The 57014-nt window shown below is 66.9% G+C and carries 52 protein-coding genes and 1 tRNA gene (2 of these 53 only partly in view); 31 read left to right on the top strand and 22 right to left on the bottom strand.

The genetic code is table 11. From position 1 onward, the window contains the following. Positions 1 to 126, bottom strand: the start of a protein-coding gene (locus ACXJ1Y_RS01110; protein ID WP_463848358.1) for a peptidylprolyl isomerase. Its footprint begins 771 nt before the window's first position; the window shows 126 of its 897 coding nt (coding positions 1-126); it begins with the start codon at positions 124 to 126; its stop codon lies off the left edge, out of view. A 260-nt stretch (positions 127 to 386) separates the two neighbouring features. Between ACXJ1Y_RS01110 and secA the strand changes: the two genes are divergently transcribed. The 7 genes from secA (at position 387) to ACXJ1Y_RS01145 (ending at position 12169) form a co-directional block, all read left to right on the top strand. Further along, positions 387 to 3272, top strand: coding sequence for a preprotein translocase subunit SecA (secA, locus tag ACXJ1Y_RS01115; RefSeq protein ID WP_463848359.1), 2886 nt, complete (start codon positions 387 to 389; stop codon positions 3270 to 3272). Continuing rightward, positions 3269 to 3979, top strand: a complete 711-nt coding sequence (gene bioD / locus ACXJ1Y_RS01120; RefSeq protein WP_463848360.1) for a dethiobiotin synthase — start codon at positions 3269 to 3271, stop codon at positions 3977 to 3979. The genes secA and bioD overlap by 4 nt, the downstream gene beginning before the upstream one ends. Positions 3980 to 4079: 100 nt before the next feature. After that, the gene (locus tag ACXJ1Y_RS01125; RefSeq protein ID WP_463848361.1) at positions 4080 to 6011 is read left to right on the top strand and encodes a potassium transporter Kup; all 1932 of its coding nucleotides are present in this window, start codon (positions 4080 to 4082) and stop codon (positions 6009 to 6011) included. 120 nt (positions 6012 to 6131) lie between these two features. Further along, positions 6132 to 6548, top strand: a complete 417-nt coding sequence (locus ACXJ1Y_RS01130) for a CsbD family protein (RefSeq protein WP_463848362.1) — start codon at positions 6132 to 6134, stop codon at positions 6546 to 6548. A gap of 110 nt (positions 6549 to 6658) precedes the next feature. Next, positions 6659 to 8059, top strand: a complete 1401-nt coding sequence (ahcY, locus tag ACXJ1Y_RS01135; RefSeq protein ID WP_463848363.1) for an adenosylhomocysteinase — start codon at positions 6659 to 6661, stop codon at positions 8057 to 8059. Between the two features lie 297 nt (positions 8060 to 8356). Then, the gene (locus tag ACXJ1Y_RS01140) at positions 8357 to 10870 is read left to right on the top strand and encodes a sensor histidine kinase (RefSeq protein WP_463848364.1); all 2514 of its coding nucleotides are present in this window, start codon (positions 8357 to 8359) and stop codon (positions 10868 to 10870) included. A gap of 66 nt (positions 10871 to 10936) precedes the next feature. Beyond that, positions 10937 to 12169: an MFS transporter gene (locus ACXJ1Y_RS01145; protein WP_463848365.1), complete on the top strand. Its 1233-nt coding sequence runs from the start codon at positions 10937 to 10939 to the stop codon at positions 12167 to 12169. A 15-nt stretch (positions 12170 to 12184) separates the two neighbouring features. Here the strand turns inward: ACXJ1Y_RS01145 and tolB are convergent, their stop codons facing one another. From tolB to tolQ, 4 genes are read right to left on the bottom strand one after another with little or no spacing between them, the layout of a single operon-like run. Further along, complete coding sequence (tolB, locus tag ACXJ1Y_RS01150) at positions 12185 to 13528, bottom strand: Tol-Pal system beta propeller repeat protein TolB (RefSeq protein ID WP_463848366.1); 1344 nt, start codon at positions 13526 to 13528, stop codon at positions 12185 to 12187. Positions 13529 to 13582: 54 nt separating this feature from the next. Next, positions 13583 to 14962 carry a cell envelope integrity protein TolA gene (gene tolA, locus ACXJ1Y_RS01155; RefSeq protein ID WP_463848367.1) on the bottom strand — a complete coding sequence of 460 codons (1380 nt, stop codon included), beginning with the start codon at positions 14960 to 14962 and terminating at the stop codon, positions 13583 to 13585. 13 nt (positions 14963 to 14975) lie between these two features. Next, positions 14976 to 15422 (bottom strand): ExbD/TolR family protein, encoded by a 447-nt coding sequence (locus ACXJ1Y_RS01160; protein WP_243957292.1) that lies wholly within the window; start codon positions 15420 to 15422, stop codon positions 14976 to 14978. Between the two features lie 12 nt (positions 15423 to 15434). Further along, positions 15435 to 16154 (bottom strand): protein TolQ, encoded by a 720-nt coding sequence (gene tolQ, locus ACXJ1Y_RS01165; protein WP_463848368.1) that lies wholly within the window; start codon positions 16152 to 16154, stop codon positions 15435 to 15437. A 279-nt stretch (positions 16155 to 16433) separates the two neighbouring features. Between tolQ and ACXJ1Y_RS01170 the strand changes: the two genes are divergently transcribed. The 3 genes from ACXJ1Y_RS01170 to ACXJ1Y_RS01180 all read left to right on the top strand — a co-directional run bounded on the left by ACXJ1Y_RS01170 (position 16434) and on the right by ACXJ1Y_RS01180 (position 19120). Further along, complete coding sequence (locus ACXJ1Y_RS01170) at positions 16434 to 17225, top strand: HpcH/HpaI aldolase family protein (RefSeq protein ID WP_463848369.1); 792 nt, start codon at positions 16434 to 16436, stop codon at positions 17223 to 17225. A 71-nt stretch (positions 17226 to 17296) separates the two neighbouring features. Next, entirely contained in the window at positions 17297 to 18505 is a 1209-nt protein-coding gene (locus ACXJ1Y_RS01175) for an acetyl-CoA C-acetyltransferase (RefSeq protein ID WP_463848370.1), read from the top strand. Between the two features lie 114 nt (positions 18506 to 18619). Further along, on the top strand, positions 18620 to 19120 hold the full coding sequence (locus ACXJ1Y_RS01180; protein ID WP_463848371.1) for a DUF2059 domain-containing protein: 501 nt from the start codon (positions 18620 to 18622) through the stop codon (positions 19118 to 19120). 43 nt (positions 19121 to 19163) lie between these two features. Here the strand turns inward: ACXJ1Y_RS01180 and ACXJ1Y_RS01185 are convergent, their stop codons facing one another. Further along, entirely contained in the window at positions 19164 to 19943 is a 780-nt protein-coding gene (locus tag ACXJ1Y_RS01185) for an EAL domain-containing protein (protein WP_463848372.1), read from the bottom strand. Between the two features lie 115 nt (positions 19944 to 20058). Here ACXJ1Y_RS01185 and ACXJ1Y_RS01190 point away from each other — a divergent pair, with 115 nt between their 5' ends. Further along, on the top strand, positions 20059 to 22257 hold the full coding sequence (locus ACXJ1Y_RS01190) for a 3-hydroxyacyl-CoA dehydrogenase NAD-binding domain-containing protein (protein ID WP_463848373.1): 2199 nt from the start codon (positions 20059 to 20061) through the stop codon (positions 22255 to 22257). A 4-nt stretch (positions 22258 to 22261) separates the two neighbouring features. On the opposite strand, the gene ACXJ1Y_RS01195 is transcribed toward ACXJ1Y_RS01190, so the two are convergent. Next, complete coding sequence (locus tag ACXJ1Y_RS01195; RefSeq protein WP_463848374.1) at positions 22262 to 23116, bottom strand: 3'-5' exonuclease; 855 nt, start codon at positions 23114 to 23116, stop codon at positions 22262 to 22264. Positions 23117 to 23132: 16 nt separating this feature from the next. Then, positions 23133 to 25553, bottom strand: a complete 2421-nt coding sequence (gene ligA, locus ACXJ1Y_RS01200) for an NAD-dependent DNA ligase LigA (protein WP_463848375.1) — start codon at positions 25551 to 25553, stop codon at positions 23133 to 23135. A 47-nt stretch (positions 25554 to 25600) separates the two neighbouring features. Between ligA and ACXJ1Y_RS01205 the strand changes: the two genes are divergently transcribed. From ACXJ1Y_RS01205 to ACXJ1Y_RS01225, 5 genes are all read left to right on the top strand, one after another. Beyond that, on the top strand, positions 25601 to 26305 hold the full coding sequence (locus tag ACXJ1Y_RS01205; RefSeq protein ID WP_463848376.1) for a 4'-phosphopantetheinyl transferase family protein: 705 nt from the start codon (positions 25601 to 25603) through the stop codon (positions 26303 to 26305). Between the two features lie 78 nt (positions 26306 to 26383). Next, a tRNA-Pro gene (locus ACXJ1Y_RS01210) sits at positions 26384 to 26460 on the top strand. A 111-nt stretch (positions 26461 to 26571) separates the two neighbouring features. Next, complete coding sequence (locus tag ACXJ1Y_RS01215) at positions 26572 to 26787, top strand: hypothetical protein (protein ID WP_463848377.1); 216 nt, start codon at positions 26572 to 26574, stop codon at positions 26785 to 26787. A 333-nt stretch (positions 26788 to 27120) separates the two neighbouring features. Then, a complete protein-coding gene (locus tag ACXJ1Y_RS01220) occupies positions 27121 to 28008 on the top strand; it encodes a matrixin family metalloprotease (protein ID WP_463848378.1) in 888 nt (295 codons plus the stop codon). A gap of 90 nt (positions 28009 to 28098) precedes the next feature. Continuing rightward, the gene (locus ACXJ1Y_RS01225) at positions 28099 to 28410 is read left to right on the top strand and encodes a hypothetical protein (RefSeq protein ID WP_463848379.1); all 312 of its coding nucleotides are present in this window, start codon (positions 28099 to 28101) and stop codon (positions 28408 to 28410) included. A 151-nt stretch (positions 28411 to 28561) separates the two neighbouring features. Here the strand turns inward: ACXJ1Y_RS01225 and ACXJ1Y_RS01230 are convergent, their stop codons facing one another. Further along, entirely contained in the window at positions 28562 to 29869 is a 1308-nt protein-coding gene (locus ACXJ1Y_RS01230) for a Y-family DNA polymerase (RefSeq protein ID WP_463848380.1), read from the bottom strand. Next, positions 29866 to 30318 (bottom strand): LexA family protein, encoded by a 453-nt coding sequence (locus tag ACXJ1Y_RS01235; protein WP_463848381.1) that lies wholly within the window; start codon positions 30316 to 30318, stop codon positions 29866 to 29868. The genes ACXJ1Y_RS01230 and ACXJ1Y_RS01235 overlap by 4 nt, the downstream gene beginning before the upstream one ends. Positions 30319 to 30574: 256 nt before the next feature. On the opposite strand from ACXJ1Y_RS01235, the gene ACXJ1Y_RS01240 reads away from it, so the two are divergent. Both ACXJ1Y_RS01240 and ACXJ1Y_RS01245 read left to right on the top strand, forming a co-directional pair. Continuing rightward, positions 30575 to 30775: a hypothetical protein gene (locus ACXJ1Y_RS01240; protein ID WP_463848382.1), complete on the top strand. Its 201-nt coding sequence runs from the start codon at positions 30575 to 30577 to the stop codon at positions 30773 to 30775. 344 nt (positions 30776 to 31119) lie between these two features. After that, positions 31120 to 31704, top strand: coding sequence for an HNH endonuclease (locus ACXJ1Y_RS01245; RefSeq protein ID WP_463848383.1), 585 nt, complete (start codon positions 31120 to 31122; stop codon positions 31702 to 31704). Between the two features lie 450 nt (positions 31705 to 32154). Here the strand turns inward: ACXJ1Y_RS01245 and ACXJ1Y_RS01250 are convergent, their stop codons facing one another. Then, the gene (locus tag ACXJ1Y_RS01250; RefSeq protein ID WP_463848384.1) at positions 32155 to 32364 is read right to left on the bottom strand and encodes a cold-shock protein; all 210 of its coding nucleotides are present in this window, start codon (positions 32362 to 32364) and stop codon (positions 32155 to 32157) included. Positions 32365 to 33372: 1008 nt separating this feature from the next. On the opposite strand from ACXJ1Y_RS01250, the gene ACXJ1Y_RS01255 reads away from it, so the two are divergent. Then, positions 33373 to 34296: a class I SAM-dependent methyltransferase gene (locus tag ACXJ1Y_RS01255; RefSeq protein WP_463848385.1), complete on the top strand. Its 924-nt coding sequence runs from the start codon at positions 33373 to 33375 to the stop codon at positions 34294 to 34296. A gap of 71 nt (positions 34297 to 34367) precedes the next feature. Here the strand turns inward: ACXJ1Y_RS01255 and ACXJ1Y_RS01260 are convergent, their stop codons facing one another. From ACXJ1Y_RS01260 to ACXJ1Y_RS01285, 6 genes are all read right to left on the bottom strand, one after another. Then, a complete protein-coding gene (locus ACXJ1Y_RS01260; protein WP_463848386.1) occupies positions 34368 to 34664 on the bottom strand; it encodes a hypothetical protein in 297 nt (98 codons plus the stop codon). Between the two features lie 179 nt (positions 34665 to 34843). Beyond that, positions 34844 to 35200, bottom strand: a complete 357-nt coding sequence (locus ACXJ1Y_RS01265; RefSeq protein ID WP_463848387.1) for a hypothetical protein — start codon at positions 35198 to 35200, stop codon at positions 34844 to 34846. A gap of 48 nt (positions 35201 to 35248) precedes the next feature. Next, a complete protein-coding gene (locus ACXJ1Y_RS01270) occupies positions 35249 to 35671 on the bottom strand; it encodes a hypothetical protein (RefSeq protein ID WP_463848388.1) in 423 nt (140 codons plus the stop codon). After that, on the bottom strand, positions 35671 to 35943 hold the full coding sequence (locus ACXJ1Y_RS01275) for a hypothetical protein (protein WP_463848389.1): 273 nt from the start codon (positions 35941 to 35943) through the stop codon (positions 35671 to 35673). Before ACXJ1Y_RS01275 ends, ACXJ1Y_RS01270 begins: the two co-directional genes overlap by 1 nt. A 1-nt stretch (position 35944) precedes the next feature. After that, on the bottom strand, positions 35945 to 36733 hold the full coding sequence (locus ACXJ1Y_RS01280; protein WP_463848390.1) for a hypothetical protein: 789 nt from the start codon (positions 36731 to 36733) through the stop codon (positions 35945 to 35947). 218 nt (positions 36734 to 36951) lie between these two features. Further along, complete coding sequence (locus tag ACXJ1Y_RS01285) at positions 36952 to 37668, bottom strand: hypothetical protein (protein ID WP_463848391.1); 717 nt, start codon at positions 37666 to 37668, stop codon at positions 36952 to 36954. A 44-nt stretch (positions 37669 to 37712) separates the two neighbouring features. Between ACXJ1Y_RS01285 and ACXJ1Y_RS01290 the strand changes: the two genes are divergently transcribed. From ACXJ1Y_RS01290 to ACXJ1Y_RS01330, 9 genes are all read left to right on the top strand, one after another. Beyond that, entirely contained in the window at positions 37713 to 38024 is a 312-nt protein-coding gene (locus ACXJ1Y_RS01290) for a hypothetical protein (protein WP_463848392.1), read from the top strand. A 5-nt stretch (positions 38025 to 38029) separates the two neighbouring features. Continuing rightward, positions 38030 to 39337 (top strand): AAA family ATPase, encoded by a 1308-nt coding sequence (locus ACXJ1Y_RS01295; protein WP_463848393.1) that lies wholly within the window; start codon positions 38030 to 38032, stop codon positions 39335 to 39337. A 5-nt stretch (positions 39338 to 39342) separates the two neighbouring features. Beyond that, positions 39343 to 39813, top strand: a complete 471-nt coding sequence (locus ACXJ1Y_RS01300; protein WP_463848394.1) for a hypothetical protein — start codon at positions 39343 to 39345, stop codon at positions 39811 to 39813. Further along, positions 39810 to 40046, top strand: coding sequence for a hypothetical protein (locus ACXJ1Y_RS01305; RefSeq protein WP_463848395.1), 237 nt, complete (start codon positions 39810 to 39812; stop codon positions 40044 to 40046). The genes ACXJ1Y_RS01300 and ACXJ1Y_RS01305 overlap by 4 nt, the downstream gene beginning before the upstream one ends. After that, positions 40043 to 40396 carry a hypothetical protein gene (locus ACXJ1Y_RS01310; RefSeq protein ID WP_463848396.1) on the top strand — a complete coding sequence of 118 codons (354 nt, stop codon included), beginning with the start codon at positions 40043 to 40045 and terminating at the stop codon, positions 40394 to 40396. The genes ACXJ1Y_RS01305 and ACXJ1Y_RS01310 overlap by 4 nt, the downstream gene beginning before the upstream one ends. A 265-nt stretch (positions 40397 to 40661) precedes the next feature. Beyond that, on the top strand, positions 40662 to 41102 hold the full coding sequence (locus ACXJ1Y_RS01315) for a phosphatase domain-containing protein (RefSeq protein ID WP_463848397.1): 441 nt from the start codon (positions 40662 to 40664) through the stop codon (positions 41100 to 41102). Positions 41103 to 41310: 208 nt separating this feature from the next. After that, entirely contained in the window at positions 41311 to 42474 is a 1164-nt protein-coding gene (locus ACXJ1Y_RS01320; RefSeq protein ID WP_463848398.1) for a site-specific integrase, read from the top strand. A 742-nt stretch (positions 42475 to 43216) separates the two neighbouring features. Further along, a complete protein-coding gene (locus ACXJ1Y_RS01325) occupies positions 43217 to 43924 on the top strand; it encodes a hypothetical protein (protein WP_463848399.1) in 708 nt (235 codons plus the stop codon). Between the two features lie 103 nt (positions 43925 to 44027). Then, entirely contained in the window at positions 44028 to 44360 is a 333-nt protein-coding gene (locus ACXJ1Y_RS01330; protein WP_463848400.1) for a hypothetical protein, read from the top strand. 444 nt (positions 44361 to 44804) lie between these two features. Here ACXJ1Y_RS01330 and ACXJ1Y_RS01335 read toward each other — a convergent pair whose 3' ends face one another. Beyond that, positions 44805 to 47003, bottom strand: coding sequence for a putative bifunctional diguanylate cyclase/phosphodiesterase (locus ACXJ1Y_RS01335; RefSeq protein ID WP_463848401.1), 2199 nt, complete (start codon positions 47001 to 47003; stop codon positions 44805 to 44807). Positions 47004 to 47993: 990 nt separating this feature from the next. On the opposite strand from ACXJ1Y_RS01335, the gene ACXJ1Y_RS01340 reads away from it, so the two are divergent. From ACXJ1Y_RS01340 to ACXJ1Y_RS01350, 3 genes are all read left to right on the top strand, one after another. Then, entirely contained in the window at positions 47994 to 49517 is a 1524-nt protein-coding gene (locus ACXJ1Y_RS01340) for a hypothetical protein (protein WP_463848402.1), read from the top strand. An 83-nt stretch (positions 49518 to 49600) separates the two neighbouring features. Next, positions 49601 to 51325: a type I secretion system permease/ATPase gene (locus tag ACXJ1Y_RS01345; RefSeq protein ID WP_463848403.1), complete on the top strand. Its 1725-nt coding sequence runs from the start codon at positions 49601 to 49603 to the stop codon at positions 51323 to 51325. After that, the gene (locus ACXJ1Y_RS01350; protein WP_463848404.1) at positions 51322 to 52647 is read left to right on the top strand and encodes an HlyD family type I secretion periplasmic adaptor subunit; all 1326 of its coding nucleotides are present in this window, start codon (positions 51322 to 51324) and stop codon (positions 52645 to 52647) included. The genes ACXJ1Y_RS01345 and ACXJ1Y_RS01350 overlap by 4 nt, the downstream gene beginning before the upstream one ends. 58 nt (positions 52648 to 52705) lie before the next feature. Here ACXJ1Y_RS01350 and ACXJ1Y_RS01355 read toward each other — a convergent pair whose 3' ends face one another. From ACXJ1Y_RS01355 to ACXJ1Y_RS01370, 4 genes are all read right to left on the bottom strand, one after another. Further along, complete coding sequence (locus ACXJ1Y_RS01355; RefSeq protein ID WP_463848405.1) at positions 52706 to 52924, bottom strand: hypothetical protein; 219 nt, start codon at positions 52922 to 52924, stop codon at positions 52706 to 52708. Positions 52925 to 52968: 44 nt separating this feature from the next. Next, on the bottom strand, positions 52969 to 53211 hold the full coding sequence (locus ACXJ1Y_RS01360; protein WP_463848406.1) for a hypothetical protein: 243 nt from the start codon (positions 53209 to 53211) through the stop codon (positions 52969 to 52971). Between the two features lie 75 nt (positions 53212 to 53286). Continuing rightward, positions 53287 to 56010, bottom strand: a complete 2724-nt coding sequence (locus tag ACXJ1Y_RS01365; RefSeq protein WP_463848407.1) for a bifunctional diguanylate cyclase/phosphodiesterase — start codon at positions 56008 to 56010, stop codon at positions 53287 to 53289. A 144-nt stretch (positions 56011 to 56154) separates the two neighbouring features. Further along, a protein-coding gene (locus ACXJ1Y_RS01370) for a methyl-accepting chemotaxis protein (protein WP_463848408.1) crosses the window boundary here: on the bottom strand, positions 56155 to 57014 show its 3' portion. The gene runs 808 nt beyond the window's last position; 860 of the gene's 1668 nt are visible here — the last part of the coding sequence; the start codon falls outside the window, past its right edge; it ends in the stop codon at positions 56155 to 56157.

Consider the following 57014-nt stretch of genomic DNA (forward strand, 5'->3'; position numbering starts at 1 on the left):
GGCGGGGGCGGCGGGGGCGGCCGCCGGCGTCTTTTCGGCCGGGGGCGTCTGGGCCGCCGCCGCGCCGGAGAGGGCGAGCGCAAGCGCAAGCGCGCTGGCGCGCCGGAGCAGAGCATGGGTCGGCATGGAAATACCTCGGTCGGCGTGTCGTTCAGCCGGTTCGGCGGCGGAGGCCCGAGGGGCCCCGCTCGGCCGCCCGTCCGGTGGCGGGAGAGGTGGCCCGGCCGCACGCAGAAGGCAAGCGGAGCCATATTCGGCAACCAATCGGGGCTCCGGCTCTTTCAGGTGCACGGGGCGATGTTTACCTCTATAAGCCAGCCCCATTCCGCCCAGGCCGGCCCGCGACGTCACGTCCGTCGGCGGGCACGCCCGTCCGCAGGTTTACGATGCTCGGCTCGCTCGCCAAGAAGATTTTCGGCTCCTCCAACGACCGCCGCGTGAAGGGCTACCGTCCGCGCGTCGCGCAGATCAACGCCCTGGAGCCGGAGATCGCGGCGCTGAGCGACGACGCCCTGCGCGCCCGCACCGACATGCTGAAGGCCGAACTCGCGGCGGGCAAGAGCGTGGACGACATCCTCGTCCCGGCCTTCGCCACGGTCCGCGAGGCCGCCAAGCGGGTGCTGGGCCAGCGCCACTTCGACGTGCAGCTCCTCGGCGGCATGGTGCTGCACGAGGGCGGTATCTCCGAGATGAAGACCGGCGAGGGCAAGACCCTCGTCGCCACGGCGCCGGTCTACCTGAACGCCCTGGAGGGCAAGGGCGTCCACGTCATCACCGTGAACGACTACCTCGCCAGCCGCGACGCGGAGTGGATGGGCCGCGTCTACCGCTTCCTCGGCCTGTCGGTCGGCACCATCGTGCACGGCCTGGACGACGAGCAGCGCAAGGCGGCCTATGCCTGCGACATCACCTACGGCACGAACAACGAGTTCGGCTTCGACTACCTGCGCGACAACATGAAGTACGAGATGGCGCAGCTGTCTCAGCGCGGGCACCATTACGCGATCGTGGACGAGGTCGACTCGATCCTCATCGACGAGGCGCGGACGCCGCTCATCATCTCCGGCCCGGTGGACGACCGCTCGGAACTCTACGTGGCGGTGGACGGCGTGATGCCGTTGCTCGTCCCGGCGCATTACGACCTCGACGAGAAGCAGCGCACCGTCTCGCTGACCGAGGAGGGCAACGAGTTCGTGGAGGACGCCCTGCGCGAGGCGGGCATCCTCAAGGAGGGCGACCTCTACGACGCCCACAACGTCACCCTGGTCCACCACGTGACCCAGGCGCTGCGCGCCCACACCCTGTTCACCCGCGACAAGGACTACATCGTCAAGAACGACGAGGTGGTGATCATCGACGAGTTCACCGGCCGCATGATGCAGGGCCGGCGCTACTCGGAAGGCTTGCATCAGGCGCTCGAAGCCAAGGAGCGGGTGACGATCCAGCCCGAGAACCAGACGCTCGCCTCGATCACGTTCCAGAACTACTTCCGCCTCTACAAGAAGCTCGCCGGCATGACCGGCACGGCCTCCACCGAGGCCGACGAGTTCGCCGAGATCTACAAGCTCGACGTGGTCGACATCCCGACCAACAAGGAGATCGAGCGCGTCGATGAGGACGACGAGGTCTACCGTACCGTCGAGGAGAAGTATCAGGCGATCATCAAGGAGATCGGCAAGGCGCACGAGCGCCATCAGCCGATCCTCGTCGGCACGGGCTCGATCGAGAAGTCCGAATACCTCGCCGAGATGCTGGTGAGCGCCGGCTACACGCCCCTCGACTATTCGGACCCGAACGCCCTCACCGACGTCTATGCCGCCGCCCGCGAGGGCCGCGTGACCAAGCGCTTCGCTGTGCTGAACGCTCGCTTCCACGAACAGGAGGCGTATATCGTTGCCGAGGCCGGCGTGCCGGGCGCCATCACCATCGCCACCAACATGGCCGGTCGCGGCACCGACATCAAACTCGGCGGCAACGTCGAGATGCGCGTCGAGAAGGAACTCGCCGGGGTGCCGGAGGGGCCTGAGCGCGACGCCGCCATCACGGCGATCAAGGCCGAGATCGGCGAGAACCGCGCCAAGGTGCTGGCCTCCGGCGAGCCGGCCGACCCGGCGGCGGGTCGCAAGAAGGACCTGCCCGGCGGCCTCTACATCATCGGCACCGAGCGCCACGAGTCGCGCCGCATCGACAACCAGCTCCGTGGCCGTTCCGGCCGCCAGGGCGACCCCGGCCGCTCGAAGTTCTACCTGTCCCTGAAGGACGACCTGATGCGGATCTTCGGGTCCGACCGCATGGACGGGATGCTGCAGAAGCTCGGCCTGGAGCAGGGCGAAGCGATCATCCACCCCTGGATCAACCGGGCCATCGAAAAGGCGCAGCAGAAGGTCGAAGCCCGCAACTTCGACATGCGCAAGAACGTGCTTAAGTACGACAACGTGATGAACGACCAGCGCAAGGTCGTGTTCGAGCAGCGCCGCGACTTCATGGGCCAGGACAGCGTCCGCGAGACCGTGGACGACATGCGCGAGGGCGTGGTGGACGACATCGTCACCCGCCACATCCCGCCGGATACCTATGCCGAGCAATGGGATGCCGAGGGCCTGCGCGAGGCGGTGCAGCAGACCCTGAACCTGGAAATCCCGGCCGAGGATTGGGTGAAGGAAGAGGGCATCGCGGACGAAGAGATCCGCGAGCGCCTGATGAAGCTCGCCGAGGAGACCTATCAGACCCGCGTCGAGAAGAACGGTGCCGAGGTCTCGGCCTATATCGAGAAGCAGGTTCTGCTGCAGACCCTCGACCACCTGTGGCGCGAGCATCTGGTGACGCTCGACCACCTGCGGCAGGTGGTGGGCTGGCGCGGCATCGCCCAGCGCGATCCGCTGAACGAGTACAAGTCCGAGGCGTTCGAGCTGTTCAACAGCCTCGTCGTGGCCCTCCGCGAACAGGTGACGGGCCAACTCTCGCGCATCGAGGTGATGTTCCAACAGGATGAGGCGCCTCCGATGGAGAGCCCAGCCCTTCCGCCGATGTTCGCCCAGCACCTCGATCCCGTCACCGGCGAGAACGAGATGGCCTATGCCGGCGGCAGCGGCAGCGATGGGGGTGGCGGCCCGGCCTATGGCTATGCCGCGCAGGCGCTTTCCGCCGACACCGCCATGCTCGAACGGGACCCCACCGACGAGTCGACCTGGGGTCGCGTCGGCCGCAACGAGCCGTGCCCCTGCGGCTCGGGCAAGAAGTACAAGCACTGCCACGGCAGCTATCAGGCGTGAGCCGACACGCGGTCTTCATCGCCGGAGCGGGGACGGAGATCGGCAAGACCTACGTGACGGCGGCGCTCACGCGCCGCCTTCGCGAGCGGGGCCCGGTCCTCGCCCTCAAGCCCCTGGCGAGTGGCGTCGCGCCCTGGGACGATCCCGCCTTCGGAGAGAGCGACACGGCGCGGCTCCTGACGGCGCAGGGCCTGCCAGTCACCGAAGAGACCGTTACCGCCTGCTCGCCCTGGCGCTTCGCGGCGCCCCTGGCCCCGGATCAGGCCGCCGCCCTCGAAGGGCGCAGCGTGAGCCTTTCCGCGATCGCGGACTGGTGCCGCGACCGGATCGCGGCCTCCGATTGCCCCGTGGTCATCGAGGGGGTGGGCGGGCTGATGAGCCCGATCACCGACGCGGCGACCGGGCTCGACTGGATCGAGGCCCTGCGCATCCCGGTCGTGCTGGTGTCGGGCAGCTATCTCGGCGCGATCAGCCACGCCCTGACGGCGGCGGAGGTGCTACGGCTGCGCGGGGTGGATCTCCTGGCCGTCGTCGTGAGCGAGAGCGAGGGCGCGCCGACGCCGCCCGAGACGGTGGCGAATGCGATCCGTCGGCATGTGTCCTGTTCGGTCTTCTGCTTGGGCCGAGGGGCATCGGCACCGGATGATCTGGCGGCGTTGCTTGAAAGCGCCGTCGACGCCCAAGCAACGCGACACTTCACCGGATAGTGTCGGGATGACGGGCGGGTGCCGCTGGACGGTGACGCTTTAGCGCTTAGCTGATGTGCGGTGAGGCACATCGCCTCCGCCGATCATCCCCGGAGGTCCGTTGAGCCAGTCCGTCGCTACGGCCAGCGGAGCCGCACTTCCTGAAACGGGGGCTCCGGCCCGTGGGCGCATGAGCCCCGCGCTGCTCATGGGCGCACTCGGTGTCGTCTACGGCGACATCGGCACGAGCCCCCTCTACGCCTACAAGGAGGCGGTGAAGGCAGCCGGCGGCGGCACCGCCACGCCGCTCGCCGTGACAGGCGCCGTCTCGCTGATCTTCTGGTCGCTGATCCTCATCGTCTCGCTCAAGTATGCGATCCTGATCCTGCGCGCGGACAATCGCGGGGAGGGCGGCATCGTCGCGATGCTGGCGCTCCTCGGCGCCCGGCAGGCGCGGCCGGGAACGCCTCAGGCGCTGCTCCTCGTCGTCGGTCTGGTGGGGGCGGCGCTCCTCTACGGTGACGGGGCGATCACGCCCGCCATCTCCGTCCTCTCGGCGGTGGAGGGGCTGAAGGTCGATGCGCCGAGCCTCGGCCATTACGTCGTGCCGATCACCCTCGTGATCCTCGTCGGGCTGTTCGCGGTCCAGTTCCAGGGCGTCGCCCGGATCGGGCGGATCTTCGGTCCCGTCATGCTGCTGTGGTTCGTCGCCCTGGCGCTGCTGGGGTTGGGGTCGATCCTGCACGAGCCCCGGATCCTCCAGGGCCTGAACCCCTTGAGGGCGGTGGACTTCCTCTTCCATGCCGGCTGGGGCATCAGCTTCGCCATGCTCGGCGCGGCGTTCCTCGCGGTGACGGGCGGCGAGGCGATGTATGCCGACCTCGGCCATTTCGGCGCCCGGCCGATCCGCGCGGCGTGGTTCGCCCTGGTGCTGCCGGCCCTGGTGCTCAACTATTTCGGGCAGGGGGCGCTGCTCCTCGCCGAGCCCGACGCGATCGAGAACCCGTTCTTCCGCCTCGCGCCGGATTGGGCGCACATTCCCCTGGTGGGGCTCGCCACCCTCGCGACGATCATCGCCTCTCAGGCGATCATTTCCGGCGTGTTCTCCCTGACGCAGCAGGCGATCCAGCTCGGCTTCCTGCCGACCATGCGGATCGTCCAGACCGCCCATGACGAGCGCGGCCAGATCTACGTGCCGGCAGTGAACTGGCTGCTCGCCATCGCGACGCTCGTGGCCGTCGTCGTGTTCGGCTCGTCCGATGCGCTGGCCGGGGCCTACGGCATCGCCGTCTCGATGCTCATGGCGATCACCACGCTGCTCGCCGCGCTCATCGCCCTCAAGTGGGGCTACAACCCCGTCGCGGTGGTGGCGGTGAACGGCTTCTTCCTCGCCATCGACCTCGTGTTCTTCGGCGCCAACAGCGTGAAGATCATGGAAGGCGGGTGGTTTCCCCTCGTCCTCGCAGGGATCGTCGCCGTGATGATGCTCACATGGCGCAAGGGCAACATGCTGGTGGAAGAGGCGCGGGTGAACCTGCGCCAGCCGGAGGACGCCTTCCTCGAAGGGCTGAGCCACCAGCGCCTCACCCGCCTGCCGGGCACCGCCGCGTTCCTCTCGGCCGCCATCCACGGCATTCCACTGCATCTGTCCCGGTTCGTGGAGCGCAGCCACGCCCTGCACGAGCGCGTGCTGATCGTCACCGCCCTCTACGAGGAGACGCCGAGCGTGCCGCTGGAGGAGCGCGCCGAGGTCAGCATGATCGCGCCGAACTTCTACCGGGTGGTGCTCCGCTACGGCTTCATGGAGGATGCCTCGATCCCCGAGGGCATCGCCTGCGCCGTCCGGGACGGCCGGCTTCCGCCGCAATGCGTGGAAGACGTCACGGTCTTCATCGGTCACGAGACCGTGATTCCGAAGAACGACCAGCGGGGCATGGCGATCTGGCGGGAGAATCTGTTCGCGTTCATGCAGCGAAACGCTGAGCGGACAGGCGCTTTCTTCGGTGTGCCGACCCGTCAGGTCGTGGAAGTCGGTACCGAAATCGAGATCTGACGAGCCCCACCGCACCGGAACCTAGGCCGTCCCCCATCGTTCGACTCGCCTGAAGAGCCAGCGACCTGTTCCGCTTCCGCGAGGAACCGGCAACGGGCCGCCGAACGGAGGGATTTTCAGATGAACAGTGATCGCTTGGAAGGCGGCATCCGCCACCTGCGCGGCCGTGTGAAGACCGCGACCGGCGCCCTGCGCGGCGCCCCCGGCCGGCAGGCCGAGGGTGCGTTCGATCAGGCGGCCGGCGCCGCGCAATACGCCTATGGCCGCGCCCGCGAGACCGCCCACGACCTGCGCCGCGAGGGCGAGCACCTCTACGAGGAGGGCCGCGACCGCGCCCGCGCCCTGGCCGACGAGGCCCGCTCCCGTGGCGAGGCCTTCGCCGACGAAGCCTACGAGCGCGGCCGCCATGTCCGCTCCCGCGCGGTGCATCACGGCCGGGACATCGCCCGCCGGGCCGACGACAACCGCGCGACCACCCTCGCCCTGGTGGCGGCCGTGGCGTTCGGCATCGGCTGGCTCGCCCGCCCGAACCGCTGAGCGATGGTTAGCCGCCTCGTCGCATAAAGACATCTTTATGTCTTGATTGCTTCCTCGCTCGCGAAGTGGTAGGCCACCGGCCGGATCGCAACGCGAGTGAGGAGAGCCGCATGGCCAAGGATTACGTCGTCAGGGATATCGGGCTGGCCGATTACGGCCGGAAGGAAATCTCGATCGCCGAGAGCGAGATGCCCGGCCTGATGGCCGTTCGCGAGGAATACGGCGCGAGCCAGCCGCTGAAGGGCGCCAAGATCGCCGGCTCCCTGCACATGACCATCCAGACGGCGGTGCTGATCGAGACCCTGAAGGCGCTCGGCGCCGACATCCGCTGGGTCTCCTGCAACATCTACTCGACCCAGGACCACGCCGCCGCCGCCATCGCGGCCGCCGGCATCCCGGTCTTCGCCGTGAAGGGCGAGACCCTGGAAGAGTACTGGGACTACACCTCCCGCCTGTTCGACTGGCATGACGGCGGCCTGCCGAACATGATCCTGGACGACGGCGGCGATGCCACCATGTTCGTCCACCTCGGCCTGCGCGCCGAGAACGGCGACACCGCCTTCCTCGACAAGCCGGGCTCCGAGGAGGAGGAAATCTTCTTCGCGCTTCTGAAGAAGAAGCTCGCCGAGAAGCCGAAGGGCTGGTTCGCCGGCCTCGCCGACTCCATCAAGGGCGTCTCCGAGGAGACGACCACGGGCGTGCACCGCCTCTACATCCTCGCCAAGGAGGGCAAGCTCCTCTTCCCGGCGATCAACGTGAACGACTCGGTCACTAAGTCGAAGTTCGACAACCTCTACGGCTGCAAGGAGTCGCTGGTCGACGGCATCCGTCGCGGCACCGACGTGATGATGGCCGGCAAGGTCGCCATGGTCGCGGGCTTCGGTGACGTGGGCAAGGGCTCCGCCGCCTCGCTCCGCAACGCCGGCTGCCGCGTCATGGTCTCGGAGATCGATCCGATCTGCGCGCTCCAGGCCGCGATGGAGGGCTACGAGGTCGTGACGATGGAAGACGCCGCCCCGCGCGCCGACATCTTCGTCACCGCCACGGGCAACAAGGACATCATCACCCTCGACCACATGCGGGAGATGAAGGACCGGGCCATCGTCTGCAACATCGGCCACTTCGACAACGAGATTCAGGTCGCCGGCCTGAAGAACCTCAAGTGGAACAACATCAAGCCGCAGGTCGACGAGATCGAGTTCGCGGACGGCCACCGCATCATCCTCCTGTCGGAGGGTCGCCTCGTGAACCTCGGCAACGCGACCGGCCACCCGTCCTTCGTGATGTCGGCCTCGTTCACCAACCAGACGCTGGCCCAGATCGAACTCTGGACCAACCCGAGCAAGTACGAGAAGCAGGTCTACACCCTGCCGAAGGCGCTCGATGAGAAGGTCGCGGCCCTGCATCTCGCCAAGGTCGGGGCGACGCTCTCGAAGCTTCGCCCGGACCAGGCGTCCTATATCGGCGTGAAGGAAACCGGGCCGTTCAAGCCCGAGCACTACCGCTACTAGAACCCTCATAGGCTACACACTATAGGGGCCCGGCGCGCTGCGCCGGGCCCTTCGTTTGTCAAGCCTAATTCGGCACCGTAAGGTGTGTCTTCTGAGTGTCGTTAACGGCGGATTTACCCCCCAGGGCCAAAGCCACGCTTCGTTCTCCTTCCGGCGGGAATCCCCCCCACGGTAAGGTGCCCCCGACTCAGTGACAGGCGTACCGCGGCAGCCCCGGCAGAGGGCCATCCGCGGCGGGGTGCGTTTCGCACCGCTCGGACGCACGCCGGCGGTGACGAGAGCTTGGGGGCATGGCGGATGCGGGTCGGACGTGCGGCGCAGCTGCGGGTCGGCGTGGGGATTCTCGCGCTGTTCGCGGCGGGCGCGGCCTTTGCGGAAATGCAGGACGTCCCGGCGGCTCACGCGCCCAGGGAGATGCACGGCGTCGCCGGGCTGGCCGTCTTCGGCGGCCTCGTCGCCTTCGCGGTGATCCTCGCCCTTCTCTATCTCTATGAGCGCGCCCGCTGGACCCGGCGGGAGCAGGACCTCGTCGCGGCCCTCAACCTGCTGCGCGGCGCCCACGACCGCGCCGAGATGCTGCTGAACGCCGACCGTCAGGTGGTCATCACCTGGGACGAGCACAGCGAGCCGGTGATCGAGGGCGATGTCGGCATCGCCCTGAACGGCGAGCGGGCGGTGGCGGATTCCGCACGCCGGGTGCTGGCCTTCGGCGCGTGGCTTATGCCGGCCGACGCGCAGGCCGTCGAGGCGGCCCTCGATACGCTGCTCACCCGCGGCACCGGCTTCACCCTCGACCTGCGTACCCAGAGCGGGCGCAACATCGACGCCCAGGGGCGGACGGTGGCGGGCCGCGCCCTCCTGCGCCTGCGCGAGACCACCTCCGAGCGGCGCGAGATCTCCGAGCTTCGGATCACCCTCGACGAGACGCGGCGCGGCCTCTCGGCGCTGGCGAGCCTGCTCGACGCGATCCCGCAGCCGGTCTGGCGCCGCAACCGCGACGGCGGCCTCGCCTGGGTGAACGCCGCCTACGTCGCCGCCGTGGAGGCCGCGAGCCGTGAGGCGGTGATCGACGCCGGGATGGAACTCCTCGACCGTCCGGCGCGGGAAACCATCGCCCGCGAGGAAGCGGTCGTCGCCGCCGGTGGTCCGCGCCGGGCGCCCCGCGTCTCGGCCGTGATGTCCGGCAACCGCCGCGTCCTCGACGTGTACGAGACCGCCCTTGAAGGCGGCCGCGTCGGCATGGCGGTGGACGTCTCCGAGTTGGAGAGCGTCCGCGCCGACCTGCAGCAGCAGATGAACGCGAACGCCCGCACCCTCGATCAATTGCCCACCGCCGTGGCGATGTTCGACGTGGGCCAGCGCTTGATCTTCCACAACGCCGCCTACCGCGCCCTGTGGGACCTCGATCAGGCCTTCCTCGACAGCCGCCCCTCGGACGGCGAAATCCTCGACCTGCTGCGCTCGCAGCGGAAGCTCGAAGAACATGCCGACTTCCGCACCTGGAAGCATGGCGTGCTCGCCGCCTATCGCGCCGCCGAGGCGCATCAGGCGTGGTGGTATCTGCCGGATGGACGCACCCTGCGGGTGGTGGCCGATCCGAACCCGCAGGGCGGGCTGACCTACCTGTTCGAGGACGTCTCGGACCGGCTCAACGCCGAATCGCGTTACAACGCCCTGCGCCGCCTCCAGGCCGAAACCCTCGACACCCTGGCCGAGCCGGTGGCGGTGTTCGGGGCGGACGGACGCCTGCACCTCGCCAACCGCGCCTTCACGACGGTGTGGCGCCTCGACCCGGAGATGGTCGACGCGAAACCGCACGTCGATTCGGTGATCCTGCGCTGCAAGGCCTTCGCCCCGGCCGAGAACCAGTGGCTCGACATCCGCGACGCGGTGGTGGGCCTCGAAGCCCGCGTGGCCCTGGCCCGCCGCATCGAGATGGTGGACGGCACGGTCCTCGACTGCGCGACGCAGCCCCTGCCCGAGGGCGCGACCCTCCTGACCCTGATCGACGTCACGGCCAGCGTGAATGTCGAGCGGATGCTCATCGAGAAGAACGAGGCTTTGGAGAAGGCCGCCGAACTGCGCGACACCTTCGTCCACCACGTCTCCTACGAATTGCGCTCACCGCTCACGAACATCATCGGCTTCACGCAGTTGCTCGGCGACGAGACGGTGGGCGCGCTGAACACGCGGCAGCGGGAATACGCCGACCACATCATGCGCTCCTCCGGCTCGCTGCTGGTGATGATCAACGACATCCTGGACCTCGCCTCGATCGATGCCGGGTCGCTCGAATTGCAGTGCGAGGACGTCGACGTCCACGCGACCGTCGAGGCCGCGGTGCGCGGTCTGGAAGACCGTCTGGCCGAGGCGCGGATCGGCCTCTCCGTCGATGTGCCCGCCGATATCGGCACCGTGCGGGCGGACGGGAAACGCATCCGGCAGATCCTGTTCAACCTGCTCTCGAATGCCGTGGGCTTCTCGGATCCCGGCCAGCGGGTCGAGATCACCGCCCGGCGCTCCACCCGCGATCTCGTCCTCAGCGTGCGCGACCACGGGGTCGGCATGTCGCCGGAGGTGAAGGAACTCGTCTTCAACCGGTTCGAGAGCCAAACGCGGGGCACCCGCCACCGGGGCGTGGGCCTCGGCCTCTCCATCGTCCGCTCCTTCGTGGAACTGCATGGCGGCCGGGTGGAGTTGGAGACGGAGCAGGGTGTCGGCACCTGCGTCACCTGTCACTTCCCCCTCCAGGTGCCGGACGAGCCCCAGCCGGAGCGCCGCCCGGAATTGTCGCGGGTCTCCATCGCGTGACCGCGCGACAGATGTGATCGCGAAACAAATCGGGCGCACTCGCACGGTGCTCCCCACGGAAGGCGGATGTCCGACACCACGAAATCCGGCTACGCCGTCTTCGCCAACGGCGATTTCCGGCTCTTCGGCACGGCCCGGTTCCTCACCGGCCTTGCCTATCAGATGCAGGCGGTGGCGATCGGGTGGTTCGTCTACGACCTGACCCGCTCTGCCCTGGCGCTGGGCCTCGTGGGCCTCGCCGGCTTCCTGCCCGCCATGCTGAGCGCCCTGGTGAGCGGCCATGTCGCCGATGTCTACGAGCGGCGCATCGTCGGCTCGGCCGCCTTCGCCCTCCAGGCAGTGGCGAGCTTCGGCCTCCTCGCCTACGCACTGAGCGGGGCCACGATGGTGTGGCCGATCTACGCCCTGGTGGTGATCGTCGGCACGGCCCGTGCCTTCGCGAACCCCGCCCTGCAGGCCCTGCTGCCGACGCTCGTGCCGGGGCCGCTCTTCGGTTCGGCCATCGCCTGGAACGCCTCCCTCTGGCAGACCGCCTCGGTGATGGGGCCGGCGCTCGGCGGCCTGCTCTATGCCCTCGGGCCGAAGGTCGTGTTCGCGGTGGCGGGAACCTGTTTCGCGCTCGCGAGCCTCAGCGTCGCCCTGATCCGGCACAGGTCGGCGCCGGTCACGGAGCGGCCAAAGGTGACGTGGGGTACGCTGCTCGCGGGGATCGGCTACATCCGCTCACAGCCCGTGGTGCTCGGCGCCATCAGCCTCGATCTGTTCGCGGTGCTGTTCGGCGGGGCGACGGCGCTGCTGCCGATCTATGCGGCGTCGGTGCTGCATGTCGGGCCACTCGGCCTCGGCCTCCTGCGCAGCATGCCGGCGGCGGGGGCGGTGACGATGGCGCTGATCCTCGCCTCATACCCGCTGCGCCGCCATGCCGGCCTCCGCATGCTGCGGGCGGTGATCGTGTTCGGCCTCGCCACCGTCGTGTTCGGCGTCTCGACCTCGCTGCCCCTGTCGATGGCCTGCCTCTTCGTGACGGGGGCCGCCGACATGATCTCGGTCTATGTCCGCCAGAGCTTCGTGCAGGGCGAGACGCCGGATGCGATGCGCGGCCGGGTGGCGGCGGTGAACACCGTGTTCATCGGCGCCTCGAACGAACTCGGCGAGTTCGAATCCGGATTGCTCGCGGCGGCATTGGGCGCCGTCCCGGCGGTCGTGCTCGGCGGCGTGGCGACGGTGGGCGTCGCGCTGCTCTGGGGGCGCCTGTTCCCGGCCTTGCGGGCGCGGGACAGGTTGCTCACGCAGATCTGAGAGACGGCGCGCCGCTCAGCGCCCCGCGAGGAGCGGCGACCACGTCGGGTCGGAGGCGTAGGCCGGCGTCGGCACCGGCTGCTCGACCTTGCCAGTGATGTCGACCATGAACAGCTTGCCGCCGCCCTGGCCGCCGGGATCGCGGAAGAACACCACGTACTGGCCGTTGGGAGAGAAGGACGGGCTCTCGTTGTGGAAGCCCTCGGTGAGCACGCGCTCGCCGGTCCCGTCCGTCTTGGCGACGCAGATCGCGAAGCCGCCGTTGCGCTGGCGGGTGTAGGCGATCAGATCGCCGCGCGGCGACCACGCCGGCTGCGAGGCCGAGCCGGTGCCGAAGGTGATGCGGTGCGGGTTCGAGCCGTCCGCGCCCATCACGTAGACCTGCTGCGAGCCGCCGCGATCCGATTCGAACGCGATCTGGCTGCCGTCGGGGGAGTAGGTCGGCGAGGTGTCGATGGCGAGCCCGCTGGTGATGGGCTTCTGCGCCTTCGAGGCGAGGTCCATCGTCACGATGTCGGCGTTGCCTCCCGATTGCACGCTCATCACGAGGCGGCGGCCATCGGGGGAGAAGCGGGGGCTGGCGCTCATCGAGTCGACCGAGCCGAACGCCTGCCGGGAGCCGGTTTCGAGGTTGATCACCTGCACGCGCGGCTGGTGGCCGGCGGCCTGCGCCATGAAGGCGATCTCCTGCGTGCTCGGCGAGTAACGCGGGGCGACGATCGACATCTCACCCGAGGTGATGGCGCGGACGTTGGCGCCGTCCTGGTCCATCACCATCAGCCGCTTGCGGCGGTTCTCCTTCGGGCCGGTCTCGTCCACGAAGGCGATGCGGCTGTCGAACCACGGCCCGAGGCCGGTGATCTTGGTGTAGACCTGATCCGAGATCAGGTGCCCGGCCCGGCGGGCGTTGGCCGGATCGGTGGCGTATTGCTGGCCGATCATCTGCTGGCCGGAGCTCACGTCCCACAGGCGGAACTCGACCTTCAGACGCCCGCCGCCGTCGCGCACCACGCGGCCGGTCACGAGGCCCTGCACGCCGGTCGCGCGCCACTTCTCGAAGTTCGGGGCGGCGTCGAAGGGCGGGTTCTCCGGGAAGCGCCCCTTGTCGAGGGGGGCGAAGTAGCCGGAGCGGCGCAGGTTGTTCGTCACCACCCCGCTCAGCAGCCCGCCGAGGCTCGGGTCGCCGCCGAAATCGGCGACGGCGATGGGAAGGGGCTGGAAGCTGCCGCCGCCGATCCGCAATTGCAGCTGCGCCTGCGCCGGCCCGGCAAAGCCGAGCGCCAGGGCGATGAAGGCGAGGAATGCCAGGATGGGAGCGGGCCGCGAAGGGCCGTGCCGGCGAGTGAGGCTGTCGATCATCGTCTCGGTCGTGGTCAGACGGGGGAGGGGCAGCGACGGCGGGGGCCTCGGCGGTTACGTCGCCGTGAACTCGAACTCCGCGTTGATCGCCTTCCAGTCGTTGTAATACGGCGCGTAGGTCGCCGGTATGCGGTAGGGCGCACACCGCCTGACCGCCCGCAGCGCGGCCTGGGCGATGGATTGGTCCACCGCGCTGGCACCGCCGCGCATGATGCGCGGCTCGTTGCTGAGCGATCCGTCCGGATTCAGGCGGATGTCGAGCACCGGCAGCACCACGCCCTGGGCCGCGCCGGGCGGCGCCGAGTAGCACCGCTCGATCTGCTGCTGCAGCATGCCGACGAGGGCGTCGCGCAGCGACGGCGACAGGCGCTGCGCGTTCCCCGTGGCGGCGCCGAGGGCGGCGACCTTCTGCACGGCGTGGCCGGTGGAGCCGGTCGACTGCGACGGGGCCTTGGAATTGAGCACCGAGCGGATGTCGCCCGCGTTGAACTTGTCGGCCATTTCGGCCTGCTTGCGCGCCTTGGCCTCCGCGTCGGCCTTCGCCTTCGCATCCGCCATGGCCTTGGCCTTCGCCTTGGCGGCGGCATCGGCCCGGGCCTTCTCGGCCGCGTCCGCCTTGGCCTTCGCCTCGGCGGCGGCTTCCGCCTTCTCGCGCTCCGCCTCGGCCTTGGCCTCGGCGATTTCCTTCTGGCGCTCGGCCTCCGCTTCAGCCTTGGCCTTCGCTTCGGCGACCTTCTTCGCCGCTTCCCTCGCGGCGTCCGCCTTCGCCTTGGCCTCGGCGGCCTTCTTGGCGGCGTCGGCCTTGGCCTGGGCGGCGGCTTCCGCCTCCTGGCGCTCGATCAGCTTGTCGAGTTGCTCGCGCTTCTCGGCTTCCGCCTCGGCCTTGGCCTTCGCCTCGGCGGCCTTGGCTTCGGCCTTCGCCTTGCTCTCGGCGGCGGCCTTGGCGGCGGCGGCCTTCTCGGCGGCAGCGGCCTTGTCTGCTGCAGCCTTGTCGGCGGCGGCTTTGGCGGCCTTATCGGCCTCGCGCTTCTCCTCGGCGGCCTTCGCCGCCTTGGCGGCTTCGGCCTCGTTCACGTCCGGCTCGGCGCGCAGGGGCATCTCGTCCGCGTTGGCGAGCTTCATCTCGGCCGTGCGCTTCGGCGCCGTGGGGGCGTCGGTCTTCGAGTTCTCGGGTTCGCGCTCTTCGATCTTCTCGGCCTGCTTGTCCGCGCGGCTCTGCGCGTTCGGCATCGGCTTGTCGGCCTGACGCTCGCCCTTGGTCAGTTCGGAGAGCTGGTTCTCGGTGATGATCTCGACGGGCACGCCCTCCTGCGCCTCGGGCAGGGCAGGGGCGGAGACGCCGAGCAGCACGAAGCCGAGCAGCGCCACATGAGTGCCGGCCGAGATCCAGACGCCGGGTTCCCGGCGGTCCAACTTGGGCAGGGAGATCGCCAAGGCAGCGCGTCCCCTAGTGCTCTGGCTCGGTGACGAGGGCGACGTGCCGGAAGCCCCCGCCCGTCACGATGGCCATGACCTGGGCGACGCGACCGTAATCGACACGCTTGTCGCCGCGCACGAACACCCGGTCCTCGGTGCCGTTCTTGGCGGCGGCCGTGAGCTTGGCGACGATGCTGTCGTCGGTCAGTTCGTCCTCGCCGAGGAAGATCTGGCCGGTCTGCCGGATGGAGAGGGTGATCGGCTTCACGTCCGAATTGAGGGGCGAGGCCTTCGACTGCGGCAGGTCGAGGGGCACGCCGACCGTCATCATCGGCGCCGCCACCATGAAGATGATGAGCAGAACCAGCACGACGTCGATGAACGGCGTCATGTTGATCTCGTTGATGGCGCCGCTGCGGCGACCGCGCCGGCGCCGCCGCTTCGTCCCGCCCTGTCCAGCCCCTGCCGCCATGGCCATCGGTCTGTCTCCTCAGGCGGCCAGCGACAGGCGTTCGTCGATCTGCCGGGACAGGATCGCCGAGAATTCGTCCGCGAAGCCTTCCAGGCGCGACTGCGCCTTGGCGACTTCGGCCTGGAGCTTGTTGTAGGCGAGCACCGCCGGAATGGCGGCGAACAGGCCGATGGCGGTGGCGAACAGCGCCTCCGCGATGCCCGGCGCCACGACGGCGAGGGAGGTGTTCTTGGAGGCCGCGATCGAGGTGAAGGCGGTCATGATGCCCCACACCGTGCCGAACAGGCCGATATACGGACCGGCCGAGCCGATGGAGGCGAGGAACAGCAGGCGCGATTCGAGCCGTTCGACCTCGCGGTGGATGGTGACGTCGAGCTGCTTCTCGATGCGCTGGGAGAGCGACTGGACCTGACGGCCCGAGCCCTCGAAGGAGCGCTTCCACTCGCGCATCGCGGCGACGAAGACGGCGGCGAGGCCGGTGGCCGGGCGGTCGTTGAAGGAGCGGAACAGCTCCTCCAGGGAGCGGCCGGACCAGAACGCGTCCTCGAAGGCGTCCATCTCGCTGCGGATGCGGCGGAACAGGAGTGTCTTGTCGACGATGATCGACCAGCACCACACCGACGCGCTGAGCAGACCGATCATCACGATCTTCACGACGAAATGGGCTTGGAGGAACAAGCCGAGCAGGCTCATGTCGGCCACGGGGGCAGCGGCCTGCATCGCGTCGGCTGGGTTCATCCGTCGAAGTCTCCTGCTCCGAGCCGGCGCGGCGGCATGAGCGCCGCGAGTGCCGGAAATTCGAGCGATATCAATGCTATCGCCCGCGAATCTGTCGAAAGTAAGGGCCGGGCCCTTCCGCGGTCATTCGTGTGTCCGCAGGATTTTAAGAGCCGGGCAAGGTTAAGAATCGGTTGAGAACCCGGCGAACTTGAGGCGTTTCCACTTTCGCGAGTGCTGGACCGGGGCGGGCTCCCTTCCATATCCTGGCCGCATCGACCCTCGCCGCAGGATCCCGCCGTGACCATACCCATGCCGAGCCTGCCCGATCTGTTGCGCAGCCAAGGCGGCCGCCTCCTCGGGTGGTCCTGCCTCGCGGATGTCGCCCTGGCGGGGCTGATGGCGCGGGCGGGCTTCGACGTGGTGCTCCTCGACCAGCAGCACGGCACCTACGACGTCGCCACCTGCACCGCCGGGCTGACGGAGCTGGCGCTGTGGGGCAAGCCCGGCCTCGTGCGCATCGCGGTCGGCGATTTCGCCATGGCCTCGAAGATGCTCGACGTGGGCGCGGCCGGCATCGTCGCGCCGATGATCAACACGGTGGAGGATGCGCGCGCCTTGGCCGCCGCGACGAAGTTTCCGCCCACCGGCCAGCGCAGCTGGGGGCCGGACCGGTCGATGTGGTTCACCGGCCTCACGGACCCGCAGGATTACCTGACGCAGGCCAGCGCCCGCACGATGACCATTGCCATGTGCGAGACCCGCGAGGCCATCGCGAACCTGCCGGAGATCCTCCGGGTGCCGGGCATCGACGGCATCCTCGTCGGCCCCGGCGACCTGTCCATCGCCCTGTCGAACGGTGCCGCCTTCGATCCGAACGGAAGCGCCGTGACGGAGGCCCTGCGGGAGATCGTCCGCGTCACCCTCGCGGCGGGCAAGATCCCCTGCGCCTTCGCCGCAGGCCCGGCCCGCGCCCGCGAGATGCTGGCGATGGGCTTCAAGCTCGCCTCCATCGGCTACGACGGGCTGCTCGTGGCCGAGGCGTTCACGCGGGCCCTGGCCGAGGCGCGCGGCGGCGATCCGGTGGGATAGGCTGGCCCTGACGGGTACGGACCTGTAAGCCCGCAGCGCCGGAAGGCTCGGGAGAGCGAGAGGGTACGCCGATGCCGACAGCTTTCATCTACGACCATGTCCGCACGCCCCGTGGGCGCGGCAAGGCGGACGGCGCCCTCCACGAGGTGACGGCCCTGCGGCTCGCCGAGACGGCGCTCCGCGCCCTGAAGGAGCGCAACGGCCTCGATACGCGGCTGGTGGACGACGTGATCCTCGGTTGCGTCGATCCGGTCGGCGAGGCGGGGGGCGACATCGCCCGCGCCGCCGCACTGGTGGCCGATTACGGGGTCCACGTCCCCGGCATGCAGATCAACCGGTTCTGCGCCTCCGGCCTCGACGCGGTGAACGTCGCCGCCGGGCAGGTCATGTCGGGCCAGCACGTGATGGCGGTCGGCGGCGGCGTCGAGTCCATGAGCCGCATCGGCATCGGCGCGTCCGGCGGCGCCTGGCCGGTGGACCCGGCCATCGCCGTGAAATCCTACTTCATGCCGCAGGGCATCTCGGCCGACCTCATCGCCACCAAGTACGGCTTCAGCCGCGAGGAATGCGACGCCTACGCCGTGCGCTCACAGGCGCTGGCCGCGCGATCTTGGGAGCAGGGGCTGTTCGACCGCTCCGTCGTGCCGGTGCGCGACGTGAACGGCATCACCCTCCTCGACCGGGACGAGCACATGCGCCCCGGCACGGACATGCAGTCGCTCGGCGCCCTCAAGCCCTCCTTCGTGCAGATGGGTCAGATGGGCGGGTTCGATGCGGTGGCCACCGACGCCCACCCGGACGTCGAGTTCGTGAACCACGTCCACCATGCCGGCAATTCGTCGGGCATCGTGGACGGGGCGGCGGCCGTGCTGATCGGCTCGCAGGAGGCCGGCGAGGCGGCAGGCCTGCGGCCCCGCGCGCGCATCCGCGCCTTCGCCAATATCGGCTCGGACCCGGCGCTCATGCTGACCGGGCCGGTCGATGTCACCGAGAAGGTGCTCTACAGGGCCGGCCTGACCCTCGACGACATCGACCTGATCGAGGTGAACGAGGCCTTCGCCGCCGTGGTGCTGCGCTTCTGTCAGGCGTTCGACCTCGACCCCGACGCGGTGAACGTCAACGGCGGCGCCATCGCCCTCGGCCACCCGCTCGGTGCGACGGGCGCGATGATCCTCGGCACCGCCCTCGACGAGTTGGAGCGCACCGGCAAGGAGCGCGCGCTCATCACCCTGTGCATCGGCGCGGGCATGGGCACCGCCACGATCATCGAGCGCGTCTGAACGCAGCAGGACAAGGACTTGCGGCGGCTCCGTTTTCGACCGAAACGGGCGCCGTGCCACGGCGGCCGGCTCGACGGCCCGCCGGGAACCGACATCAAAACGGGAGGAACGACCTTGAACCGCCTTATCGCCACCCTCTGCCTCGGCGTCGCGCTCTCCGCGCCGCTCGCCGCCCGCGCCGACGACCAGAGCGACCGGGTCGCGGAGGCGACGAAGCTCGTCAACAAGACCCTCATCAAGAACCTGCAGACCGGCTTCAACGTCGCGCTCGAGAAGACCACGGCGGCAATGCCGGAAGCCCGCGCCGAATCCGTTCGCAAGGAGCTGAACGCTGAGTTCGAGAAGCAGCGCGCCCTGATGGTCGAGGGGCTGTCGAAGGAATATGCCCAGAAGTTCAGCCTCACTGAGCTGAAGCATCTCGATGAGATCTACACCGATCCGGTCTACGAGAAGTTCCAGACCATGAACGCCGACCCGAATTCCTCGGTGACGGCGATCTCGCAGAACTCTGTCACCAAGCTCCTGAACATGCTGGCCGTGGCCTCGGCGACCGACAACCAGACGCCCGGCACGCCGCCCGTGCCGATGCCGGCTCCGACGCCCGCGCCCAAATAAGACCAGCCCGGGCCATGGCGACCGGGCGGGCTCCGGCGTACCGTCACGCGGCCTGCGCGGCGGATTCCGGCGCCATGCCCGGCACCACGGGCAGCGCCTCGATGAGGGGACGGGCGAAATGGTAGCCCTGGACCAGATCGATGCCGAGCGATCGCACCGCGTCGAGTTCGGCGGTGGTCTCGATGCCCTCCGCGAGGATTTCGACCCCGAGCGCGCGGCCGATCCCCACGATGCCCTGGACGATGCTGCGGCGGCGGTCATCGCCGTCGAGGCCGCGCAGGACGTCCATGTCGATCTTGATGAGGTCCGGCTGGAAATTCGCCAGCAGGCTCAGGCCCGCGAAGCCCGCGCCGAAATCGTCCAGGGCCGTCATGAAGCCCTGCTTCCGGTAAGCCGCGACGATGCGCTGCAAGTGGTCGATGTCCCGGAACCGCTCGTTCTCGGTGAACTCGAACATGATCCGGCGGTACGAGAAGCCGACCCGCTTCGCCGCCTCGAGGGACGCCCGGATACAGGCATTCGGTTCGTAGACCGCGTTCGGCATGAAGTTGATGGACAGGCGCACATCCTCGTCCACCGGGAAGAGCGAACCGGCCAATTCGATGGCCTTCACCCGCGCCGCCTGATCGAAACGATAGCGGGTCTCGTCGTTCACCTGCGAGAGGATCGCGCCGGCCGGCTCGCCCTGTGTGCCACGCACCAGCGCCTCGTAGCCCCAGATCCGCGCGGTCGAGAGGTCGAGGATCGGCTGGAAGGCCATGGTGAAGGCGAAGGGGAGGGCGGCGCCGTCCCGACAGGCGGCGCAACCTTGAGTCGATTTCATGCTCGGATCCTGAATCTGCCCCCAGCGCGCGCCACAATGCGCGGGAAACTCTCACCAGTCGATTAAGACCGGTCGCCATGTATTCGATTTGCGATACTGTCGCGGGAGCGCAAAAATGAACCTAGATTACTTCCGTTTCGAAGCAGATGCCGACGGGATCGCGCTCGCAACCTGGGACATGCCGGGCCGTTCGATGAACGTCATCACCGAGGCGGTGATGGAGGAATTGTCGGCGATTGTGGAGACGGTCGCCGCAGACCCGGCGATCAAGGGCTGCGTGATCGCCACCGGCAAGGAGAACTTTTCCGGCGGCGCCGATCTCACCATGCTTCAGGGCCTGCGCGCAGCCTACGAGAAGTTGCGCGCCGAGGAGGGCGAGGAGGCCGCCATGCGCCGCTTCTTCGAGGAATCGCGCCGGCTGACCCTGCTGTTCCGGCGGCTGGAGACCTGCGGCAAGCCCTTCGCGGCGGCGATCCACGGGCTCTGCCTCGGCGGAGCCTTCGAACTGTCGCTCGCCTGCCACTACCGGATCGCGTCGGACGCGCCCCATACCCGCGTCGGCCTGCCGGAGATCAAGGTCGGGCTGTTTCCCGGCGGCGGCGGCACGCAGCGGGTGGCGCGTCTGATGCAGACCGGCGACGCCCTGCAGATGCTGTTCAAGGGCGAGCAGATCCGCGCGCCGATGGCGAAGGGCATGGGCCTCATCCACGCCGTCGCCCCGGTGGCCGACATCGTGGCGCAGGCCAAGGCCTGGATCCGCGACGGTGGTTCGGCGGTGGCGCCCTGGGACGCGCCGAAGTTCAAGGCACCCTCCGGCAAGGTCTATTCGCCGGCCGGCATGCAGGTCTGGCCCGCCGCCAACGCGATCTACCGCCGTGAGACCCACGACAACTACCCCGCCGCGAAGGCCATCCTGAACTCGGTCTACGAGGGGCTTCAGCTGCCGATGGACCTCGCCCTCAAGGTCGAGAGCCGCTACTTCGCGCATATCCTCCGCACCAAGGAGGCGGCGGCGATGATCCGCACCCTGTTCCTCTCCATGGGTGAATTGAACAAGGGCGCCCGCCGCCCGAAGGACGTTCCGCCCGCGAGCCTGCGCAAGGTCGGGGTGGTCGGCGCGGGCTTCATGGGCGCTGGCGTCGCCTACGTCACCGCGCAGGCCGGGTTCGACACCGTGCTGATCGACCGGAGCATCGAGGCGGCCGAGAAGGGCAAGGCGCATGCCCACGCCCTCATCACCGGCCAGATCAACAAGGGCCGCGCCAAGACCGCCGACCGCGACGCCCTGCTCGCGCGCATCACCGCCACGGCGGATTACACCGCGCTCGAAGGCTGCGACCTCGTGATCGAGGCGGTGTTCGAGGATCCGGCGATCAAGGCCGACGTGATCGGGAAGATCGAGGCCGTGATCGGGCCGGATACGGTCTTCGCGTCCAACACCTCGACCCTGCCGATCACCGGGCTCGCCCGCCATTCCCGGCGGCCGGAGCTGTTCGTCGGCATCCATTTCTTCTCGCCCGTCGAGAAGATGATGCTGGTCGAGATCATCAAGAGCGGCGCCACGGGCGACAGGGCCGTGGCGGTGGCCCTCGATTACGTCCGCGCGATCAAGAAGACGCCCATCGTCGTGAACGATTCGCGCGGCTTCTTCGCCAACCGCTGCGTCGGCGCCTACATCCTCGAAGGCCACAAGATGCTGGCCGAGGGCGTGCCGCCGGCCATGATCGAAAGCGCCGGGCGGCAGGCGGGCATGCCGGTGGGCCCGCTCTCCCTCAACGACGAAGTCGCCCTCGACCTGATCCTGAAGATCACCCGGGCCACCGAGGCGCAGGTCGGACCGGATGCGGTCGATCCGGCGCAAAGGGAGATCCTGACCCGGATGGTGGAGGGGGAGGGCCGGCTCGGCCGCAAGAACCGCAAGGGCTTCTACGATTACCCGGAGGGGGCGCCGAAGCGCCTGTGGCCGGGCCTCACCGATCTTCAGCCGCAGAGGCTCGACCCGGAGCAGGTCGATTTTACGGAGCTGAAGAACCGCCTGCTGGTGGTCCAGGCGCTGGAAGCCGCCCGCACGGTGGGGGAGGGCGTCGTGACCGACCCGCGCGAGGCCGATGTCGGCTCGATCCTCGGATTCGGCTTCGCCCCCTTCACGGGCGGCGTGCTCTCCTACATCGACTTCATGGGCGTGCCGGCCTTCGTCGCCCTGGCGAGGGATCTGGAATCGCGCCACGGCCCGCGCTTCGCCGTGCCCGACAGCCTTGCCGCCATGGCCGAGCGGGACGGCACCTTCTACGGCGAAGCCAGGAAGGCGGCCTGACGCCTCACGCCGCGCCGGCCAGCCGCGACGCGAGGGTCGCGAGGTCGGCGTGGTTGTCGGACAGCAGGTCGGTGATGTCGCCGGCCTGCAGCGCCTTCACATGCCGGCACCGCTGGCCGAAGCGCCCCGCCGTGCAGGTACAGCGCAGGACGGCGCCGCTGCGGCGCTCCTCCAGGGTGACGGTGTAGCGGTTCCCCGTGGAGCCACGCACAAGGAAGCTCAGGGAGGCCGAAGCCGGCGGCGGGACGGCCGGCATCGCCCGCCCGCTGATCGGTCCCCGGCCCGGCACGAAGCGCGCCGATTCTCCCGGCACCGCCGTCACCGGCACGCCGATGGCGGCGGCGAGGCCGTGCACGTCCCCGGCCGAGGTCTCCTCCATGGCGGCGAGCGCGATGCGGGCGCAGGCATAGGCATCCTCGCCGGCATCGTGGTGTTCGAAGGTGATGCCGAGCCGCCGGGCGACCTTGCCGAGGCCGCAGCCCTCCGGCGCCGGGAACACCCGCCGCGCCACCTGCACCGTGCAGAGATAGGCGAGATCGGGCACGGGCAGGCCCGCCCGTCCGAGCCCGGCGCGCAGCACCCCGATGTCGAAGGTGGCGTTGTGGGCGAGGATGACCCCGCCCGTGAGGTCCGGCAGGAACGGCGCCATCACGTCCGCGAAGCTCGGCCGGTTCGCCACGTCGGCGGGCAGGATGCCGTGGACGCGGATGTTGCCGGGGGAGAAGCGCATCTCCGGCGGGCGGATGAGGTGGCTCTCCCGGCGGACGATCCGGCCGCCGTCGATCCAGGCGAGCCCGACCGCGCAGGCGCTGTCGCGCCGCTCGTTGGCCGTCTCGAAATCGAGGGCGAGGGTGATCATGCCGCCAGGCCCCGCCTTACGCCTGCGCCACCATCGCCAGCCAATCGGCCTCGCTGACGACCTTCACCTTGTGCTTCTCGGCCTCCTTCAGCTTTGACCCCGCGCCGGGCCCGGCCACGACCAGATCCGTCTTGGCCGAGACCGACCCCGACACCTTGGCCCCGAGCCGCTCGGCGATGGCCTTGGCTTCGTTGCGGGTCATCTGTTCCAGGCTGCCGGTGAACACCACGGTCTTGCCCGCGAAGGCGCTCGCCGTACCGGCGCGCTCCATCGGCTCGGTGCGAACCTCCTTCAGAAGCTCCCGTACCGCTGAGGCGTTGTGCGGCTCGGCGAAGAACTGGATCAGCGCGTCGGTCGCCACGGGGCCGACCTCGCCGTCGTCTGCGAAGGCGCGGTAGGCATCCCCCGGCCGCTGGCCCGCCGCCCGCTCCAGGGCGGCGCGGGCCGCGTCGAGGTCGCCGTAATGGGCGATGAGGCTTTCGCGCTGGCTCGATGTCAGCCGCACCCGCTCACCGGGCGCCGGCTCGGCCCCCTCAGCGGGAAGCCCCGCCTCCATCAGCCGGTCGCGGGTGGTGGGGCCGATGCGCGGCACCGAGGTGAATTCGATCCAGTCCGGCCCGCCCTGCGCCTCGGCCGCAGCCTCGATCCCCGCGATCAGCGCGTCCATATCCTCAAAGCGCTTGGCGAGCGCCTTCGCGGTGGCCTCGCCGATCTGCGGGATGCCGAGGGCGAAGACGAAGCGGTTGAGGGGCAGCGACCGGCGCGCCTCGACCCCGGCGAGCAGGTTCTTGATCGCCTTGTCCTCGTCGTCGCCCTTCTTCTTGGCCGCCTTCTTCGCCGGCTCGGCCCCGGCCCGCCGCTCGGCCGCCAGTGCCTCGCGCCGCGCCTCCACGGCCGCCTTCAGCTTGTCGAAATCCAGCCGGAACAGGTCGGCCGGCTGGTGCACGAGCCCCGCCTCGAACAGCACCTCGATATAGGTCTCGCCGAAGCCCTCGATGTCGAAGCCGTTGCGCGAGACGAAGTGCTTCAACCGCTCGACGCCCTGCGCGGGGCAGATCAACCCGCCGGTGCAGCGGCGCACCGCGTCGAGCTTGCCCGTGCGCGGGTTCACCGCCCGCACCGCACGGCTGCCGCAGGCGGGGCAATGGTCGGGAAATTCGAAGAGCTTCGAATCCGCCGGGCGCTTGGCGAGGTCGACGTCCATCACCTTGGGGATGACGTCGCCCGCGCGGACCACCGTCACCGTGTCGCCGACGCGGATGTCGCGGCCCTCGCGGATCGGCTCGCCATCGGCCCCGACGCCCTTCACGTAGCCCTCGTTGTGGAGCGTGGCGTTCGACACCACCACACCGCCCACCGTCACCGGCCGCAGCTTCGCCAGCGGGTTGAGGGAGCCGGTGCGACCGACATTGATGACGATGTCCTCCAGTACGGTCGTCGCCTCCTCGGCGGCGAACTTGTGGGCCAGCGCCCAGCGCGGCGAGCGCGAGACGAAGCCGAGGCGCTTCTGCAGGGCGATGTCGTCCACCTTGTAGACGACGCCGTCGATGTCGTAGCCGAGGTCGGCGCGCTCGGCCGCAATGCCCCGGTAATGGGCGAGCATGCCCTCCGTGTCGGTGAAGGTCCGGGTGCGCGGGTTCACCGGCAGGCCCCAGGCCGTGAATCGTTCCAGCACACCGCTCTGCGTGTCAGCCAGCGATTCGGAGACATCGCCCCAGGCATAGGCGAAGAAGCGCAGGGGCCGCGAGGCGGTGACCGCCGGATCGAGCTGGCGCAGCGACCCCGCCGCCGCATTGCGCGGGTTGGCGAAGAGGGGCTTGCCGGCCGCCTCCTGGCGGGCGTTGATGGCGGCGAAATCCGCGTGCGATAGGTAGACCTCGCCCCGCACCTCGCAGACCTCCGGCCACCCACTGCCCTTCAGTTTCCGGGGGATGTCGTTCACGGTGAGCGCGTTGGCGGTGACGTTCTCGCCGACCTCGCCGTCACCCCGCGTTGCCGCCGTGACGAGGGTGCCCTTCTCGTAGCGGAGGGAGAGAGACAGGCCGTCGATTTTCGGCTCGGCGGTGAAGGCCAGGGGCTTGTCCTCTGGCCAGTTCAGGAAGCGACGCACGCGGGCGACGAACTCCGCGACCTCCTCGTCGGCAAAGGCATTGCCGAGGGAGAGCATCGGCACCGCGTGCCTCACCTTGGCGAATTTTTCGGAGGGCTTGGCCCCGACCGCGACGCTGGCCGCGCCTGTTCCCGCGAGTTCGGGGAAGGCGGCCTCGATGGTTTCCAACCGGCGGCGCAGCCGGTCGTAATCCGCGTCCGAGATTTCCGGCGCATCCTCCTGGTGATAGAGGCGGTCGGCCTCGGCGATGCGCTCCGAGAGGTCGGCGTGCTCCGCACGGGCCTCTTCGGCGGTCATGGAGGCGGATTGGGTCTGCGCGGCGGCCATGCCGGGCTTCTAGCGCATCATGGCGCGTGAGGAGAGGGGCGGATGCGGTGATCGCCGACGTCGTCATCGCCGCGCTGGCCCTCGATCCGGCCCGGATCGCCCGCTGCGCCGCGCTGCTGAGCGCGGAGGAGACGGCCCGCGCGGATCGCTTCCTGCGCGAGGCCGACCGGGACCGCTACATCGCCAGCCACGCCGCCCTGCGCGTGGTGATCGGCCGGGAATGCGGCCTGCCGCCCGAACGCCTGCGCCTTGCCACCGAACCCACCGGACGCCCCTTCCTTGCGGAGCCGGCCGGGACGGACCTCGACGTCAACCTCTCGCATTCGGGCGACATCGCGCTGATCGGTCTGGTCCGGAATGCGAGGATCGGCGTCGATGTCGAGATCCGCCGGCCCCTGCCGGATGCCCTACGCATCGCCCGCAGCCATTTCGCCCGCGACGAGACGACGGCGCTCGACGCCCTTCCGCCGAACCAGCGAGAATGCGCCTTCTTCGGCCTGTGGACGCGCAAGGAGGCGGTGGTGAAGGCCCTGGGCGCGGGCCTGTCCCAGCCGCTGGCGGGCTTCTCCGTTACCGTTCCTCCAGACCCGGCGCGGCTGCTGCGGATCGCCGGGGGGACTGGCCCCTGGACCCTCGCCGCCCTCGATCCCGGCCCCGGCGCCTGCGCCACCGTCGCGGTGACGGCGGCGGGGGTCTCGCTCCGCCAGAGCGACCTTCCCGCGACCTTCGCGGACAAGTTCGATGCGAAATGATGGCGGAGGCGCTTGCGGCCTGGGGAGGCCGCAGCTATAAGCCGCCTCGCCGGTCGCGCTTCGCAGCCCGCCGGCCTTCGGAGTGTAGCGCAGTCTGGTAGCGCACCACGTTCGGGACGTGGGGGTCGCAGGTTCAAATCCTGCCACTCCGACCAATCTTTCCCGAGACTTAGACCCTAGTCTGCGTAGCATCGAGATCGTACCGGGACGTTTACCGGGACGATAACGGTCAATTTCCGCAACGCACAATGGGTCTGAGAGTGCGATTGTCCGATCGTTCCGGCTACGCCGAACTGACCAAATCACACTCCCTCGCCGCCCAGGACGCTGCCGAAGCTCTCATCGCGCTTGGCTGGCCGATCCAGCCGCACGGGCCAGACATGGATCACTGGCGGATCGGCGGTCTCATCCTGACGGACGATGAACTGATCGGCTTGGCGACGCGGCGTGGCATCCGGCCGGCGAGCGAGCGGGTGCAATAGGCCAAGGCGAAAGAGCCGCCCCAGACCATCGGCGACATGCTCCTGAAGGCCATTGTCACGGACAATTAGATCGCGGCGGCTGTCGAGGCCTACATGGCCGAGCCGTTCGAGTTCGCCAGCGGATACACATTTGACAGTGCCACAGCATTCAAGCGACTTTAGCCAAGTACCGGCGGCACACTGCATTCGCGCAACATTAGTTGATTTTTTACTATAATTCTATAGTTCGTCATTTTTTAGGGATTGAGTTCACGACGCAAGTATACGAGGGTTTTCGACATACTCGCTTTGGGTCGAATCCACTCTCGTCGTTTGCTATGCCAGAGGCAAAACATGGCTGACTATAATACATTTGGCTTCAAGTATGGAAGCAACACCAATGCTGGCTTCGCTGGAGGAACATTAACGTGGGCTATTGATGCCACCGTACCTTCATTCTTTACGTCCGTTCTTGCATCGGCTTTTGCAGACTGGACCAATCATGCTAATATTCAATTTCTACAAGTTGGCTCCACAACTGGTGCTACTATCAAATTTACAATGTCATCTGTCGATGGCCTGTACAACACCCTAGGTACAGGAGGGTCATCATATTTTTACACAAGCAGCGGGCTCAATAAAGCATCTACTGGACAAGTTAATTTTGACCGGGACGAAAATTGGCACGTGTCCGGTAATAAAGTTATGTCTGACAGTAATATAAATCTATTTAACGTCGCGCTCCACGAAATTGGTCACGTCATTGGGTTGAATCATTACGATACAGGCCCTGCTATTATGAATGCAGTTTTAAATCAAAGCCTTACTGATTTAACACAATCCGATATTGATGGTATTCAATACCTATATGGCCCATCGGCCGTGTCGGGCCCCTGGACTTCACTTGTGATCCAAAATTTTTATAGCTCACACTACAAGGATGTAGCGAAGACTGGTATCGACTTTGCTACGCATTACAATGCGTCCGGTTGGCACGAAGGAAGAAATCCAGACGCGTATTTCTCGACGAATGGATATCTAGCAGCAAACACTGATGTAGCGCGCGCTGGCATCAATCCGCTCGCACACTACGACTCGAATGGCTGGAAGGAAGGCCGCGATCCCTCAGCCGCCTTCGACAACGAGCTATACTTGGCGCACAACGCCGACGTGAAGGCCGCTGGCATCGACCCCCTTGCCCATTTCCTTCAGTCCGGTCAGGCCGAGGGTCGGCAGGCCTAGGCCGCCATCGGCAAGTCCGCCGACTTCACCCACGGTTCCTTCGACGCCGAGTACTACCTCCTCGCCAACGCAGACGTCGCCAAGGCTGCGTTGGCCTCGGGCGGCGACACCTTCGCATTCGCCTTCCAACACTACCAATCATATGGCGCCCAGGAAGGCCGCAAAGCCGACGCCTTCTTCGACACGGCATACTACCTTGCCCATAACCCGGACGTCGCGGCAGCTCACATCAACCCGTTGACCCATTACGACCAGTACGGTTGGCAGGAGGGACGCGCCGCCTCGGCCGACTTCGACACCAAAGCCTATCTCGCTGCCAATCCCGAGGTCGCGGCAGCCCATATCGATCCATTGCTGCACTATCTGCAGTACGGAGCGCTCGAGGGTCGGCACCTGGCCTAACGGCCGTACCTTCTGCGGGGTAAGAGGTAATTGACGGGGCGCCGCGAGTAGATCGTAGCGCCCCTTTTGCTTCGCGAGCTTGTAAGCTCCCGGACTGATATGACCGTTCCCTGCGCGGCAAGCAGCTTGCGGCCCTGCGCACTCGTTCAATTCATGCATGCGCCACCGGCAATTCGGCTACCTGCGTCGTATAGCGCGGCGTCCGCATATCGAACTTTGTGGTCCAGTCCCGCCGCGCCACTAGCCCCGCCCGCGCCGGCACCACTGCCCCTCGCCCCCACCGCGCGTTGCAGGCGTCCATCGCCGCCATGAGCGGGCCTGAGCGCTCTCGGTCGAGGGCGCCGATCAGCGCACGGGGACTCTCGGTTAGCGGCCACAGGTCGTTCGTCACCACACCCGCCTTCGAGTAGCGCCAGGCCGGCCGGTCGGGGCTCGGGTCGCGCCAGGTCTTTGCCACGCCGAGGCGCGCCGCCTGGATCAGCGCCAGCGTATCCGAACTGTGCTCGGCCAAGCTCACCGTCGTCGCCACCGAGCGCTGCGGTGCATCCCGGTCGTGTTCGCTCGTGTGGTAGAAGACCGTCACGTGATCGGTGCCGAGCCCTTCGCGCCGTAGCTTCTCGCCCAGCCGCGTGGCGTGGGCCGCCACCGCCTCCTCCAGCGTCGCCCGGTCGGTGATGCGCGCGGAGAACGAGCGAGTGACGGCGCAGCCCTTCCGCCGGGCCGGGACCAGATCAAGCGGCAAGCAGGCGAGCCCGCGCAACTCGTGGATGATACGCTCGCCCACTACGGTCAGACCCTTGCGCACGGGGCGGGGATCGAGGTCGCGCAGGTCCGCGACGCTCTCGACGCCCATCGCCTCCAGCTTGGTCAGCGACGCCCGGCCGATGCCCCAGACCTCGCCCACCGCCACCCGGCACAGCCAATGGTCGTAGGCCGCCGCGTCGGTGAGATCGCAGACGCCGTCCAGCGCCGGCACGCTCTTGGCGATGTGGTTGGCGAGCTTGGCCAGCGTCTTCGTCGACCCGATCCCGACGCAGGTCGGGATGCCCGTCCAGGCGCGTACCGTGGCACGCAGGTCACGGGCGAGCTCCACCCGCACGGGGGCCGCGACATCGGAGAGATCGAGGAAGGATTCGTCGATCGAGTAGATCTCGACCCGCGGGCTGAACTGCCGGTAGACGGCGTTCGTGCGCCCGCTCATGTCGCCGTAGAGCGTGTAGTTCGAGGAGAACACGCGCACGCCCTGGCTGCGGCACAGGTCGCGGATCTTGAAGTACGGCTCGCCCATGCGGATGCCGAGCGCCTTGGCCTCGGCGGTGCGGGCGATGGCGCAGCCGTCGTTATTCGACAGCACGATGACCGGCACGCGCGCCAGTTTCGGATCGAACACTCGCTCGCAGGAGCAATAGAAGCTGTTACCGTCGATCAGCGCGACGGCCCGTGGGGCGCGGACACTCACGCGAGCCGTCCGCGCGCAACGTGCCAGCGGATGGTGAAGCGCACCACGCCCCAGATCTCGACCTCGCTCGCCTCGTCGACGGCGAAGGCAGGCAGGTCCTGGTTGTCGAAGGCGAGCCGGGGGGTGTTGCCCTCGATGCGGTAGCGCTTGCAGCTGAGCAGCGCGTCGACCACCGCCACTACGACGCTGTCGTGCTGCGGCATGAGGCTGCGGTCAACGCAGGCGAGATCGTGGTCGAAGATGCCCGCCCCGCGCATACTCTCGCCGCGCACCTGCATCAGGAAGGTCGCGGGCGGGTTCGGCACCAGCCAGCGCGGAAGTTCGAGCGCCCCCTCAAGGAAATCGTCCGCCGGCGACGGAAAGCCCGCGCAGACGGCCGGGCCGACCAGGGGCACCCGCACCGTGCCCGGCCCATCCTGGGGCAGCGTCGCGACCCGGCGCAGGCTCATCGGGCAATCCCCGGCCGCGCCGCGCTCTCGCCGCTCATCCCCACCCAATCGACGCGGCATGACTCGCCTCCGGCTCGTCCTTCACTAGAACAGAGCGGGAACAAGCCTGAGCCGGGCCGAGAGTTCAACCGGCAGACAGCAACGCGGCGTGAGGGAGCCAGGGGACGATGTGGACGGCTGTGGACATCCACCGAAAAGACCAGTGAAGAATAAGACTTGCACGAACGTGCTCCCGCCACCCCTCCGTGGGAAGCAATTGTCGGCCCTACGCGCTATCGCGGCGACGCCCGGCGGCCTGCGGATCACCGCCTACCCGAGCGCGATGCCGCTGCTCGTGCAGATGGGGCTGGTGGAGGAGCGCACCGCATCCCGCATCGCCCACCGCGACGGCAGGGCGTGGTTCCTCACCGTTGAGGGGCGGGAGACGGTGAAGGTCTATGGAGCTGATGAGGTCTAGGAGCGTGCAATGATCCGGTATTAGGTAGCAAGCTCACCTGACTCCGTATACCCATGTCACCCGTGTTATTCGGCAGGGCGGTGGAGGTACAGATGCCAGTTCCTAAAGGGTCGATAGAGATTGGCAAATGCTATGAGTTTGACGGCGGACAAACTCGTAAAGTAATTGATATGGATAGCGACCGATTCAAGAGCACTCCGCATGACGGAGTGGCGTGGGGTGGTCCTGTTTGGATAGATAAAGACAGCTTCACGGACGAAGCTCAGAACGAGGTTCAGTGTCCGAATTAGTCTGGCTTGTGGTATCTGCTGCATAATGTCGGATGACCACGGGAGAGATGAAGCATGGCCGCGCCAAACGTCGTATCCGTTCTTAAGGCGATGACCCAACATGACAAACTAGGGACACAAGCTTTCCTCGATCTCCATTCTAGTGGCCGCCCACCGCGGGCTCATTACCTTTCCCACGAGGGGCATATGTATCCCCTGAAGGCACTTTGGGCGGCTTCGCATCAGCCGCCAATCCATACGCGTGAGTTCCAGACAGGAAGCGGATCTCGCGGTCTTCGAGCTTTAGGTTTCAAGACGTTCGTTCAAGGAGAGCTTGCAAGGCAGTACGAAGAAGGAAAGCGCGTTCTTCGTGAAGTCGAGACACTATCTCGCAACCCAAAGTTAGTGGCCGATGCTAAAGCCCATTACGGATCGGTTTGCAAAGCATGTGGGTTCGATTTTTCGTCGAAGTACGGCGAACTTGGTCACGGCTACATCGAATGCCACCACATCGATCCCCTTTCAGGACGTGACGGCAAAGGAACGCCTACTAAGCTCGAAGACGTGACCGTCCTATGCGCCAACTGCCATCGAATGATTCATAGGAGCACCCCCGCGCTCAAGCTTGAGGAACTTCAGGCAGTGATTGAGGACTTCTAAGCTGCCTCCCCCGCAATGTCGGGGGAGGCTCTTGGGCCGGGTCTGGCATTCGACCCGCACCTGTCCGCGAGCGTAGTCGCCGAGCCGGTCCACCGTGATCCCACCGCAATGGAACGGAGGCAGAACAAGCAGTCCGGCGGCATCGGCTCAACCCCTGTAGGGACAGCCTGTGGAGATCGCGGTAGAGCGGTGTGGATGGCGCCGGAAAAGCTGAGCGCTCAGGCGCATTTGGCGGAACCGGATCGCTCGGCCCCGCCCCGATCTGATCACGGGGCGGGGGAGCGTCTGATCTCACCAGCGGGGCCGGCTACGTGCTGCGGCACAGGCTGGGGATGGGCGAGGCCAGTTAGCGGCGGGTGTCGTCGAGCGCTGGCAAATGTCCCGGGCCGGGAACGCCGCTGACAGATTGAGGCATGTCGCTCTGTGGGCAGCAGGCCTGCAGCGAGGCGCTTACTCGCTCTTCAGGTTGCCAGCGCTTTCCTTGCCGCTGCGACGGTCGTTCTCGACGTCGTAGGAGATCTTCTGGCCTTCGATGAGGTTGCGCATCCCGGCGCGCTCGACGGCGGAGATGTGCACAAACACGTCCTTGCCCCCGTCATCGGGCTGGATGAAGCCGTAACCCTTTGTCTCGTTGAACCACTTCACAGTGCCAATAGCCATTTAGATATCCTGGTAGGCGCCGGCGAACCAACGCAGCTCGCCGTGCTGTTCGAACGGGGCGAGGAGCCGGCCCGTTCCCTCCTGCCGCGTGGCTCTGCGGCGCTCTCCTGGTGTAGGCCAGGATCGCGAACGGCATGGATCCAACGCATAGGATGACCGAACCAAGATACCCCGCCACGGCCTACTCATCAGGCCAGGGCAATCCCGTCCCACAGCACCGCCGGAACCCGCGCCGCGCCTACGACCGCGAGGGGCGCGGGTGCCGTCCGATGGATCTGGCGAACGCGGCCGAGAACGGCGTCCGCTTCATCCGAGCGATCTGTCCGCCGCCATGCCGACACGAGGGTGAGGTCGCGCTGGATCGGTTCCCGAGTACGATGGCGGTGCGGGACGTCGGGCTGTACCTGCGCTGCACCGCCTGCGGGCGGAAGGGGCCGGAGACCGAGCCCGCGTGGCCACGCAGGAATGAAGACTGATCAGCTTGCCACCTTATGGCAAGTAGGAGGCAACGCTCGGTGCAAACGTCGCAGCCTCCCATGGACTGCGACGAACGGCTCGTATTCACGAGTTACCGCTACGGGATGCGATGAGGCCGATCTAGAGCAAGATCGCCTCTCATGTCGCACATCTTGCTGGATACGTATGGCCTCTAACCACATAAGCTGGGGTGGGGGTCTATGGAACTGGTAAGCCGTGGCACGCCGTATTCAACGTGGGCCACAGAGCAGGCAGCATCCAATCCATTGCGTTGCGAGCAATAATCATTTGCCATCGCGAAGTCGCCGTAAAATAGCTCGATGACCGTCAGGCGATGGCTTGAGCAGCTGGAAGTGATCCGGTAGCGTCCTCGCCGTCTTTGCTTTCCGCAGTGAGCCATATCGTGGTGATGACGACGCCACAAAACGAACACTGGTAAAGCATTTGAACTTATCCATCTATCAGTAGACTGTCTGTAGTCCAATAGTATCAGAGTAGCGAAAGGCAGTCGCCGCCGGAGAAGGTATACATATGTCAAACGTGATGGGCGCTATAAATCCATGGGACTCCGACAAGCCGTATGACTACGGATCTTCTTGGATCGCATCCAAAGAGTATTGCAAGATCATCAACGAGCGCGTCACAGGCGACCGTGATTTACACTGGCTAATCTGGGCCCTGTCGCAGTATATCTGTGTAGGTGAAACGGAGAATGAAAGCCTGCTGCTGCTCGGGTCCAATGAAGGTTGGATGGAAATAGCGATCCGGCAGGCGGGCTTTAAAGGAAAAATTGTCGCTAGCGATATTGCTGAGCGTGCTTTAGCCAGAGCACGTTCTAAAGTCCAAAGCATGGGCCTCGAAAATATCGAGCACTGCAAAGCGGATCTAAATGTCGACAGGTTTGCGGAAAACGAATTTGATTATATAATAGCCGAAGGTGTGCTTCACCATATTGAAAATATTGATTTCTGTATTTCCGGACTTCGCTCTGCGCTTAAGCCAGGCGGACGGCTTATCGGCATGGAATTTGTGGGTGCTTTCAGGTTTCAGTGGCCAGAACTACAAACTAAATGGATTAATGCCGCACTAGATGTTGTGCCGAGAAAATATCGTCCAATGTTCGACGGAGATGATGGCAACTTTCCTCGCGACGAGGTAGCGCGGTCAAAGGCTTATTATGTACCAATGACGATTAGCGAAATGCTCGCGATGGATCCAAGCGAGGCAATAAGCGGGCATTTGCTGATGCAGACTATCAGAACATACTTCAAAACTGAGGTTCTGAAGGACGCAGGCGGTGGAATTGTCATGAATCTAACGGGTCATTTCCCCTTCCAGGAAACAAATACAGACAAAAGCTGCCTCGAATGGCTCAAAGTGATAGCTAATATAGAGCGCGTTTTATATGAGCAGGACATTGTTCCTTCTGACTTGGTGTTTTTTGTGGCAAGATAAGTCATCCTTACGATATTGCTCTGCTCTTCAAAGAGCAGAGCGCAAACCTAACGAAATATGCGACGCAGCCATCATAGATTTTTTTTGCTGCGCGTCAGCTCTTGAGCTGTTTGAGAACTTTGGCCGTCTGACTTGTGATTAAGAAAGTTGCTGCTTTCCCACAAGTTTTCTGACAAAGCTTTCTCAGTCGTCGAAATCTTCGCAGGATCCATGCGACTAATGAGCTTTACGCCCACCGGATCCAATTCTATCGACGTTCCAATACGCCTTACCTTATGCAGGCGTGCATCAACGAACTCGGCTTCAACAGGCTCAGGCTCAAGCTTGCCAAATGACGCCCACCAGAATTCAGTAATATTGTCAGACATATAACTGATTCAACTCTGAGTTGTACGTAGACATCCAGTGAATGGATAAACGAGTGCGACCGTACTCTTCATATGCTAGCGAAAGCAATCCTACGCTAATTCACAATTTTTTTAGCGTTTGAAACGCGAAAAGAGCGCCCCCGGCCGAAGCAAGGGCGCCCGCGTGAGTGTCTACGGCATCAGCGTGAGCGGTGCCCGGTGAACGCCGAGAGCATCGCCTCTCGCGTCTCCTTCATCTCCTCCCGTACCGAGGTGACCATGTCGTCGATGCGCCGCTCTAGGCGGTGGATCACGTCGCCGGTGACGTAGGTTCGCGCGACCTCGATTTTGAAGGCGTTCAGCTTCTCCTCCAGCGACCGGATCTCGATCTTGGCCGCCGCCATGTCGATGGTCAGCGGCGAAACCGCCTCCTTCGTGCCGGTGCGCAGCTTCCCGATCAGCCAATCGGCGGTCTTGCCCAAGCTAAAGAGGAAGACGGCGAACGCGACCACCTGCGCCCAGGTGATCGCGCCGGGCGACAGGAACGAGGTATCCATGGCTGGCCTCCAGGCCGAGCCTCCCCCTCACCGGGGGAGGGTCAGGGGCTACTTGCCGAAGATCCGGCGGACGGTCGGCGCGATGCCGGCGACGCCGATTACCGAGAGCACGATGGCATTCTCCATCGCATCGTAGGGCGCGGGCAGCTTCGCCACCTGCCAGTGGAACAGGAATGTCGAGTCCATCACGATCGCGCCGAAGTGGATCATGCAGAGCCCGAACGCCGTGGGGATCATCCAGGCCGTCCACGGAGAGAGGTGCTGCTCCGCGCGCTCCTGCGCGACCACTTTCCGCTCCTCGACGTAGGCGGTGAGCTGCGCTTGCACGACCGTGACGTCGCCAGTCACGTCCTGCCCGTTCGTCAGCACCCCGTTGTCGGAGCGCTTGTTGAGGTAGGCAAGCACCGGGGCGACGATGCCGGAGCCCAGCAGCTTCACGAGTAAGCCGCCGATCATGGTGAGGATGGCCATCAGCGCGGCGCTCCATCCGGCCCGTCACCGGGCCGAGCACTTGGCGGCCGGGCGGCGTCGCGGATGTTCTTCAGCACCGGGGGCAGGGCGAGGCGGGCAAGGGCCAGGCCCGAGCCGATCCGCGCGCCGTAGCCTGCGTAGGAGGGCGGCAGCACGGACGCCCAATCGAAGCCGACCACCGCGTTCAGCACATCGGGCAGCGAGAACAGGAACGCGAGCATGTAGAGCCGCACGCCGACGAGGCGCGCGTTGATGCGCTGAACGAGGTTCATCTCAGGCGGCCTTCCGTGAGAGCAGGGTGTGGACGCGCGACCAGAAGCCGGGCTCAGCCGACGCCGGGCTGGGCGCGTGAAAAAGCCCGCCGGAGGGGGCGGGCTTGAGTGGCACCGAGGGGGCATTCGTGAGGGGCAAAGCGCCTTGCCTCTCTGAGGCGACAGGCAAGCCCGCCATCGGCGCGAGCGGGTCAGGCACCTTCGGCGGCGGAGCCGGATCGGGGATCCGCACCGAGGCGATCAGCGCCACCCGGAACTGCGCGTGGTAGCCGGCGATCAGCGCGTCGCAGTCCGTGCCGTTGATGATGCGCCGCGCGCCCTTCGGGTCGGAGCGGCCGGGCACGAAGTAGTCGCCGAGCTTCTTGCCTGTGAACCACCCCTCGATCATCCCGTAGAACAGGATCGCCGCCGCCACGTCCGGACGCATCGCGAGCGCAGGCGTCTTCACTAGGTCCTCGGAGGCCTTCAGGACTCCGCGCGCCCGCAGCTCCTTCGTCGCCCGGGCGTAGTTCGCCTGCCACGTGAGCTGCACGTAGCCCCGGCCCCAGAACCCGGTGGGCCCGTAGCTCTTCCCCTTGCCGCGCCCGAACTCCTCGATGGGCTGCATCCGCCGCGCCGTTTCGTGGAACGTGGTCGCGAGGCAGTAGGCGGTCTTCTCGACGCCGAGATCAGGCGGGCAGGCGTCGAGGATCGCCTCCATCCCCGCGACCTGCGGGCCCGTGACTTGGCCGGCGAACGGCTGCCGGCGCACGGCGTCGAAGAACGCCGCACGGTCGAGGTCGATGGCCATGTCACGGCACCCATTCAAAAGAAAAAGGCCGCACAGAGCGGCCAGGACGGGAGACACGTCAGGAGAGGGGGTGCCCGGCTACCAAGTGCCCGTGGCGAAGGCGACGCGCTTCCAGGTGTTCGCCGCGACGCAGTCGTAGTGGTAGGTCGCATCCGCCGCGTACTGCCCGACCGAGCAGGGCGAGGAGGACGAAGCCGGTACCGACGTCGGCGTGGTGGTCAGGATGCCGCTTGGATCGGCGAAGAGGGGCCGATTGCCCGTGCCTGCGAGGTTGCTGGTCTGGATGACGCCGAGCGCGGTGATCGCCACGTTGGCGACGCCGGGCCCGGACGAGCGCAGGAGGTAGCCCGACGAGCTGATCGGGTATTGGCCGTTCTGCGTCCCGAACAGGATGCCGTCCCGCCATGTGGCGGATCCGTGTTCGAGCCCTGGAGCGAGGCGAGCGCGCTCTGCCCGGCGAGCCCGGCTTGGTCGGCCGAAAGCGACAGGTTCGCCCCGGTGGTGGCCAGCCCCGCATTGCCCTGATTGATCGCTGCCGTCTGCCCGAACAGCGAGGAGGCCATGCCGGCCTGCGCGTTGTTCGCGGTGTCGATCGCGCTGGCGGCCTGCGCCTGCCGCGCCTGCTGGTTCGTCAGGTCCTGGTAGATCGTGACGAGGGCGCCCGTGCTGTCCGCGCGCAGCGCCCCGGCGAGCCGGTGGACGCCGAACAGCGATTCCGTGCTCCATCCGAGGGAGGCGGCTTCCTCGCCCCAATGCTCGATGAAGCGGAACATCATCGTCCGCACGCCCGCCCAGACGCCGAAGCGCCCGCGCGGGCCCGCTTCCTTCCAGATCATGCCGGGGCAGGGGATATGCTCATCCGGCAGGATCATCACCCCAGCCCGCCACGATGCGACGAGGCGCTGATCGTCGGAGAGGGCGAGGGCGGCGCTCACGGCTGCGCGCTCCCGCCCTGCGGGCCGGCGCGGCGCGCGTTCAGGTGGTCGGTCAGCTCGCGCCCGTCGCGGCGCTGATCCCGCCCCGCATCCAGGAGCCCGCCGTGCCCACGCCGAACCCCAGAGCAATCTTCATGGCCGCGCTCGGCATGCCGGGCCCCTACCGCACGCAGGCGGATCAGCCCTTCGTCATCGCCGACCGCGACGGCACGCCGATCATGCTGGCGATGCCGACCGGGTCCGGCCCGCTCGCCCGGCGCGATTTCGCGGCCGTGGTCTGCGCGGTCCTGAACGACCACTGCGGCTTCGAGCCCGCCCGCGTCCTGACCGCCCCCATCGCCAACGCAGCGGAGTGACGCCCATGAAGATCGTTCAACTCGAAGCCGAGAACGTGAAGCGCTTGCGGGCCGTCACCATCCGCCCGGACGGGAACCTCGTCGAGATCACCGGCCGCAACGGTCAGGGGAAGTCGAGCGTCCTCGACGCGATCTGGTGGGCGCTCGCCGGCACCACCCACATCCAGGCCGTCCCGATCCGCAAGGGCGAGGACGAGGCCCGGATCCGGCTGGACCTCGGCGACATCAAGGTCGTGCGCACCTTCAAGAAGCGCGAGGACGAGAGCTTCGGCACCACGCTCGTCGTCGAGAGCGTCGAGGGCGCCCGCTTCCCGTCGCCCCAGCGGATGCTCGATAGCCTCCTCGGCGCTCTGAGCTTCGACCCGCTCGCCTTCACCCGCATGGACGGGAAGGCGCAGCTGCAGGCGATGCGCCGCTTCGTGCCGGGCGTGGACTTCGAGGCGATCGAGGCCGCGAACAAGGCCGATTTCGAACGCCGCACCGACGTGAACCGGCAGGCCAAGCAGCTCCGCGCCCAGGCGGCCGGCATCGTCGTGCCCCAGGACCTCCCGGCCGAGCGTATGGACGATGCCGCCCTCGTGGACGAGCTGACGAAGGCCGGCGAGCAGAACGCCGACCTGGAGCGCCGAAAGGCCCGGCGTGAAGAGACCGCCCGCGAGGCTCGGACACTCACCGACCGGGCGACAGCCGCCCGCTCCGAGGCGCAGCAGTTGCGCCAGCGCGCGGAAGTCCTCGACGCCGAGGCCGAGCAGCACGAGACGACCGCCGACACGTTGCGCGAGAGGATCCGCACCGCGCCGGCCCTGCCCCAGCCCATCGACACGGCGGCGCTCCGCGAGCGGATCGCGGAAGCCTCCCGGCTGAATGCCGCCTTCGACGCTCGCGACCGGCGCACCAGCATCGAGGTCGAGGCCGCCGAGGTCGAGGCGAAGGCCGCAGCACTCACCGCCGCCATCGGCAAGCGCAATTTCGAGATGCAGGCGGCCGTGGCGAAGGCCGAGATGCCGGTGCCCGGCCTCACCTTCGGCGCCAACGAGATCCTGCTCGCAGGGGTGCCGTTCGAGCAGGCCTCCAGCGCCGAGCAGCTGCGCACGTCCGTGGCGATCGCCATGGCGGCGAACCCCAAGCTCAGGGTCATCCGGGTTCAGGACGGCTCGCTCCTCGACGAGGAGGCCATGGCCATCCTCGGCGAGATGGCGGGCGAGGCGGACTATCAGGTCTGGATCGAGGTGGTTCAGTCCGGGCGGTCCGCCGCCATCGTCATCGAGGACGGCTCCGTTCGCGGCGCCATCCAGGTCGCGGCAGCGGAGTGAGCGCCATGGACATCATCGAGCACACCAGCGGGCGCGTGCGCGGTCCCGGCCTCTACCGGATGCCGGCCGCCCTCTATCATTCGGATCCCTGCCCGGAGCCGAGCCTGTCCTCGTCCGTGGCGAAGATCCGACTCGAACGCACTGGCCGTTCGCGCCATGCTCGGCCGGGCGAGCGGATGCAGCTCTACACGGGGATGCGGACGCGCCAGTGCCGGAAGCTCGGCGAGGCCCTGTGCCTCGAAGTCTCCCCCATCCGCATGGACCTGATCCTCAGTCGCGTCGCCGTCGGCGAGCGCGAGATCAGCGGTGTGCCCAACCTGCACGCCTTCGCGATGCAGGACGGATTCCGGGACTGGTGGGAGTTGATCGCCTTCTGGGTCGTGGAGCACCCTGGCGTCGACCTGTTCGATGGCGTGCTCATCCGCTGGCAGGCCCTCGTCCCCGCCGACGCGCTCGACATCGCGGGGGCAGCATGACGATGACCGAGAGGATGCGCGCCGCGCTCAAGGAGATCAGCGAGTACAGGCTCGACTGCGGGTGCATGCCCTGCATGGGGGAGTGCTACGACAAGCAGTCTCTCCGAGACGCAATCTCTGAGATCGCCGAAATTGCAGAGCGGGCGCTTCGCGGTGAGCCCCCGTCAGTTGCTGCGCCAGAGCCTGACGACATCTTCACCCGTATTACTCGCGACATGGCGAGGTCGGCTTGACCCGCCGCGCCCCGAAGCTCCTCCTGCCGCCGACCGGCGAAGAGCGCCGCGTCGCCGCCGAGGCGGCGCGCGCCCTCCGCGCCGCCATCGCCGACCCGTCCACCATGGGGAAGCGCGCAGTCGCGCACGTCGACCTCGCCCGGCCCCGTCGCGGCGAATGGTGGGAGAGCTGGGCCAACCTGCCCGGCTTCTGGCGGATCAAAGGCCGGAAGGGCCGCTACCTCCACGACAGCCTGCCCGGCTGGACCTACGCCCGCGCGGAGATCCGCACGGAAATGATCCCCGACCTCGAAGCCCTCGCCGAGCGCGGCGAGCGGCCGACCGAGGCGACCAGCGGAGCCGCAGCATGACCGACGATCCCCAATTTGATATCAGACCGACGCTTCGGCGAGGGCCGCCGCAGGTTCCGCCGAACCCGGCATATCCGGATGGCGTGCACGTTCAGCGCGCCGTTCCTGGTGTCCCGTCCTGCCGAGCCGAACTTCCGTACCCCGCGCCCGAGCGGCTGGTTTGGATCGTCCGGTGTCGGCGATGCGGCCTTTCTCTCGCGATCACCGCCGCCGGCCGGGCCGACGACCCGCGCTCCGTCACCGTACCCTGTCCGCGGAAGCTGCAATGAAAGGCCAGACGATGTTCGTCGTCTTCGACCTCGACGGGACGCTCGCCCTCACCGAGCACCGCGCGCACTTCCTGACCGGGCCGGGCCCGAAGGACTGGCGTGGCTTCTACGCCGCCTGCGACCAGGACGAGCCATGCCGCCCGCTCATCAAGGCGCTTCTGTCGTTCGACAGGGCAGGGGATGTCGTCGAGATCTGGTCGGGCCGCTCGGACAAGGTGCGCGACAAGACGACGGCATGGCTCGACGTGCTCGGGCTTGGCCATATCCGGATCCGCACCCGCGCGGCCGGTGATCACCGCGCCGACACCGTCCTGAAGGCCGAATGGCTCGACGAGGGCCGCACCCCGGATCTGGTGTTCGAGGACCGGGCCAGCGTCGTCGCGCTGTGGCGCTCGCGCGGGATCGTCTGCTGCCAGGTCGCGCCGGGGGACTTCTGATGCCACGAGGCGCGCGAATCCCCGACCGTGCCGAGATCGACGACGACACGCCGCTGCGGCTCGACGTAGCCGCAGCCATCGCTTTTCCCGGTGGCGCGATGACCGGCGCCGGCCTGCGCCGAGAGGCGGCCCGCCAGCGACTTGCTGTCTCGCGCGTGGCGGGGAAAGACTGGACCACGCTTCGTGCGATTGCCGAGATGATCGAGCTATGCCGCGCCGCTCCGAAGGCCCCCATCTCAAGCTCGAAAGAGCGGAGACCAATACCCAAGGTCGGATCACCCGGCACGCGTCCTGGATCATCCGAGACGGAAGACGGAAAATCCGCACAGGCTGCCGCGCTGATGAGGCTGGAGCGGCTGAAAAGCGGCTCGCCGCCTACATCGCCGAAAAGCACGAGCCCGCGCGCGAGAGCGATCGTGACCCCGCTCAGGTCTGGGTCGCGGACGTAGTTTCGGTCTACCTCGACGACATCGCCAGCAAGAAGGCCCGGCCGAAGGAGATTGCGGGCCGACTCGGGAATGTCCTGTCGTTCTTCGAGGGAAAGCGCCTGTCCACCGTGACCGGCCGCGCCTGCCGCGACTATGCCGAGCATCGCGGGCTCGCGGTCGCCCGGCGCGAGCTCGAGGACTTCCGAGCGGCGATCAACCACTACCACCGCGAGGGCCATCTCGCTTCGCCCGTGCCGGTGGTGCTGCCGGAACGCGGCGCGGCTCGAGAGCGGTGGCTCACACGCTCCGAGGTCGCCAAGCTGATCTGGTCGGCGTGGCGCTACCGAGAAGTGCAAAAGGGTCACGCCACCGGCCGCCGTTCGCGCCAGCACGTCGCCCGTTTCATCCTCGTCGCGCTCTACACGGGCACCAGGGCCGGCGCGATCTGCGGTGCCGCCATCCGGCCGACTGTCGGCAGCGGCTACATCGACCTTGAGCATGGCACCTTCTATCGGCGGGCACCGGGGTCGCGGCAGACCAAGAAGCGGCAACCACCCGCGCCGCTGCATCCGAGGCTCCTCGCCCACCTGCGACGGTGGGAGCGGACCGGCATCGCCGAGCGTTTTGTCGTCGAATGGCAGGGCAAGAGGGTAGGGCGGATCAACAAGGCCTTCCGCGCGGCGCGCGAGGACGCGGGCTTCGGCGCCGACGTCATCCCGCACTCGTTCCGGCACACGGCGATCACGCTGGCCCTTCGCGGCGGCTGTCCGCCATGGGAAGCGTGCGGCTACTTCGGAGTGACGCTGGAGGTGCTGCAAGACGTCTACGGCCATCACTGCCCCGAGCACTTCCAGGGCGCCCTCAAGGCCATCGGCGGCCGTAGGAGTACCGGGACGCTTACCGGGACGCTTACCCGTGCACCGAACGTGAACAAAGCAGGCTGATTTTTCCCGCTTCCCTTCGGACGTTCGCAGCAGGAACACCCGGAAACGCGTTCGGGACGTGGGGGTCGCAGGTTCAAATCCTGCCACTCCGACCAATCTTTCCCGAGATCTTGCCCCTAGCCGTACTTTACAGCGCGCCGCATCTGGCAAGAAAAAGCCCGCACGGTGAGATCCGGGCGGGCTCTTTGCAATAAGCTATCGCGAGAAGCGCCTAGAAGATCCCGGGACGCCCATACCCGTAGCCCCGCCCATAGCCGCGGCCGTAACCGTAGCGGTGTCCATAGCCACGGCCATAACCGTAGCCCCGGCCACGGAAGTGCGGACGGCCGTAGCCCCGGTGGCCGTACCCGAAGCGGGGGCCGCCATACCCGTACTGCACTTCGTGAACCGCAGTCGCCGTCTCAGGGACAGCGCCGACGCCGATCTGAGCCGCAGATGCCTGGATTGGCGCGAGGAACATGCCGGCTGCGAACAAGCCGGCCGTGAATGTCGGTACGTTGAACAATGGCTTACTCCGGGCCCCACCTGCCAACTCGCGGTGAGGGCTCAGACAAACCCGGCAGCCTCTCGCTGCGTTCCAGTGTCACCCTCCGCCTCGCTACGGAGCCACAATCGTCCTCTGATGACGGCTGCCGCGGCCTTCCAACTTGGGCCTGCGATCCCCAGGCGAAACGCCGACATCCGGCGCCCGATACAACATAGTTTATAGTGAACTATTCATCATAATTGGAATTGACGTGTCATGGAGGTCGCCATGACAATACGTCGTCGCCTGATTGCCGGAATGGGCATTTGTTGTGCTTTGGCAGCAACGGCGCAGGCGCAGGACCAGCCAATAACGACCATAAATGATGCATCATCGACTGAAAAAGTGCCTAATACGACTCCGGTTGGCCAGACCAAGCCGCCGAGCCGTGATGCAAGTCCGACCTCAATAAAAGCAATCGACAAACCGACTCCGCGCCAAGTCGTCGACGATGCAATCACGTCGAAGGTTTGCACGGGGTGCCGGCCCGATCCAGCAACGACCGGAACGCTATCTCCGCCGTCAGCGCCGAAAGTTGCGGAAGAGAAGCGTGATGTGAAGCTCGATGAGCTTCACGCGCTCGCGCCCCCTCAGAAACAGTCGGATCTCAACACGGTCGAACTGGCATCCGCGCACCGGGAGCAAGCCAAGTCGATGGAGGAGAAAACCGACGGGCTTTGGCAATCCTGGCTCGTGTCGGTCTGCGAAGGGTGCGGCGATCAGAAGCCAGTCCGGGCGATGCGGTTCGAAGAGTGGCCCGCCCGCGATGCCGCTTTGAAACCGGGATCGGATCAGAAGAAGACGGCGACCGCGAAACCGCGCCCAGCCAGCGATGTGAAGGCCGTCGCACAACACCGTGGCACCATCGAAGCGGATCTGTCGCCCGACAATCTCGAGTCTATCCGCCGTATGCCGGAACGATGACGCTCCTGCCTCATGTCAGCTTCGGTCAGGACAGCTCGGCAGTTCAAATTCGAACCGCTTCTCACCTTGAGCGTTCCCAGGTCGCACCGAGGAGGAACGCACTATGAAGGTAATCTCTGCGACCGTGTTGGGCTTGGCCCTTCTTGGCGGACTGACGCCAGCTTTGGCGCAGCCCTATGGCGGGCGTGACTACGGCTACGACCGCCGCGATTACGATGGCCGTGATCGCGATTACGATCCCCGTGACCGTCGCGGCTACGACCGGGACTACGAGCGAGGCCCGCGGGGCGGGCGCGGCGACTTCGCCTTCGATGAGCGCGAGTATCTTCGCTGCAATCCCGACGTGCGCCGCGCCGTCATGGGCGGGCAGATGAGATCCGGCCTGTTCCACTACCAGACGCATGGACGCCGTGAAGGACGTCGCCTCAGCTGCTGACAGAGCCGCTGGGCCTCTGCGATCGGCACGTCCGGCTCTATTGTCGCCGGGCGTGCCGTCGTAGCGAGCAAGCCGCTCGATTTGTCCGGCGGTTATTTCGTGGTCGAAGCATCCTGCAGCCAGTCCGGTAACCCCGGGACAACCTCTCCGGCGACCGCGCCAGCCGTCGCCAGCGCCCTCTCGGCCTTCGCCTCGGGCTGCTCCCCTCGCACCTCTGCGAAGAGCTGCCGGGCCCGACGATCGATCTCTTCGTCCGTCAGCCTCGCCTCGCCGAAATCTCTCATTCACTTCACCCTAGCGGCTCGTCATCGGAGTTGCCCCGCCGCCCCATCCGATCCGTGGGGCCAGCAGTGTCGAGCGGGGTGAACCGTCATGCGAAACGCCTCGATCCCAAGAATGGGCGGCACGGTTAGCGCTCTGTTGCGACGTGCCGCCAATGACCGGTCAACGGGCAGCCGATGCGGCCTGCCGTTCGTCCTTCGCTCCCAGCCCAAACCGCTGTGCAAATTCTTCAGCCGGCATCGGCTTGCCGAATAGATAGCCCTGTCCCTCCTGGCAGCCCTTCGCCCGGAGGCGAGCCGATTCCATTTCGGTCTCGATCCCCTCGGCAATCACCGCCAGTTTGAAGCCATGGCCAAGCTGGAGGATCGCCCGCACGATGGTCATATCCTGATGCGACGAGAGCTTCCCCGTCACGAATGACCGGTCGATCTTCAATCGGGTCAGCGGGAAGCGCTTCAGCAGGCTGAGAGAGGCGTAGCCAGTGCCGTAATCGTCGAAGGCGATGCCGACCCCCGCTTCGCGCAGGTCGCGAAGGGCGGCGACGATCTCGGCGTCGTGACGCAGGACGATGTTCTCGGTGATCTCCAATTCGAGGCCGTCCGCCGGTAATCCGCTTTCGGCCAGAACGTTCTTCACCGTCTGGGCCAAGTCTCCGCGCTGGACTTGGGCGCTGCACAGGTTAACACCGATCCGGAAGCGAGACGCGCCCGCCGCGCGCCACGCCACGGCCTGTCGGCAGGCGGTGCGCAAGACCCAATCGCCGACTTGAGCGGCGTAGCAACTCCGGTCCAGCACATCGAGAAACGCCGCAGGAGCGAGAAGGCCACGCTCGGGATGCCGCCAGCGGAGCAGCGCCTCAGCCCCGGTCAGCGCTCCGTCCCGCATTTGCACCTGCGGCTGGTAGAACAGCACGAACTCGCCATTCTCCACGGCCCGGCCCAGCTCGTCCCGCAGGTTGTGGGTGCGGTGGGCCTGCTCCCGCAGCAGCGGTGTGAACAGACGGTAGCAATGGCGGCCTTCACTCTTGGCTTGGTACAAGGCCAGATCCGCGCACGAGAGAAGGTCATCGACATTCTCGCCATGTGCCGGCGCGAGGGCGATGCCGACGCTGGTCCCGAGCCGGAGCGTATGTCCCTCATGCTCGTACGGCTTCGCGACCGCCGCGATGATCGCGTCGGCGACCGTCGCCGCGCATAACGGATCGCCGATATCGGGCATGATGACGACGAATTCGTCACCACCCAGCCGGGAGACGGTATCGACAGGGCGCACGCACGCCAGCAGCCGTGCAGCCATGGCCTTGAGGGCGGCGTCGCCAATGGCGTGCCCGTGGCTGTCGTTGATGTCCTTGAATCCGTCGAGGTCGAACAACAGCACGGACACGACCCGCGCGGCGGCGACGATCTCGTCCAGCCGCTCGCGGAGCACGGCGCGGTTCGGCAGTTCGGTGAGGGGGTCGAGATGGGCGAGGCGGAACAGGCGCTCCTCGTTCGCGCGACGCTCGCGGATGTCGCGTATGATCGCGCCGAAGGCGGGGCGTTCCCGCTCGTCCCAGCGCGACAGCGACAGCTCGATCGGGAACTCCGTCCCGTCACGGTGCCGCGCGGGCAACTCGACGGTCTTGCCGAGGAGTTGAAGTTCACCCCCGGTGGCGATCCGGTACAGGCCGCCATCGTGGCCCCGGCGCATACGCTCTGGAATGATGAGATCGATCGACTGACCCATCGCTTCAGCGGCGCTATGGCCGAACAACCTTTCCGCGGCGTCGTTCCAGAACGTGATTTCGCCCCGGGCGTCGGAGCAGACGATGCCATCCGGCGAGGTGGATGCGATCTGGACGAAGCGCATGCGGCTTGCCTGCTCGGCGACCTCCAGCCGGCGCAGTTCCAACCGGTCGAGGGTGAGATCGGCCAAATTTCGTAGGATCGCTTGGTTCGCCGCGCTGAAGCTGTCCCGCGGGCGCGTATCGGCGAGACAAAGAGTGCCGACGGCGTGGCCGGACGGCGAGTGCAGCGGGATCCCGGCGTAGAAGCGAATGAAGGGTGCTCCGACGACCAGTGGATTGTCGTGGAAGCGCGGGTCGAGAGTGGCGTCGAGGACGATCAGAGCGTCGTGGTGCGCGATCGTATGGGAACAGAACGCAACCTCTCGGTCGGTCTCGCACAAGTCGAGGCCGACCTTGGCGTGGAACACTTGGCGGTTGCGATCGACGAGCGAGACGAAGGCGGTCGGCACATCGAACAGGTGCTTGGCCAGGCTGACGATCTGCATGAAGGCAGGCGCCGGCGCCGTGTCGATGAGATCATACTCGGCGAGTGCTGCGAGGCGGTCGTCTTCTGAGACGAGGACAGGCGGTCTCATGACGGGATCCGGGCGTAGCGCTTACCCAGTCTCGTAAGATTGGACCGTTAAAATACTACTTATACTGCCGTGAGCAGTCGATGGTATTCACGCACCCCCACGACCATCATTATTGCTCACAAAATATCCCTCACCTCATAGGCCATTATGTAAATAAAATTTGATCAGAAAGATGTGAGCCATTCACATGCTGAGCTATCCAGTCTCTATAGGTTTTACCTGCCCATACTCGATCTAGTTAGCCGTCATAAATTAGAATTAAGAGACGACAGCCTGCTCTATTGACATCTCTGGAAGCCGTCAGCCTCGAAGATTAGGAAAACAATTCAAAGACGCCAGCCCATCCGTGAAACTTCCAGCCGGTTGACGAACGAAATTTAGTTGTATTCGGTCTTCAATCTATACACGTAAAAGACCGAGTCCTTCAACTTAAACCAACGCTGATGCGTCATACGGTCGAAGCCATTTATTCGGTTCGATTTAGCGATTGAGCGGACAAGTCGATTGGCCAACGCCACGCTATCGATATCGTATGCGATCAGTTCCGGCGGACGCCCGACGTCGCCTTTTCGTTCCTTGATGAAGATCGAGTGCGGCATGCTTGTCACCGGCAAACAACACGATGTCGGTCAACTTACAACCTATGAGCGAGTTCACGGTGTGAGAGGGCCAGAGTTAATAAGGCGTGACCGGAAACCGTGTGGTTGCGGCACACCGGAAATTTAATACGAGTTTCATATGTAGCATACTGGATTTTGCATTCGCAGTACGGCATCTCGGGCAAGATATCATGCTATCTTCCCATAAATTGGCGCGGACCTATAACTCACTATTTACTACGCGAAGGGACCGGAGACGCGGCTTCTGCAACCCAGAATTGAATCTGGATGTTGGGCGGGGAAACAGGAGGCTTTCATGTCCACATCTCCCCTTTCCCTGCTCGGTTCGTCTTCGCGTTCCCTCGAATGGCTCGGCGGGCCGGGCGCATTCTTGTCTTCGACGGCTCTCTCGACCGCACAACTTGGCAGTCTCGGCCCGATTGCATCCCTCACCGAAGGCGCAACGGATGCCGAGTCTGGTCATTCCGATCCGTCGCTGCTTCCGGATGTCCTCTCGGCCCCGGCCAACCAGATCGTCCTCGACACGCATGCGCAGCTTGAGACCGTCGGCCATGAGGTCGCGCCTGCGAACGGCCCGCTTCACGGTCTGACCGCCCTCGGCGAGACGATCGGGCTCGGCCATCTGGGTGAGGGCGGCAACCTCCTGACGGATCTCGGCGGCGTCGCCGCGAACCCGACCGATACCGGCAACCTCGCTCCGATCCTCACCGATGCGGGAAGCGTCGCCACGAGTGCCAACGGGCTGGTCGATGCCGTCGCAGCAGCGCCCGTGGCCGGTAACGGTCTCGTCGGCAGCGGCAGCGTTCTCGCTCCCGTGGAGACGATCCTCAATCAGGCGGTGCTCCAGACCCATGCCACCCTGGAGGAGGCCGGGCATCAGAACCCCGTGCTCAACGCGCCGCTCCATGCGGTGACGGGCCTCGGCGAGACGGTCGGGCTCGGCCATCTCGGTGAGGCGGGCACGCTGCTGACCGATCTGTCCACGCTGCCCGGCTCCGTCCTGAGCGGCGGCGGGCTGGCTTCGGTGAGCCCGGTGCTGACGGATCTCGCCCATGCCTTCGGTGCCGCCGACACGCTGGTGGGCTCCTTGACCGGAACGCTCGGCAATGGCGGCCTTCTGACAGGCGATGGTCCCCTGGCGCCGGTCGCCACCCTCGCAAATTCCGGCATCCTCAATCTCCACACGACCCTCGAGACCGTGGGGCATGAGGTGGCGCCGCTGAACGATGCCATCCATGGTCTGACCGGCCTCGGCGAGACCATCGGGCTCGGCCATCTCGGGCAGAGCGGCACCCTTCTCACCGACGTCGCGGACCTGCCGGGCGGGCTCGTCCAGGGGCAGGGCGTCTCCGCGCTGTCGCCGATCCTGACCGATACCGGTGCGGTGACGGGCGCGGCGGGCACTCTTCTCGGCGGCGTCACCGGCCTCGCGAGCGGTCTCGGCGGCGAAGGAGCGCCGCTCGGCGGTCTGCTCGGGGGCTTGGCGGGCGACGCGGCCGGAAGCCATCCGCTGGTCGATCTCACGGCCGGCCCTGCGACGGCGACACCCGCCGCCGACGTCGCCGTCCTGTCGCCGGGCACGGACGCCTCCCACACCGTTCAGGCGAGCGCGCTGACCGCACCGGCCGGCGAGCCGAGCGCTGTCAGTGCCAACCTTCTGACGGGGGACCACATCGCTTTCCCCGCGACCGGCGCAACGGCCGATTCCCTCGTCGGGCAGCTCCACGCCATCGTGCCGGTGGCGACGGCCGCTCCGGCCGAGGCCGGAATCTCGCACGACCTGATGGGCGATCTCGGCCTCGCCTCCCTCGACCTCGGCGGCCATGCCCAAGCGGCACACGCCGATCCGATGGCCCATAGCGCGACGACCGGCCTCCACCTGCTCGGCCTCTGAGCGTCGGCGCCCCCGCCACACACCGTGGCGGGGGCCGCCCGAATGCACGTCCCCGGCACCATCGAGAAGCTGGAGTTGCGTCCATGAGCGACGAGCGTGAGGTGCGTGCCGCGACACGGCGGGAATTCTGGGCGGCGGCCTGGGCCGGCCGCGCCTCCCTCGTCACGGTCATGGTCGCCAGCGGCCTCGTCAACGTGCTGATGCTGACGGCGCCGATCTTCATGCTGCAGGTCTACGACCGCGTGTTGCCGAGCCGGAGCGTCGCGACGCTGGTGGGCCTCGCCGGCATCGCGCTGATGCTGTTCCTCATTCAGAGCATCTTGGAGATCTTCCGCGCCCGGATTCTCGCCCGCTTCGGCCGCCTCGTGGAGGAGCGGCTCGGCGGGCGCATCTTCCGCACCCTGCTGGCGCGCGGCGCCGAGATGCCCCGCACCGACGAGGGCCCGCAGGCCCTGCGCGATCTCGACACCGTGCGCGGCTTCCTCGCGAGCCTCGCCTTCACGGCGTTCTTCGATCTGCCCTGGGTGCCGCTCTACATCGCCGTCTGCTTCCTGTTCCACCCGTGGCTCGGCACGGCCATAACCGCCGGTGCGGTGCTCCTGTGCCTGCTGACCCTCGTGACCGACTGGGCCACCGCCGCCTCGACCCGTGAGGGCGTGCGCGTGGCTGGCGAGCGCCGCGCCTTCATCGACATGGCGCACCGGACGGCGCCCCTCCTGTCGGCCCTCGGCATGCGCGCGCGGATGACGGCGCTCTGGCAGGACCGGGCGAACCGGAACCTCGACACGGCGATCACCGGCAACGACCTCGCCATCGGCTTCGGCGCCGCCGCGCGCCTGACGCGCACCGTGCTGCAATCGGGCATCCTCGGCCTCGGCGCCTATCTGGTGGTGCGGGAAGAGGCGACGGCGGGGGTGATGCTGGCCGCGACCGTCCTCTCGGCCCGCGCCCTGGCGCCGGTCGATCTTGCCATCGCCAACTGGAAATCCTTCTCGGCGGCCCGCCAGGCCTGGACACGGCTCGTCGTCTTCCTGCCCCGGCGGGACCCGGCCGCCCTCACGCCCCTCCCGGCGCCGCGGGAGAGCGTGCGGATCACCGCCCTGACCATCGCCGCCCCCGGCACGGACACGCTGGTTCTTCACGATGTCAACGTCGCCCTCGCCCCCGGGAGCGCGCTGGGCGTGATCGGACCCAGCGGGTCCGGCAAGTCGACCCTCGCCCGCGCCCTGGTCGGGCTCGCACGTCCGAGCCGGGGTGTGATCCGCTTCGACGGCGCCGCCATCGACCAATGGGACCCCGACGCAATCGGCCGCGCGGTGGGCTACCTTCCGCAGGATATCGAGATGTTCGACGGCACGATCGCCCAGAACATCACGCGGTTCGACGCGGAGCCCGACCCGGAAGCCCTTCTCCGCGCGTCGCGGGCGGCGGGCGTCCACGATGTCGTGCTGCGGCTGCCGGGCGGCTACGATGCGCGCGTCGGGCCGGGGGGCCTCGGCCTGTCCGGCGGCCAGCGGCAGCGGATCGCTCTGGCGCGGGCGCTCTACGGCGACCCGTTCCTCGTCGTCCTCGACGAGCCGAATTCCAACCTCGATGTCGAGGGCGACCGGGCCCTGTCGGCCGCCGTGCAGGCGGTGCGGGCCCGGGGCGGCATCGCCGTCGTCGTCGCGCATCGGCCGAGCGCCCTGACGGCGGTGGACCGGATCCTGGTCCTCGCCGAGGGGAGGGTGCAGCTGCACGGGCCGCGCGACGACGTGCTCGCCAAGCTGAACGCGCTGACGCGGCAGGTTCCCACGAGGGTCGCATGACGAAGCCCGACACGCCCACGGGCGCCGCCGATCCCACGGCAGGCACGCGTCGCTCGCTCAGGCGCCACATCGCGGGGGTCGGCGTTATCATCGCGGTGGCGCTCGGTGCTGGGGCCTGGACCGGGGCGACGGAACTCTCCGGTGCGATCATCGCCTCCGGCTCCCTCGTCGTCGAGAGCAACATCAAGAAGGTCCAGCATCCGACCGGCGGCGTGGTCGCGGACCTGCTGGTGCAGGAAGGGGCGCGGGTGCAGGCCGGCGACCTCCTGATCCGGCTGGACGCCACGACGACGCGGGCCACCTTCGACAGCGTGAGCAAGAGCCTGTGGGAGATCGCCGCCCGCAACGCCCGCCTGGAGGCGGAGCGCGACGGCCGCGACGCGATCACCGTCCCGGCCGACCTGACGGGGGCTGGTGCCGAGGTCGCGCGGATCATAGACGGGGAACGCAAGCTGTTCCGGTTCCGGCGCGATGCGCGCGACGGCCAGAAGGCGCAGTTGCAGCAGCGGATCGGGCAGTTGCGCGAGGAGATCAAGGGGCTCGAAGAGCAATCGGCCGCCAAGGAGCAGGAGACGGCGATCATCGGGCGCGAATACGAGGGCGTCGAAGGTCTCTGGAAGCGCAATCTCGTCCAGCTCAACCGGCTTACCAGCCTGGAGCGCGACATGTCCCGCCTGAAGGGCGAGCGCGGCGTCCTCGTCGCGACCATCGCCCAGACCAAGGGCAAGATCTCCGAGACCGAATTGCAGATCATCCAGTTGGAGCAGAACCTCCGCAGCGAGGTCGCGAAGGAATTGGCGGAGAACCGGGCCAAGGCTGCGACCCTCACCGAGCAGAGGATCACCGCCTTCGACCAGTTGCAGCGCATCGAGATCCGCGCGCCGCAGACGGGCTACGTGCACGAGTTGTCCGTGCATACCCGCGGCGGGGTCATCACGCCCGGCGAGCCGATCATGCTCATCGTGCCCACGGCCGATTCCCTGGTGGTGGAGGTCCGCGTGGCGCCCCAGGACATCGACCGGTTGCAAACCGGTCAGGCCGCCGGCCTGCGCTTTCCGAGCTTCGACCAGCGCACCACGCCGGAACTGAACGGGCGCGTGAGCCGCGTCGCCGCCGACGTGAGCGAGGACAAGCGGACGGGGAGCTTCTACTACCTCGTTCGCCTCGGGGTGACGAAGGACGAACTCAGCCGATTGGACGGGGCGAAGCTGATCCCCGGCATGCCGGTGGAAGCCTTCATCCGCACCGCCGACCGGACGGTCCTATCGTACCTGACGAAGCCCCTGGTCGATCAGGCCCGGCGCGCCTTCCGCGAGAAATGAAGGGCCCAGCCCGCGAGCCGATGGTCAGGCGATCACCGGTATCCAGCGGCGATAAACTTCAGCGAGAGACGACGATATGGGCCTTGCTCATGATCGTCTCGATAGTCGTCTGATCTTCCTGAACCTCGAAATTGCTGATCAGCCTGCCTTCTTTGCTTCGCGTCGCCACTGTGTGCAGGATGCTGCCGCCGTTGAACCGATGGTCTATTCGGACGATCTGGTCTGTGTTGACGAGAACCTTGTGGTTCGTGCTGTCCGTCAGCTCAATCCAAGCCATTTGCGCCTACGTATAAGATTGAGCGCACCGCACCGCGCGTGCCCTCACTGCACGCCGCCTTCATCCTCGTTCAAGCCGGCGGCCTTGGCTGCCTGGAGAACATCGGGGCCGCTTTTGACAAGCTGGAGGCCTCGCGAGCTTCCCGTGACCGTGGCTTCCAGGATGCGTCGCGCGTCCGAGAGCGCTCTGGCGATCACCAGACACTGCACCTGCGCCATTCCCTTCGGCGCGCTGGCGTCGGGGCGATCCCAGGTGAAGCGGAAACCCGTGTATGCAAGATCAGTCATCCCGCACAATGCCACGCTCACCCGCCGCCACCAAGCCGGAACGCGCCTCTTGTCCCCTCGCCAGGATGGGGACGATCACGCTACGCGGAGTTCTTCGCGCGGTGCGGTCAGTGCATGATACGCGGAGATCGGCAGCGGCTTGCCGCGCAGGTAGCCCTGAAATTCCGCACAGTGATGCTGCCTCAGGAACGCGAGCTGGTTCTCGGTTTCGATTCCCTCCGCGATCACCGGAACGTTCAAGCTGTTCCCGAGGCTGATGATGGCCCTGACGATCGCGGCCCCCTTTTCGGTGATGCCGATCTGCCCGACGAACGAGCGGTCGATCTTGATCTTATCGAACGGAAACGCCTGCAGCGTGGCCAGCGAGGAATAGCCTGTCCCGAAATCGTCGATCGAGATCCGCACTCCGAGGGTCCTCAGGTCGCGTAGGATCTCCTCCGACCGCGCCGTCCGTTCGAGGAACAGGCTTTCCGTCACCTCGAATTCGAGGCGGCTGGGCAGGAGCCCGGTTTCGTCCAGCACGTCGCGAACGAGGTCGCACAGATTGGCCTGCCGGAACTGGGCAATCGAAAGGTTGACCGCGATGCTGAGGGGCTGCGCCCAGGTGGCGGCGCAGCGGCAGGCCTCGCGGAGCACCCACTCGCCAAGCGGCAGGATGAGCCCCGTCTCCTCCGCGAGCGGGATGAATTGCACGGGCGAAATCGGCCCGAGGATCGGATGCGTCCAGCGCAGGAGCGCCTCGAAACCGGTGGCTTGGTTCGTCGCGACGTCGAATTGCGGCTGGTAATGCAGCTGGAACTGGTCGGTCCCGAGGGCCGCCCTGAGGTCGAGGGCCAGTTGCTGCCGCGCGCGCGCGGCCACATCCATCGCCGGCTCGTAGAAGCGATAGCCTCCCTTGCCCTCGTTCTTGGCGTGCACCAGCGCCATGTCGGACGCCTTGAGCAGGCGCTCGTAGGTGTCGCCGTCGCCGGGATAGGAGGCGATGCCGATGCTGCACCCGATGTCGATCTGCCGTTCGCCCTCCGCGTAGGGGATACAGAGCGCGTCGATGACCGCCTGCGCGGCCATGGCAGACGTCTTGAGCGCGTCGAGGTCGGTCGCCAGCACGGCGAATTCATCGCCGCCGAGGCGGGCGGCGATGCAGTTCTGGCCGAGGAGATCGCTCAGGCGTGCGGCGACGTCGGTGAGCACATGGTCCCCGGCGGCATGGCCGAACATGTCGTTGACCTGCTTGAAGCCGTCGAGGTCGAGGCAGAGAAGCGCGAACTCGCCTCCCGACGTGGCGCAGGCGGCCAGCTTCCGCGCGACCAGCTCCTCGAACTGGATGCGATTGGGCAGTCTCGTCAGCACGTCATGGGTCGCCAGGAAGCGCATGCGTTCCTCGCTCCGGCGCTGCTCCGTGACGTCCTCGTGGGTGCACACCCAGCCCCCGCCGGGGACGGGGACGCGCAGGACGCTGATGTCCCGATGGGTGTTCGTGTGGACGATGGTGGGCGTAAGGGATTGGGCGTCCCCATCGGGCGAGGTCGCCACACTGTCCCAGTTGCCCATCGTCGTCCCACGGAGGGTCACGAGATAGCCGCGCACGTCCTCCGCTCTCACGCCCGGCTGCCGCAGGTGATCGGGGATGTCGTAGAGCTCGACGAAGCGGGCGTTCATGACGACGAGCCGCTGATCGGCGTCGAAGAGGCAGAGGCCCTGGATCATGTTGTCCAGCGCGACGCCGAAACGCTCATAATGCGTCCGCAACTCGTGCTCGCCGCGCACGCGTTCCTCGGCGCCCGCCATGCGCCGTTCGGCCCGGGCCTGACGCAGGAAGAGCAGAAGAAGGCTGCCGATACACGTCACCAGAAGGATACCCGCCATCCCGACGGCGAATGCCTGCCGGCGGAAGGGGGCGAGGCTCACATCGGTCGTGCGGCTGATGCTGAGGATGATGGGATAGCGGGCGAGGGCCTTCGTCGCGATGAGCCGTTCGAGGCCGTCGATCGGGCTGACGTTGCGCAGGACGCCGCCGTCCGGATTCCTGGCCGCGATCAGTGCGGCACCCGTGGTCGGGAAGACCCTGCCGATGACGTCCGCTCGGCGAGGATGGCGCACGAGCAGCATGCCGTCGTTGCGAAACATCGAGACGACGGCGTCTTCGCTGGGCGAGATTTGCTGGTAGAGGCGTTCGAAGTAGCCGAGTTCGACCGCGCCGAGGACGAGCCCGAGAAACGTCCCATCGGGGGCCGTGATCTTGCGGGCGATGTAGATCGTCCAGGCGCCGTCACCACGGTTGCGCACGGGCTGCCCGACGAAGCGCAGCATACTGGAATCCGTAGCGAGCGCTTTGAAATAGTCCCGGTCCGAGATGTCGACATCCGGGATCGGCCAGTATCGGGTGAAGTTGAGAAGCTTGCCCTTGTGGTCGATGAGGGTGATGGCGTTCACCTGCGGCAGCGCCGCGATGCGGGCCCTGAGCCCGTTGTGCAGGGTTTCCCGCCGGGCCATCGCGGCATAGGTCGCGGGTGTCGCGACATTCGCATCCGTGAAATCTTGGATGATCGCGTCCTGCACCATCTCCATGGCCTGGAGGGAACGGTCGGCCTGATCGGCGAGTACGGTCGAGAGCCCGACCAGATTGTGCTCGACCTCGCTCACCGCTTGGCGATGGATATCGGCGAGGAAGAGGGTCGCGCCCAAGGTGATCAGGATCGTCAGAACGACGAATGCCGCTACGACCACCGCGACCGGGCGGTGATGAGAAGCAATGATCGACCTTATCTGCGGCACCGAAACCCCGCTCGCGATTTCCATGCAAGCAATTAAACAGTGTCAAGTTACCTGGACGTTGAAACAGTGAGACGAGAGCAAATTTGCCGCGCTTTCGGCGACGCCAATATTGAACAAACAGTTAAAATCGAGGACGACCGGCCCCGGATGAGCCGGTCGTCCCCGGTATCAGGCCGCGCGCACGGTCGTCAGAAAACGCCCGACTTCGGCGGCCAGATGCTCGGATTGGCGTGACAGCTCGGAGGCCGAGCCCAGCACCTGGCTTGCCGCCGCCCCGGTTTCCTCGGCCGCTCCGGCGACGCTGGAGATGGTGCTCGTGACCTCCCCGGTGCCCTGCGCGGCCTGCGAGACGTTGCGGACGATCTCCTGCGTGGCGGCACCCTGCTCCTCGACGGCGGCGGCGATCGAGGTCGCCACGCCGCTGATCTCCCGGATCCGCCCGGTGATGCCCGTCATCGACGTCACGGCTTGGCTCGTGGAGGTTTGAATCCGCAGGATTTGCCCGGAGATCTCGTTCGTCGCCTTGGCGGTCTGCTCGGCGAGCGCCTTCACTTCGGACGCGACCACCGCGAAGCCCTTGCCCGCGACACCGGCCCGCGCCGCCTCGATGGTGGCGTTGAGGGCGAGGAGGTTGGTCTGTCCGGCGATGGTGGAGATCAGCCCGACGACATCGCCGATGCGGGAGACCGCTTCGCTCAGTTCCTGCACGCGGAGGCCGGTCTGATCGGCCTCGTTCACCGCGAGATGCGCGAGGCTCGCGGACCCCTGCACCTGCCGGCCGATCTCCTGGACCGACGAGCCGAGTTCCTCGGCGGCGGCGGCGACGGTGTTGACGTTGGAGGCGGCCTCCTCCGCGGCCGCCGCGACGGTGGTGGATTGCGCGGCGGTCTCCTGGGCGGTGGCGGTCATCTGCTGGGCGGTGGCCTGGAGTTCCGTCGCCGAGGACGACACCATGCCGACGATGCCCCCGACGGCGCGCTCGAAGCCGTCGGCAAGCTCGATCATGGTGCGCTTCCGCTCGGCGGCGG

Source organism: Methylobacterium sp. TK26, from assembly GCF_055361565.1.

Excerpts from the sequence above, each read along its gene's own strand:
- secA (WP_463848359.1), top strand. The coding sequence starts at position 387 with ATGCTCGGCTCGCTCGCCAAGAAGATTTTCGGCTCCTCCAACGACCGC.
- ACXJ1Y_RS01130 (WP_463848362.1), top strand. The coding sequence starts at position 6,132 with ATGAACAGTGATCGCTTGGAAGGCGGCATCCGCCACCTGCGCGGCCGT.
- ahcY (WP_463848363.1), top strand. The coding sequence starts at position 6,659 with ATGGCCAAGGATTACGTCGTCAGGGATATCGGGCTGGCCGATTACGGC.
- ACXJ1Y_RS01140 (WP_463848364.1), top strand. The coding sequence starts at position 8,357 with ATGCGGGTCGGACGTGCGGCGCAGCTGCGGGTCGGCGTGGGGATTCTC.
- ACXJ1Y_RS01145 (WP_463848365.1), top strand. The coding sequence starts at position 10,937 with ATGTCCGACACCACGAAATCCGGCTACGCCGTCTTCGCCAACGGCGAT.
- tolB (WP_463848366.1), bottom strand. The coding sequence starts at position 13,528 with ATGATCGACAGCCTCACTCGCCGGCACGGCCCTTCGCGGCCCGCTCCC.
- ACXJ1Y_RS01160 (WP_243957292.1), bottom strand. The coding sequence starts at position 15,422 with ATGGCCATGGCGGCAGGGGCTGGACAGGGCGGGACGAAGCGGCGGCGC.
- tolQ (WP_463848368.1), bottom strand. The coding sequence starts at position 16,154 with ATGAACCCAGCCGACGCGATGCAGGCCGCTGCCCCCGTGGCCGACATG.
- ACXJ1Y_RS01175 (WP_463848370.1), top strand. The coding sequence starts at position 17,297 with ATGCCGACAGCTTTCATCTACGACCATGTCCGCACGCCCCGTGGGCGC.
- ACXJ1Y_RS01185 (WP_463848372.1), bottom strand. The coding sequence starts at position 19,943 with ATGAAATCGACTCAAGGTTGCGCCGCCTGTCGGGACGGCGCCGCCCTC.
- ACXJ1Y_RS01190 (WP_463848373.1), top strand. The coding sequence starts at position 20,059 with ATGAACCTAGATTACTTCCGTTTCGAAGCAGATGCCGACGGGATCGCG.
- ACXJ1Y_RS01195 (WP_463848374.1), bottom strand. The coding sequence starts at position 23,116 with ATGATCACCCTCGCCCTCGATTTCGAGACGGCCAACGAGCGGCGCGAC.
- ligA (WP_463848375.1), bottom strand. The coding sequence starts at position 25,553 with ATGGCCGCCGCGCAGACCCAATCCGCCTCCATGACCGCCGAAGAGGCC.
- ACXJ1Y_RS01220 (WP_463848378.1), top strand. The coding sequence starts at position 27,121 with ATGGCTGACTATAATACATTTGGCTTCAAGTATGGAAGCAACACCAAT.
- ACXJ1Y_RS01235 (WP_463848381.1), bottom strand. The coding sequence starts at position 30,318 with ATGAGCCTGCGCCGGGTCGCGACGCTGCCCCAGGATGGGCCGGGCACG.
- ACXJ1Y_RS01245 (WP_463848383.1), top strand. The coding sequence starts at position 31,120 with ATGGCCGCGCCAAACGTCGTATCCGTTCTTAAGGCGATGACCCAACAT.
- ACXJ1Y_RS01250 (WP_463848384.1), bottom strand. The coding sequence starts at position 32,364 with ATGGCTATTGGCACTGTGAAGTGGTTCAACGAGACAAAGGGTTACGGC.
- ACXJ1Y_RS01255 (WP_463848385.1), top strand. The coding sequence starts at position 33,373 with ATGTCAAACGTGATGGGCGCTATAAATCCATGGGACTCCGACAAGCCG.
- ACXJ1Y_RS01260 (WP_463848386.1), bottom strand. The coding sequence starts at position 34,664 with ATGTCTGACAATATTACTGAATTCTGGTGGGCGTCATTTGGCAAGCTT.
- ACXJ1Y_RS01265 (WP_463848387.1), bottom strand. The coding sequence starts at position 35,200 with ATGGATACCTCGTTCCTGTCGCCCGGCGCGATCACCTGGGCGCAGGTG.
- ACXJ1Y_RS01270 (WP_463848388.1), bottom strand. The coding sequence starts at position 35,671 with ATGGCCATCCTCACCATGATCGGCGGCTTACTCGTGAAGCTGCTGGGC.
- ACXJ1Y_RS01275 (WP_463848389.1), bottom strand. The coding sequence starts at position 35,943 with ATGAACCTCGTTCAGCGCATCAACGCGCGCCTCGTCGGCGTGCGGCTC.
- ACXJ1Y_RS01280 (WP_463848390.1), bottom strand. The coding sequence starts at position 36,733 with ATGGCCATCGACCTCGACCGTGCGGCGTTCTTCGACGCCGTGCGCCGG.
- ACXJ1Y_RS01295 (WP_463848393.1), top strand. The coding sequence starts at position 38,030 with ATGAAGATCGTTCAACTCGAAGCCGAGAACGTGAAGCGCTTGCGGGCC.
- ACXJ1Y_RS01300 (WP_463848394.1), top strand. The coding sequence starts at position 39,343 with ATGGACATCATCGAGCACACCAGCGGGCGCGTGCGCGGTCCCGGCCTC.
- ACXJ1Y_RS01305 (WP_463848395.1), top strand. The coding sequence starts at position 39,810 with ATGACGATGACCGAGAGGATGCGCGCCGCGCTCAAGGAGATCAGCGAG.
- ACXJ1Y_RS01315 (WP_463848397.1), top strand. The coding sequence starts at position 40,662 with ATGAAAGGCCAGACGATGTTCGTCGTCTTCGACCTCGACGGGACGCTC.
- ACXJ1Y_RS01320 (WP_463848398.1), top strand. The coding sequence starts at position 41,311 with ATGCCGCGCCGCTCCGAAGGCCCCCATCTCAAGCTCGAAAGAGCGGAG.
- ACXJ1Y_RS01325 (WP_463848399.1), top strand. The coding sequence starts at position 43,217 with ATGGAGGTCGCCATGACAATACGTCGTCGCCTGATTGCCGGAATGGGC.
- ACXJ1Y_RS01330 (WP_463848400.1), top strand. The coding sequence starts at position 44,028 with ATGAAGGTAATCTCTGCGACCGTGTTGGGCTTGGCCCTTCTTGGCGGA.
- ACXJ1Y_RS01335 (WP_463848401.1), bottom strand. The coding sequence starts at position 47,003 with ATGAGACCGCCTGTCCTCGTCTCAGAAGACGACCGCCTCGCAGCACTC.
- ACXJ1Y_RS01345 (WP_463848403.1), top strand. The coding sequence starts at position 49,601 with ATGAGCGACGAGCGTGAGGTGCGTGCCGCGACACGGCGGGAATTCTGG.
- ACXJ1Y_RS01350 (WP_463848404.1), top strand. The coding sequence starts at position 51,322 with ATGACGAAGCCCGACACGCCCACGGGCGCCGCCGATCCCACGGCAGGC.
- ACXJ1Y_RS01355 (WP_463848405.1), bottom strand. The coding sequence starts at position 52,924 with ATGGCTTGGATTGAGCTGACGGACAGCACGAACCACAAGGTTCTCGTC.
- ACXJ1Y_RS01360 (WP_463848406.1), bottom strand. The coding sequence starts at position 53,211 with ATGACTGATCTTGCATACACGGGTTTCCGCTTCACCTGGGATCGCCCC.
- ACXJ1Y_RS01365 (WP_463848407.1), bottom strand. The coding sequence starts at position 56,010 with ATGGAAATCGCGAGCGGGGTTTCGGTGCCGCAGATAAGGTCGATCATT.